This is a genomic window from Pararhizobium sp. (genome assembly GCF_035497515.1).
Classification (GTDB): domain Bacteria; phylum Pseudomonadota; class Alphaproteobacteria; order Rhizobiales; family Rhizobiaceae; genus Pararhizobium.
Genome location: NZ_DATJDJ010000172.1, coordinates 1 through 42,650, shown reverse-complemented (window position 1 = coordinate 42,650; position 42,650 = coordinate 1). Strand labels below are relative to the sequence as shown.

The 42,650-nt window shown below is 61.9% G+C and carries 32 protein-coding genes; 21 read left to right on the top strand and 11 right to left on the bottom strand.

What is annotated here, in order from left to right; all coding sequences use genetic code 11:
- The 12 genes from VL202_RS18025 to phnN all read left to right on the top strand — a co-directional run.
- Positions 1-263 (top strand): carbon-phosphorus lyase complex subunit PhnI (locus VL202_RS18025; RefSeq protein WP_325465468.1); only part of this gene is annotated, 263 nt, incomplete at its 5' end.
- A complete protein-coding gene (locus VL202_RS18020) occupies positions 260-1,138 on the top strand; it encodes an alpha-D-ribose 1-methylphosphonate 5-phosphate C-P-lyase PhnJ (protein ID WP_325465467.1) in 879 nt (292 codons plus the stop codon). The genes VL202_RS18025 and VL202_RS18020, both read left to right, overlap by 4 nt.
- Positions 1,139-1,394: 256 nt before the next feature.
- Positions 1,395-2,171: a phosphonate C-P lyase system protein PhnK gene (gene phnK / locus VL202_RS18015; protein WP_325465466.1), complete on the top strand. Its 777-nt coding sequence runs from the start codon at positions 1,395-1,397 to the stop codon at positions 2,169-2,171.
- 30 nt (positions 2,172-2,201) lie between these two features.
- Entirely contained in the window at positions 2,202-2,909 is a 708-nt protein-coding gene (gene phnL / locus VL202_RS18010; RefSeq protein ID WP_325465465.1) for a phosphonate C-P lyase system protein PhnL, read from the top strand.
- Entirely contained in the window at positions 2,906-3,523 is a 618-nt protein-coding gene (locus VL202_RS18005) for a DapH/DapD/GlmU-related protein (RefSeq protein ID WP_325465464.1), read from the top strand. Before phnL ends, VL202_RS18005 begins: the two co-directional genes overlap by 4 nt.
- Positions 3,524-3,665: 142 nt before the next feature.
- A complete protein-coding gene (gene phnC, locus VL202_RS18000; protein WP_325465463.1) occupies positions 3,666-4,502 on the top strand; it encodes a phosphonate ABC transporter ATP-binding protein in 837 nt (278 codons plus the stop codon).
- Positions 4,503-4,589: 87 nt separating this feature from the next.
- A complete protein-coding gene (gene phnD, locus VL202_RS17995) occupies positions 4,590-5,495 on the top strand; it encodes a phosphonate ABC transporter substrate-binding protein (protein WP_325465462.1) in 906 nt (301 codons plus the stop codon).
- A 108-nt stretch (positions 5,496-5,603) separates the two neighbouring features.
- Positions 5,604-6,566, top strand: a complete 963-nt coding sequence (phnE, locus tag VL202_RS17990) for a phosphonate ABC transporter, permease protein PhnE (protein ID WP_325465461.1) — start codon at positions 5,604-5,606, stop codon at positions 6,564-6,566.
- Between the two features lie 10 nt (positions 6,567-6,576).
- Complete coding sequence (gene phnE / locus VL202_RS17985) at positions 6,577-8,091, top strand: phosphonate ABC transporter, permease protein PhnE (protein ID WP_325465460.1); 1,515 nt, start codon at positions 6,577-6,579, stop codon at positions 8,089-8,091.
- Positions 8,092-8,208: 117 nt separating this feature from the next.
- Positions 8,209-8,928, top strand: coding sequence for a DUF1045 domain-containing protein (locus tag VL202_RS17980; protein WP_325465459.1), 720 nt, complete (start codon positions 8,209-8,211; stop codon positions 8,926-8,928).
- Entirely contained in the window at positions 8,918-10,057 is a 1,140-nt protein-coding gene (locus tag VL202_RS17975) for an alpha-D-ribose 1-methylphosphonate 5-triphosphate diphosphatase (protein WP_325465458.1), read from the top strand. Before VL202_RS17980 ends, VL202_RS17975 begins: the two co-directional genes overlap by 11 nt.
- On the top strand, positions 10,057-10,653 hold the full coding sequence (gene phnN / locus VL202_RS17970; protein ID WP_325465457.1) for a phosphonate metabolism protein/1,5-bisphosphokinase (PRPP-forming) PhnN: 597 nt from the start codon (positions 10,057-10,059) through the stop codon (positions 10,651-10,653). Before VL202_RS17975 ends, phnN begins: the two co-directional genes overlap by 1 nt.
- A 13-nt stretch (positions 10,654-10,666) precedes the next feature.
- Here the strand turns inward: phnN and VL202_RS17965 are convergent, their stop codons facing one another.
- The 6 genes from VL202_RS17965 to hglS form a co-directional block, all read right to left on the bottom strand.
- A complete protein-coding gene (locus tag VL202_RS17965) occupies positions 10,667-11,656 on the bottom strand; it encodes a lipid A biosynthesis lauroyl acyltransferase (RefSeq protein WP_325465456.1) in 990 nt (329 codons plus the stop codon).
- A gap of 4 nt (positions 11,657-11,660) precedes the next feature.
- Positions 11,661-13,076, bottom strand: a complete 1,416-nt coding sequence (locus tag VL202_RS17960) for a cytochrome P450 (protein ID WP_325465455.1) — start codon at positions 13,074-13,076, stop codon at positions 11,661-11,663.
- 179 nt (positions 13,077-13,255) lie between these two features.
- Positions 13,256-14,488: a pyridoxal phosphate-dependent aminotransferase gene (locus tag VL202_RS17955; RefSeq protein WP_325465454.1), complete on the bottom strand. Its 1,233-nt coding sequence runs from the start codon at positions 14,486-14,488 to the stop codon at positions 13,256-13,258.
- An 80-nt stretch (positions 14,489-14,568) separates the two neighbouring features.
- Positions 14,569-16,101, bottom strand: a complete 1,533-nt coding sequence (locus VL202_RS17950; RefSeq protein ID WP_325465453.1) for an aldehyde dehydrogenase family protein — start codon at positions 16,099-16,101, stop codon at positions 14,569-14,571.
- A 32-nt stretch (positions 16,102-16,133) separates the two neighbouring features.
- Positions 16,134-17,555 carry an FAD-binding oxidoreductase gene (locus VL202_RS17945; protein WP_325465452.1) on the bottom strand — a complete coding sequence of 474 codons (1,422 nt, stop codon included), beginning with the start codon at positions 17,553-17,555 and terminating at the stop codon, positions 16,134-16,136.
- Positions 17,556-17,564: 9 nt separating this feature from the next.
- Positions 17,565-18,965 carry a 2-oxoadipate dioxygenase/decarboxylase HglS gene (hglS, locus tag VL202_RS17940; RefSeq protein WP_325465451.1) on the bottom strand — a complete coding sequence of 467 codons (1,401 nt, stop codon included), beginning with the start codon at positions 18,963-18,965 and terminating at the stop codon, positions 17,565-17,567.
- Positions 18,966-19,079: 114 nt separating this feature from the next.
- On the opposite strand from hglS, the gene VL202_RS17935 reads away from it, so the two are divergent.
- The 3 genes from VL202_RS17935 to VL202_RS17925 all read left to right on the top strand — a co-directional run bounded on the left by VL202_RS17935 (position 19,080) and on the right by VL202_RS17925 (position 30,236).
- Complete coding sequence (locus VL202_RS17935) at positions 19,080-19,973, top strand: LysR family transcriptional regulator (protein ID WP_325465450.1); 894 nt, start codon at positions 19,080-19,082, stop codon at positions 19,971-19,973.
- Between the two features lie 468 nt (positions 19,974-20,441).
- Entirely contained in the window at positions 20,442-28,943 is an 8,502-nt protein-coding gene (locus VL202_RS17930) for a GH36-type glycosyl hydrolase domain-containing protein (protein ID WP_414692889.1), read from the top strand.
- A gap of 129 nt (positions 28,944-29,072) precedes the next feature.
- Positions 29,073-30,236, top strand: coding sequence for an OpgC family protein (locus VL202_RS17925; RefSeq protein ID WP_325465448.1), 1,164 nt, complete (start codon positions 29,073-29,075; stop codon positions 30,234-30,236).
- Positions 30,237-30,257: 21 nt separating this feature from the next.
- Here VL202_RS17925 and VL202_RS17920 read toward each other — a convergent pair whose 3' ends face one another.
- Positions 30,258-31,370: a heparin lyase I family protein gene (locus VL202_RS17920; protein ID WP_325465447.1), complete on the bottom strand. Its 1,113-nt coding sequence runs from the start codon at positions 31,368-31,370 to the stop codon at positions 30,258-30,260.
- A gap of 170 nt (positions 31,371-31,540) precedes the next feature.
- Positions 31,541-33,298 carry a glucan ABC transporter ATP-binding protein/ permease gene (locus tag VL202_RS17915; protein ID WP_325465446.1) on the bottom strand — a complete coding sequence of 586 codons (1,758 nt, stop codon included), beginning with the start codon at positions 33,296-33,298 and terminating at the stop codon, positions 31,541-31,543.
- 449 nt (positions 33,299-33,747) lie between these two features.
- Here VL202_RS17915 and VL202_RS17910 point away from each other — a divergent pair, with 449 nt between their 5' ends.
- Positions 33,748-34,488, top strand: a complete 741-nt coding sequence (locus tag VL202_RS17910) for a LuxR family transcriptional regulator (protein WP_325465445.1) — start codon at positions 33,748-33,750, stop codon at positions 34,486-34,488.
- A gap of 112 nt (positions 34,489-34,600) precedes the next feature.
- Entirely contained in the window at positions 34,601-38,059 is a 3,459-nt protein-coding gene (pyc, locus tag VL202_RS17905) for a pyruvate carboxylase (RefSeq protein ID WP_325465444.1), read from the top strand.
- Between the two features lie 52 nt (positions 38,060-38,111).
- Here pyc and VL202_RS17900 read toward each other — a convergent pair whose 3' ends face one another.
- The 3 genes from VL202_RS17900 to VL202_RS17890 all read right to left on the bottom strand — a co-directional run bounded on the left by VL202_RS17900 (position 38,112) and on the right by VL202_RS17890 (position 40,492).
- The gene (locus tag VL202_RS17900) at positions 38,112-38,873 is read right to left on the bottom strand and encodes an amino acid ABC transporter ATP-binding protein (RefSeq protein ID WP_325465443.1); all 762 of its coding nucleotides are present in this window, start codon (positions 38,871-38,873) and stop codon (positions 38,112-38,114) included.
- Positions 38,870-39,550 carry an amino acid ABC transporter permease gene (locus VL202_RS17895; protein ID WP_325465442.1) on the bottom strand — a complete coding sequence of 227 codons (681 nt, stop codon included), beginning with the start codon at positions 39,548-39,550 and terminating at the stop codon, positions 38,870-38,872. Before VL202_RS17895 ends, VL202_RS17900 begins: the two co-directional genes overlap by 4 nt.
- Positions 39,551-39,715: 165 nt before the next feature.
- Complete coding sequence (locus tag VL202_RS17890) at positions 39,716-40,492, bottom strand: amino acid ABC transporter substrate-binding protein (RefSeq protein WP_325465441.1); 777 nt, start codon at positions 40,490-40,492, stop codon at positions 39,716-39,718.
- Between VL202_RS17890 and VL202_RS17885 the strand changes: the two genes are divergently transcribed.
- From VL202_RS17885 to VL202_RS17870, 4 genes are all read left to right on the top strand, one after another.
- Entirely contained in the window at positions 40,492-40,764 is a 273-nt protein-coding gene (locus tag VL202_RS17885) for a hypothetical protein (protein ID WP_325465440.1), read from the top strand. The two genes, VL202_RS17890 and VL202_RS17885, sit on opposite strands and share 1 nt — an antisense overlap.
- Positions 40,765-40,772: 8 nt before the next feature.
- A complete protein-coding gene (locus VL202_RS17880) occupies positions 40,773-41,552 on the top strand; it encodes a DeoR/GlpR family DNA-binding transcription regulator (RefSeq protein ID WP_325465439.1) in 780 nt (259 codons plus the stop codon).
- Positions 41,549-41,935 (top strand): VOC family protein, encoded by a 387-nt coding sequence (locus tag VL202_RS17875; RefSeq protein WP_325465438.1) that lies wholly within the window; start codon positions 41,549-41,551, stop codon positions 41,933-41,935. The genes VL202_RS17880 and VL202_RS17875 overlap by 4 nt, the downstream gene beginning before the upstream one ends.
- Positions 41,936-41,964: 29 nt before the next feature.
- Positions 41,965-42,650, top strand: a 686-nt coding sequence (locus VL202_RS17870; RefSeq protein ID WP_325465437.1) for an MFS transporter, incomplete at its 3' end; no start/stop codon positions are given.

The window sequence follows — 42,650 nt, the reverse complement described above, 5'->3', positions numbered from 1 at the left end:
GCAAGGCGATGGCCATGTCGCTCGTCGATCGGGCCTTGAGGCCGGAAGAATTCGGCGAGGATATCGTCGCGCCGGCGCAGGACGAGGAATTCGTCATCTCGCATTCCGACAATGTCCAGGCGACCGGTTTCGTCGAACACCTGAAGCTGCCGCATTATGTCGATTTCCAGGCCGAACTCGATCTCGTCCGCCGCATGCGCGCCGAATACGAGGCAAGCCAGGCCGGTACCATTTCCACCGATCTGCCGGAGGCCGCACAATGAGCGCCGCGCTTGCCGCCTATAATTTCGCCTATCTCGACGAACAGACCAAGCGGATGATCCGCCGGGCGATCCTGAAGGCGATCGCCATCCCCGGCTACCAGGTTCCCTTCGCATCTCGCGAAATGCCGATGCCCTACGGCTGGGGCACCGGCGGCGTGCAGGTGACGGCGGCGATCCTCGGGCCGGACGACGTCCTGAAGGTCATCGATCAGGGTGCCGACGACACAACCAACGCCGTGTCGATCCGGGCCTTCTTCCAGAAGGTCGCCAATGTCGCGGTGACGACGAAGACGCGCGAGGCGACGATCATCCAGACGCGCCACCGCATCCCGGAGGAGGCGCTTTCCGCCGGCCAGACGCTGGTCTACCAGGTGCCGATCCCCGAACCCCTGCGCTTCCTCGAACCGCGCGAGACCGAGACCCGCAAGATGCATGCGCTGGAGGAATACGGCCTCATGCATGTGAAACTCTACGAGGACATCGCCCGCAACGGCCATATCGCCACCACCTATGCCTATCCGGTCAAGGTCGAGGGACGCTATGTGATGGACCCCTCGCCGACGCCCAAGTTCGACAATCCGAAAATGCACCGCTCGGAAGCGCTGCAATTGTTCGGCGCCGGCCGTGAGAAGCGCATCTATGCGGTGCCGCCCTATACCGATGTCGTCAGCCTCGATTTCGAGGATCATCCGTTCGAGATCCAGCATTTCGACAAGCCCTGCGCGCTCTGCGGCGCCGAGCATGTCTATCTCGATGAGGTCGTTCTCGATGACAAGGGCGGGCGCATGTTCGTCTGCTCGGATACCGACCATTGCGAGGATCGCCGGGAGCATGGCCACGAGGGCGAGATGCTGGGGCGGGAGGCGGCTGAGTAATGGATCAGTTTCATCGTTTCCCTGTGAGCTCGCCGCAGGACTACCCCCCTCTGTCACTTCGTGACATCTCCCCCACAAGGGGGGAGATCAATCCGCGACCTTATCGCCTGCTTTCTTCCGCTCTTCATTTTCGGCTGAGTGAGACTTTCGGTCTGCGCGGCGCTAACGCCCAGCCGATCTCCCCCCTTGAGGGAGAGATGTCCGACAGGACAGAGGGGGGTGAAGCCGCCGAATGCGAAACTTTCGAGGTGCACTCATGACCCAGACCCCCCTTCTCAAAGTCAACGACGTCTCGAAATTCTATGGCACGCGTGTCGGCTGCCGGAACGTCTCCTTCGAGCTCTGGCCCGGTGAAGTCCTGGCGATCGTCGGTGAATCCGGGTCGGGCAAGACGACGCTGCTCTCCTGCCTCTCCACCCGGCTGATGCCCAGTTCCGGCGTCGTCGAATATCACATGCGCGACGGCCGGTACCGCGATCTTGCCCGCATGGGCGAGGCCGAGCGCCGCTTCCTGATGCGCACCGACTGGGGCTTCGTCCACCAGAATCCGGCCGACGGCCTGCGCATGACGGTGTCTGCCGGGGCCAATGTCGGGGAGCGGCTGATGGCCGTCGGCGACCGCCACTATGGCAATATCCGGGCGACCGCTGCCGACTGGCTGGCCCGCGTCGAGATCGAGGAGGACCGGATCGACGACCAGCCGCGCGCCTTCTCCGGCGGCATGCGCCAGCGCCTGCAGATTGCCCGCAACCTCGTGACCTCCCCCCGCCTCGTCTTCATGGACGAACCGACCGGCGGTCTCGATGTTTCGGTGCAGGCAAGGCTGCTCGATCTGGTGCGCGGCCTTGTCCACGATCTCGGCCTGTCGGCGATCATCGTCACCCATGACCTTGCCGTGGCGCGTCTCCTCTCTCACCGGATGATGGTGATGAAGGACGGTCTGGTGATCGAACAGGGCCTGACCGACCGGGTGCTCGACGATCCGCGCGAGCCCTATACCCAGCTTCTCGTGTCCTCCATTCTGCAGGTCTGAAACGACCCATGCTCCAGCAGGAGAATTGATATGCCGACGCCTCTCGTCGTTTCCGAAGTCGCCAAGAGCTTCACCATGCATCTGCGCGACGGTATCACCCTGCCGGTCGTCTCCGGCGTTTCCTTCTCGGTGAAGAAGGGTGAATGCGTCGTGCTCGGCGGCCCGTCCGGTGTCGGAAAGAGCTCGATCCTGAAGATGCTCTACGGCAATTACGCCGTTGACGGCGGCCAGATCCTGATCGAGCACCGGGGGCATCTGGTCGATCTCGCCCATGCCGCGCCCCGCGCGGTGCTGGACGTGCGGCGCGATACGCTGGGTTATGTCAGCCAGTTCCTGCGCGTCGTTCCCCGCGTCTCCGCCCTCGATGTCGTCGCCGAACCGCTTCTGGCGCGTGGCGTGGCGCAGGCCGAAGCGCGCGAAAGAGCGTCGATGCTGCTGGCCAAGCTCAACCTGCCGCGCGAACTCTGGCAACTGCCGCCCGCCACCTTCTCCGGTGGCGAGCAGCAGCGCGTCAACATCGCCCGTGGCTTCATCACCGATCACGCCATCCTCCTGCTCGACGAGCCGACCGCTTCGCTCGACGCCGTGAACCGCCGCGTCGTGGTGAGCATGATCGCCGCCAAGAAGGCCGAGGGCGTTGCACTGCTCGGCATCTTCCACGACGAGGAGGTGCGTGACGCCGTGGCTGACCGCATTCTCGACGTCTCCGCGTTTTCGCCGCGAAAGGCCGCCGCATGAGCCAGAAACTGACGGAAGAACCGACGATCCACCCGACCGCCGCCGTCAGCGAATCGACGCTTGGCCGCTACACGGAGATCGGCGAGCGCTGCCGCATCGACGAGGTCGAGTTCGGCGATTATTCCTATATCGAGCGCGACGGTTCCATCTGGTGCGAGACGGTCGGCAAGTTCGCCAATCTCGCCGCCTCCGTGCGCATCAACGCCACCAATCATCCGACATGGCGCGCGACGCTGCATCATTTCACTTACCGCGCTTCCAACTACTGGCCGGATGCGGACATGGAGCAGGATTTCTTTGCCTGGCGTCGTCAAAATCGTGTCTTCATCGGCCATGATGTCTGGATCGGCCATGGCGCGACGGTCCTGCCCGGCGTCACGGTCGGCAATGGCGCGGTCATCGGCGCCGGCGCGGTCGTCTCGAAGGATGTCGCACCCTACACGATCGTCGGCGGCGTTCCCGCCAGGCTGATCCGCGAGCGCTTCGGCGCCGATATCGTCGCGCGCTTCGAAAAGCTCGCCTGGTGGGATTGGGATCACATCAAGCTGCGCGATGCGCTCGACGACTTCCGGATGCTTGATGCGGATGCCTTCCTCGCGCGTCACAATGCCTGATTTAAGGCGCTGCAATCCCTGCGTCAGCAGGGATTGTGGAGTGTAACAAAACCGACACCAATCTGACATTCCCCCTTCATCAAGCCGCTTTAAGGCATGTCTCGTACCGATGACCGGTGCGGCTGCCAAAGGACGACTGCCCATGTTTCAGCTGAAGAATGTAACGCGTCGGTTCGGCAAGAAGATTGCCGTTGATTCCGTTGCCTTCGACATACCGCAGGGCCAGATGGTCGGTATTATCGGCCGCTCCGGCGCCGGCAAATCGACGCTTCTGCGGATGATCAACCGGCTGAACGACGTCTCGTCGGGCTCCATTCATTTCGGCGATCTCGAAGTGTCGGCGCTGCGGGGTGCTGCCCTGCGCAACTGGCAGCGCGATTGTGCCATGATCTTCCAGCAGTTCAACCTGGTGCCGCGCCTCGACGTTCTGACCAATGTCCTGCTTGGCCGGCTCAATCATCGCTCCACCGTTCTCAGCATCCTCAACATGTTCACGCGCGAGGAGAGGATCATGGCGATTGGCGCGCTGGAACGGCTTGGCATCGAGCAGACGGCGCTGCAGCCCGCCGGCACGCTTTCGGGCGGCCAACAACAGCGCGTCGCCATCGCCCGCGCCCTCATGCAGCAGCCGAAGATGCTGCTTGCCGACGAGCCGATCGCCTCGCTCGATCCGCTAAACGCCAAGATCGTCATGGATGCGCTGCGCGATATCAACGAGCGCGACGGCATCACCGTCGTCACCAACCTGCACACGCTGGATACGGCGCGCAATTACTGCGAGCGCATCATCGGCATGGCGCATGGTCGCGTCGTTTTCGACGGCCAACCGCAGGATCTGACAGCATCGGCCGTCGCCGAAATCTACGGATCGGGCGCCGATCTCGACGAATCGATGACGTCGACCAGCATCAATATTCCTGCAGCGCAGGACAATACGAAATCCGCCGGCCTCAGGCCGCTGGCACTGGCCGGCCTTTAAAAGGCGTCCGGGATCGAGAGCCCGCGTCAAGGGCAGATGTTTTAACCGAATGTGAGCCGGCTAAATCCGGATAACAGGAGAAGACCCATGTTGAAGACAGCACTCTTGAGCGCCGTTGCGCTTATCGGCCTGATGGGCCAGGTTCAGGCGGAAGACCTCAAGGAATTCCGCGTCGGCATTATCGGCGGCGAGAACGAAGCCGACCGCCTGCGCAACTTTGAGTGCCTCGGCGATCATCTGAAGACCGCGCTCAACGTCGAGAAGGTTTCGTTCTTCCCGGCTGCCGACTATGACGGCGTCATCCAGGGCCTGCTCGGTGGCACGCTCGATTTCGCCGAACTCGGCGCTTCCGGTTATGCCAAGATCTACCTCGCCAAGGCTGACGCCGTCGAGCCGATCCTGACGACCGAGCAGACCGACGGGTCGACCGGCTATTACTCGATCATGGTTGCCCGCAAGGACAAGGGCTTCACCAAGATCGAAGACCTCAAGGGCAAGAAGCTCGGCTTCGCCGATCCGGACTCCACCTCCGGCTACCTGATCCCGAGCGTGACCCTGCCGGAAACGATCGGCATGCCGGTCAAGGAATATTTCGCTGAAACCGGTTTCGGCGGCGGCCATGAAAACCTCGTTCTCGAAGTGCTGAAGGGCACGTTCGACGCCGGCACGACATTCGGTTCGGGCATTGGCGAGTTCAAGGAAGGCTACACGTCCGGCAACCTGCGCAAGATGGTCGACAAGGGCATTCTCGACATGAACGATCTGGTCGAGCTGTGGCGCTCGCCGCTGATCCCGAACGGCCCGACCGTCGTTCGCACCTCGCTCAGCGCCGACGTGAAGGCCAAGTTCAAGCAGTTCATGCTTGACCTGCCGAAGACCGATGCAGCCTGCTTCGCAGCTGTCGAAGGCGGCGACTACAAGGGCTTCGTCGAAGTCAACGCCGACTTCTACAAGCCGATCATCGATGCCCGCAAAGCAACGATCGGCGGCTGATATCGCCTGGATAAAAACGCTGGCCGGTCATCCCGGCCAGCGTTTTCTCGTCTGAAAGGGTCTCGGGACAGAATGTCCGCCGAGGCTGAGTATCGTGCCGGAGACTTCATGGCCATGTCAGTGCTTTCCCCGATCCTGAGCGACAATGGCGCCGTGGTCGAACGCCACTGGCAGGAGCTCAATCTCCGCCGCCGCGCCTATACATTTCTTGGCCTTGCGCTTCTTGCCGTGGCGCTGTCCGGTTCGCTCTGGTTCGCCAACGAAACGAATGCCGGCAAGTTCTTCGATCGGCTGCCCCATTTCTTCGATTTTGTCGGCGATCTCGTGCCTCGCGACGGAGCAGAGATCGGTCGCGCACTGTTCGATCTTCCCTCGCCCTACGACGATGGCAGCCTGAAATATGATTATCCCGAAGGCCGCCTCTACCTGACGGATACGATCTACGTGCCAGAATATGTCTACAAGATGCTGGAAACGCTGAATATCGCGATCTTTTCCACCATCTTCGGCATGTTCTTCGGCTTTATCCTCTGCTTCCTTGCCGCGCGAAACCTGATGCCCAATCCATGGGTGCGCGGCCCTGTTCGACGTCTTATGGAATTGCTCCGCGCGTTCCCCGAAGTGGTGATCGCCGGGTTCTTTCTCGCCATCCTGTCGCTCGGCCCGATCCCGGCGATCATCGCCGTATCGGTGCATACGGTCGGCGCGCTTGGAAAGCTGTTCTTCGAGGTCGTCGAGAATGCCGACATGCGGCCGGACGAGGGCCTGAAGGCCGCAGGCGGCAATTGGTTCGAGCGGGTCTGGTTCGGCATCGTGCCGCAGGTCATGCCGAATTTCATGAGCTACTTCCTGTTGCGTCTCGAAATCAACGTGCGCGCATCGACGATCATCGGCGCCGTCGGGGGCGGCGGTATCGGCGAACCCTTGCGTCTGTCGATCAGCCAAGGGCACGAGGCCAAGACGCTCGCTATCATTCTCCTGCTGTTCATGACGATCATTGCCGTCGATCAGTTTTCCGCATGGCTGCGCCGTCGCCTCGTCGGCGACCAGGCCTTCCAGCTCGCGCAATAAGGGCCCGATCATGACCACGAGCACCCTGATGAGCGCCGCCGAGATGGACGCAGTCGCCGCCCGCCATCCGCACCTCCTGACCGGCTCGAGAGCTAAGCGCATCCGCTCCCTGCTGATCTTCGCCGGTATCGTCCTCTACATGATCTACAGCTGGTGGTTCTTCGCGATCGGCCAGGTCCTTACCAATGCCAACTGGGGCATTGCGGGCACCTATCTCGCCGACTGGGTCTCCTACGAAGTGCGGCCAGACATCAAGATCGCGGCTGACGGTACGATGCAGGTGGTCTATCCGCGTTCTTCGCCGCTTGGCCCCGATGCCAAGCCGGAATGGGTGACGATCGAGACGAAGATGGTCGATCGGATCGTCGATGCGCCGGCTGCCGTGCAGCAGCAACAACCACAGGAAAGGAAATCGGCTTTCAGCTTCATGGCGCCGAATGCCGCAGTTGCAGGTTCTGGTGCTGCGGCGGCAATCGCGCCCGTGACGCGAACCGAAAAGGTTGTCAGCCGCGCCACCGTCCGCTTTGGCACGACCGCCAGCATCGATGTTGTCGATGGCAAGGTGACCGCCGCCTATGGCGGGCAAACCTTCCTGATGCGGCTCGATCCGGCCAAGGGTGTGGAACCTGAAGGTGCGCTACCGTCCTGGGCGACGCAGAAGCGGCCCGGCGAGAAAATCCAGCTTGCTTTCGGCATGACCGGCTGGGCCGATGTCGATGCCGAAAAGATCAGTATTCACAACCGCTTTCCGGGCTGGGCCAATTTCATCTTCGATACCAATTCACCCTTCTTCGACAAGTCTTTCGGCGAGGTCATGGGCCTGATCATAAGCGGCGACCGCATCGATCCGGCCCGGTCCAACCTGGCGCTGGCCTGGGATAACATCCTCTACAACTCCGAATGGCAGCATCTGGATGTCTGGACCAAACTGCTCCAGACCATCGTCATGGCGTTCGTCGGTACGCTGTTTGCCTCGATCATCGCCTTTCCGCTCTGCTTCCTCGCGGCCCGCAACATTACCCGCAACCGCGTGCTCAACCAGGTGACGAAGCGGCTGTTCGACTTCCTGCGCTCCGTCGACATGCTGATCTGGGCCCTGTTCTTCACCCGCGCCTTCGGCCCGGGACCGCTCGCCGGCATGTCGGCGATCTTCTTCACCGATACCGGCACGCTTGGAAAACTCTATTCCGAGGCCTTGGAAAACATTGATGACAAACAGCGCGAAGGCGTGAAATCCGTCGGCGCAGCGCCGCTTGCCGTGCAGCGTTTCGGCGTGCTGCCGCAGGTTCTGCCGGTCTTTGCCAGCCAGGCGCTGTATTTCTGGGAATCCAATACCCGTTCGGCCACCATCATCGGCGCGGTCGGTGCCGGCGGCATCGGATTGAAATTGTGGGAGGCGATGCGGACGAATTCCGACTGGGAAAACGTCGCCTACATGGTTATCCTGATTCTCATCGTCGTCTTCGTCTTCGACAATGTCTCCAATGTTCTGCGCTCGCGTCTCATGGGCCAGAAACTTCATTGAAAATGATGCCGGATCAGCTCCGGACATCACGATAATGTCATGAAATGAGGTTAGCGACGGCGTCACATCGGCACCGTCCGATCACCGTTTCCGTGACATCTCTGCAGGGAATGACCAGTGCGCTATGCATTCTATATTTCGCCCGATCGAGACGCTCCGCTGACCGTTGCGGCAGAGCGCTGGTTGGGCGCAAACCCATTCACGGGTGAAACCCACGCCCTTGAACCAAAGGGAGATTTCAGCGCCGCGGAACTGACGGCGCTGACCGCCGATCCACGCCGCTACGGTTTTCACGGAACGCTGAAGGCACCGTTTGAGCTTGCTCCGGGTATCAGCGAACCGGAATTGCTCGACGCGTTCGAAGCCTTTGCCGAGACCTGTGTTCCCTTCCGTATTCCGGAGATGGTGCTAGGCCAGCTCGGACCGTTCTTCGCGCTGGTACCGGCGACGCATTGTCCGGACCTGCAAGAGTTTGCCGATGCCACGGTGCGGCAATTCTCGCGCTTTCGGGCGCCGCTCTCCGATGCCGATATCGTCCGCCGCAGGCCGGAAACGCTGAGCACGCAGATGCGCAGCAACCTGTTCGACTGGGGTTACCCTTACGTTTTCGAGAGCTTCCGCTTCCACATGACGCTGACGGGCCAGGTTCCCGCAGAGCGGCAGTCCGCGATGCAGGCCTTGCTCATGCAGGAATTCGCGCCGTTCATCGGCCAGCCGATGGAGGTGACCTCGCTCGCCTTGTTCGTCGAGCCCACGCGTGGTGCTCCCTTCACCATTCACTCGCTTTTGCCGCTCGGCAGCACGTCCAAACGAAAGATGGCCCGACATGACCGCTGAAACCGTTCTTTCCAATGCCCGCATCGTGCTCGAGGACCGGATCCTCCATGGTTCGGTGCAGATCCGCGACGGCAAGATTGCCGACATTTCGGAAGGCGCCGGCGTCGTCGGCGAGGATTTCGAAGGCGATTTCCTGATTCCCGGCCTGGTCGAACTGCACACCGACCATCTCGAAGCGCATTACTCGCCGCGTCCCGGCGTGCGCTGGCTGAAGATGGCGGCGATCCAGGCGCATGACGCGCAGGTCGTCACCTCCGGCATCACCACGGTCTTCGACTGCCTGCGCATGGGCTCGGACGAGGACGGCGGCTTCGAGCAGGGCGAGATGCGCGACATGGCGGATACGCTGGCCTTGGCTTCGAAGGAAAACCGCCTGCGGGCAGATCACCGCATTCACCTGCGCTGCGAGGTCTCGACCGACAACGTTCTCGCCCATTTCGTCGAATTCGAGGACGATCCGCTGGTCGGTCTGGTCTCGCTGATGGACCATGCGCCGGGCCAGCGCCAGTTCCAGACGATGGAGCAGTACACGCTCTACTACAAGACCAAACGCGGGCTCTCCGACGAGGCCTTTGCGGCATTCTGCGAACGCCAGCAGGCACTGTCGGCCAAATATGCCGGGCCGCACCGCACCGAAATCGCCAGGGCCTGCGCCGAGCGGGGCATCACCGTTGCCAGCCATGACGATGCGACGATCGCCCATGTCGAGGAATCCGTCGGCTTCGGCATCCGCCTTGCGGAATTTCCGACCAGCTTCGAGGCGGCCGAAGCCTCGCATGCGGCCGGCCTCAGCGTTCTCATGGGCGCGCCGAACATCGTGCGCGGAAAGTCGCATTCCGGCAATATCGCCGCGCGCGATCTCGCCAGGCGCGGCGTGCTCGACGTTCTCTCCTCCGATTACGTGCCGTTCAGCCTGATCCACGCGCCGTTCCTGCTGGCCGACGAGGTTGAGAGCATCAGCCTGCCGCAGGCGCTGGCCATGGTCACGACGACGCCGGCCCGCACCGTTGGCCTCGATGATCGCGGCCGGATCGCCGTCGGCCTGCGCGCCGATCTCGTCCGCGTCCAGCGCGAGGAAGGCATCCCCGTCGTTCGCTCCGTCTGGCGCGAAGGCCGTCGGGTCGCCTGATGCACAGGCCCACACAGAACCGGCAGGGCGCGATCGTCGTCGTCGTCGGCCCGAGCGGCGCCGGCAAGGACAGCGTCATCGGCTTCGTCGCGCGGCATTTCGAAGGGAGCGGCGACATCGATTTCGTTCGCCGGGTCATAACCCGTCCTTCGGATGCGGGCGGCGAGGATCACGAGAGCGTTTCAGGTGAGGATTTCGACACGCGTCTTGCCGCTGAAGATTTCGCCGTCGCCTGGCAGGCGCATGGATTGAAATATGGCATTCCCCGCCAAGCGCTGGATCGGGCCCGCGCCGGGCGCATCCTGATTGCCAATGGCAGCCGCGCGGCGCTCGGCCAGTTCCGGCAGGTCTTTCCGCGCGTCGCGGTCGTCAATATCACCGCCTCACCGCAAGTGCTGGCGAGCCGCCTCGTCGCGCGCGGCCGCGAAAGCGAGCAGGATATCCTCAACCGCCTGCAGCGGCAGGTGCCTGATATTTTCGAGGAGCCGGATGTGACCACGATCGACAATAGCGGACCGCTCGATGTCGCCGGCCTGCGGTTCGCCGCGTTGGTCGCCGGATTGCAGGGCATTTCGCCGGAAGCTGTTCAGGGCTGAAGGAAGCCGCGCTTCAGAGCGCGTTGTCGAGAAAATACCATTGGTCGAGATTGGCGCGGACAATGGGCTCGATGATGGAATTGAGAAGGCCGACATCATCGATGATGCTGGCCGAGGTGTCTTTCGGCGGCAGTGTCAGTGGCGTGAGCGCAAAGGCCTCGAACCGTGCACCTTCGTTGCGCAGGACATAACAGGGGCAGATGGTGGCGCCGGTCAGGCGCGCCAGCCGCACCACGACGGCGAGGTTGCCTTCGAGATGCGGCTTGCGTCCAAAAAAAGGGCCGCGAATTTTGCCGGCGAATCCTTCGTCGCAGAACACCGAAATGACGCCGCCATCCTTCAGGATGTTGATGGCCGGGCGAATCCCGTCCTTGCCGGGCGGCAACAGGCCATAGCCGACCTTCAGTCGCGCCCGGCGTGCAATCCAGGCCTGCGCGCGGCCGGCGGGTGGCGTATAGTTGGCTGAAGGGGCGAGGCCAAGCGATACGAGCTTGGGCGCCAGCAGTTCCCAGTTGCCGAGATGCAGGCAGGCGACGATGACCGGGCCGCGCTTGTGTGCCTCGACGAAATTGTCCATGCCGTGCCAGACGACCCGGCCGGGCGTTTCGGCCAGCCGCCGGACGATGGAGAACTCCGTCATCATCCGGCCCTGATTCTGCCAACTGCGCCTCAGGATCGCCGCGCGTTCGGCCTCCGAAGCGTTCGGCAGGAGACGCTTGAGATTGTTGCGTGCCTTCTTGACGCCCTTGGCGTACCAGCGCGGAATGGCGAAGGTGCCGAGCCAGGCACCGGCGGCCGAGCACCAGTCTGACGGCATGGCCTTCAGGCCGAAATGTACCGCGAGATCGAACAGGTTCTTGAAATTGCCGCTGACATGATAGCGGAGCGCCTTTTGCCGCCGGTCGCCGCCGGCAAACAGATCCGCGAGCGGCGGCGCGGATGGAGCGGTGTAGACCCAGGCCTGCCGCTTGGTCGCTGCCGTGTGCCTCTCGCGTTCCTTCACCGGCTCATCCCCTGTCGCGGCGATGCAGCGTCACCGGCAGTCCGCCACGCGGGCGCAACGTCAGCCGGCATTGCGGCTCGACCTTGGCGCCTTCCGCCACGCGGACGCGAAAACGCTGGGCCAGAATGGCAAGGCAAAGGATCGCCTCGTTCATGCCGAACTGCAGGCCGGGGCAGACGCGGGGACCGCTCGCAAACGGAATGTAGCTATAGGGGATCGCCTTGCCGCCCTTCATGAAGCGCTCCGGGTTGAACAGATGCGGATTCTTGAAGAAGGCTTCCGTCCGGTGCAGCAGCCAGGGCACGATCAGGATCAGCGAGGCGGGCTTGACGTCGATATCGCCGATCCGGTCGGCTTCTTTCGTCTGGCGCGCCAGGATGGGAACCGGCGGGTAGAGCCGAAGCGTCTCCTCGATCACGGCGCGGCACCATTCGAGCTTCGGGATATCGTCGAGCGTCGGCACGCGCTTGCCGCAAACGCGGTCGATCTCCTTGTGGATCGCCTGTTCCACCCATTGTGCCTTTGACAGCAGATACCAGGCCCAGGTCAGGGTTGCCGCCGTCGTCTCGTGGCCGGCCATGAAGATGGTCGCTGCCTCGTTGCGCAGCGCCACGACATCGAGTTTCAGTTCCGGATTGCGCTGCTGCCGGCGAACCAGCAGTTCGACCATCGAATTGTCATCACCGCGTCCAGCCAGATGATCCTCGACCACTTTGTCGATGATGCCGTGAATGCGCGACACCGAGCGGCGCAGTTTGGGCGTGCGCAGCACCGGCAGGCCCTCGTCGAAGCCGAGGAAATAGCCGATATTGATCGAATCGATCAGCGATTGATAGCTTTCGAAACCTTCCGTCACCGCATGTGCGCCGTCTTCGCCGATGTCGTTGCCGAAAACGCTGCGGGCAATGATCTCCGCCGTCAGCCCCGCCATTTCGTAGAGTGCGTTGACCGTGGTGCCTTCCGGCATGGCGCTCCAGCGCTCAGCCAGTTCCGTCGCGGTGTTCTCCATGATCTTGCCGAACATCGGCAGGCGGTTCTTGTGAACGATGTCGTTGACCAGCGGGCGGCGTTGCTTCCAGGTCTCGCCATCGGAGATGAAGAGACCGTCGCCGAGCAGGAACTCCAGCGCGCGCCGCATTTGCGGCGTCTTGCGCTCGAAATTCTCGTGGCGCTTGGCAACCACGTAGCGGATCGCATCCGGCGAATTGACGATGACGATCTGCCGGCCGAGCACCTTCGTGGAGGTGACGCGGTCGGTATAGTCGTTCCTGCGCCAGACGGAAAGGAAGTCGTGCCGTGCCTGCAGCATCAACCGCAGGGTGCCGGGTTTCCCCTTGTAATAGGCGGCATGCGCCGGTTCGAAAGATTTCGTCCTGAGCTTCTCAACGATCCGAGTGGATTGTCGCAGACTGAAAAACATGCCCGGCTGCCTTCGTTCATATCCAGGCGAGGCGCGGTGCGCTGCAGGCCGTTTGTCGGGCTATCGGATAGCAGTAAAATCGCGTGGTGCAAAACGCTTTCGACAAGAAAAGCCCCGCCGTCGAAACGGCAGGGTTGTGGAAAATTGACGGTTCTGGACGATGTGTCGAGGGCGTCCGGTCAGCGCAGATCCGCGCAGGCCCTGGTGATCCGCTCCAGCGCTTCGCGCAGTTCGGTCTCCGAGGTGGCATAGGAAATCCGGAAGAACGGCGACAGGCCGAAAGCGGAACCCGGTACGACAGCGACATGGGCGTCGTCGAGCAGATAGGCGCAGAAGTCGCTGTCCGTCTCGATGCGCTTGCCGCCGGGTGTCGTCTTGCCGAGGACGCCGGCGCAGCCGGAGAAGGTGTAGAAGGCGCCTTCCGGAACGCGGCAATCCAGACCCTCGATGGCGTTGAGGGCTGCTACCACCAGGTCACGGCGGCGCTGGAAGCTGGCCGTGCGTTCCTTCAGGAAATCCTGCGGCCCGTTGAGGGCGGCAACCGAGGCCGCCTGGCTGATCGAAGACGGGCAGGAGGTCGCCTGGCTCTGCACCACCGCCATGGCCTTGATCAGGTCGCGCGGGCCGCCGGCATAACCGATGCGCCAGCCGGTCATGGCATAGGCCTTCGACACGCCGTTGACGGTCAGCGTCCGGTTCTTCAGCGCCGGTTTCAGTGCCGCCGGGGTGACGAACCTGAAATCGTCATAGACGATATGCTCGTACATGTCGTCGACCAGCAGCCAGACATGCGGATGTTTCAGGAGAACATCGAGCAGCGGGCGATAATGGGCTTCGCTGTAAGCGGCACCCGAGGGGTTGGACGGCGAGTTCAGCATGACCCAGCGGGTCCTCGGCGTGATCGCCGCTTCCAGCTGTTCGGCCTTCAGCCGGAAGCCGGCATCCGCGTCGCAGGCGATGAGAACCGGCTTGCCTTCGGCGATCTCGACGATGTCCGAATAGGATGTCCAGTAGGGCGTCGGGATGATCACCTCGTCGCCGCGGTTGAGCGTCGCCATCATCGCATTGAAGAGGATCTGCTTGGCGCCGGTCGCGACGGTGATCTCGTCGAGTTCGTAGGAAACGCCATTTTCACGGGCGAACTTGCTCTGGATTGCCTTCTTCAGTTCCGGCGTGCCGTCGAGCGCGGTATATTTGGTCTGGCCCTGCTGCAAGGCCTCCCAAGCTGCCTGCTTGACATGGTCAGGCGTGTCGAAGTCCGGCTCGCCGGCGCCGAGGATGATCACCGGCTTGCCGTCGCGCTTCATGGCTTGCGCCCGGGCGCCGATTTTGAGGATCTGCGAAACGCCGATCGTGGAAATCCGCGAGGCGGGCGCGAAGCCCGCCTCCTCGACCTTGGTGTTGATGGTCATGACCGATCCCTTTCGATGCAGACTTATTCGATATCGCCAAACTTATTCGATATCGCCAAACTTATTCGATGTCGCCAAACTTATTCGATGTCGAAAGACACGCCCTGTGCCAGCGGCAGGGCCTTCGAATAGTTGATCGTGTTGGTGGCGCGGCGCATGTAGGCCTTCCAGGCATCCGAGCCGGATTCGCGGCCGCCGCCGGTTTCCTTTTCGCCACCGAAGGCGCCGCCGATTTCAGCACCGGACGTGCCGATATTGACGTTGGCGATCCCGCAATCCGAACCATCGGGCGACAGGAAGCGCTCGGCTTCCTGCAGGTCGAGCGTGAAGATCGACGAGGACAAGCCGGCACCAACCGCATTGTGGTCGGCAACGGCGGCGTCGAAGTCGTTATACTTCATGACGTAGAGGATCGGCGCGAAGGTTTCCTCGGTGACAGGACCATCCTGCTTGGGCATTTCGACGAGGGCGGGCTTCACATAGTAGCTGTTGGCGTGGCCGAGATCGACGCGCTCGCCGCCGGTGATCGTGCCGCCATGGGCCTTGGCTTCGGCGAGTGCCTTCTGCATGCCGTCGAAAGCCGGCTTGTCGACAAGCGGGCCGACCAGCGCGGTCGATTCCAGCGGGTTGCCGACGGAAACGCTCTGGTAGGCCTTCTTCAGGCGCGGAACCAGCTGGTCGTAGACGCTGTCATGGACGAACAGGCGGCGCAGCGTCGTGCAACGCTGGCCGGCAGTGCCCATGGCACCGAAGGCAATCGCGCGCAGCGCCATGTCGAGATCGGCGGACGGGCAGACGATGCCGCCATTGTTGCCGCCGAGTTCCAAAATGGCGCGGGCAAAACGCTTGGCAAGACGCGGACCGACGTCACGGCCCATGCGGGTGGAGCCGGTGGCCGAAACCAGCGGCACCTTCGGATGATCGACGAGAACTTCACCGATGGCGCGGTCGCCGATCAAGACTGCGGTCAGGCCTTCCGGCGCATCGCCGAAGCGGGCCAGTGCTTTTTCAAGGATCGCCTGCGATGCAAGGGCGGTGAGCGGGGTCTTTTCCGACGGCTTCCAGACGACGGCATTGCCACAGACGAGCGCCAGCGCCGTATTCCACGACCAGACAGCAACGGGGAAGTTGAAGGCGGAGATGACGCCGATGACGCCGAGCGGATGCCAGGTTTCCATCATGCGGTGGCCGGGGCGCTCGGTGGCGATGGTCAGGCCGTAAAGCTGGCGGGAAAGACCGACGGCGAAATCGCAGATGTCGATCATTTCCTGGACTTCGCCAAGACCTTCAGATGTGATCTTGCCGGCTTCGATCGAGACAAGGCGGCCGAGATCGGCCTTGTGGGCGCGCAGTTCCTCGCCGAGCAGGCGAACCAGTTCGCCGCGCTTGGGCGCCGGAACCAGACGCCAGGCGCGAAACGCCGCGTCGGCCTTTTCGATCTTGGCTGCCGCTTCTGCCGCCGTTACCGTCTTCAGGCTGGCGATCTGTTCGCCGGTAACCGGCGAGAAGGAGGCCATGTCGCCGCCGGTATAGAGGCTTTTGGAGACGCCGAGCTTCTCCAGAAGGGCTGCGGTTTCCTGAACGACATTCACCGTCTTCGTTGCAATGTTCATGTGAGCAAACTCCCGTTTTCTTGGTCGAGGGACTATCCGAAGCACACCGTGCCGAGAGCTCCCGGCGAGGTGATGGCCTTGAGGCCCTGGGCCATGTCCTTGATCTTCTGTTGCGTATAGAGGTCGTAATAGGCCTGGTTCTTGCGGCCGATGGCATGTTCGGCACTGAAGCTGCCGTTGAAATCCCTGACCGCGATGGCAAACATCCAGTCGCGCAGGCGCTGTTCGAAAGTCTTGTCCGATGCCGAGGCGCTGTCCTTCGGCACCACCAGATTGAAATGCACGCCGCCGTCGCCGATATGGCCGAAATCGCAGATGGTCACGTCCGGAAAGGCCTCGGGCATCTCCGCCTTCATCCGGTCGCAGAAGGCCATGATATCACCTCTGCGGAAGGAAAGATCAAACGCGATCAGTTTTCCGGAATGCTTGACGCCCTCCGACAGGGCATGCCGCAAGGCCCACATTTCGTGGGCCGGACCGACGAAGGCGTCGGCAAGCGGCGCATCCTCGGTTTCCCATATTTCGGCGAGCACGGTTTCCAGCACGGCATCCAGCGACTGTTCGCCCTCGCGCGGCGTCCAGGTGCGTGAGATTTCGGCGAGGATCACGTAGTCAGGCACATTGCCACCCTGGAAGGGGTTCTTCAGCGACGGAACATGATCGAGCGCGGCCACGATCGAGTTGCGCGAAATGCCCTCGAATGCGGAGAGATAAGCGCCGAGCCGCTCTTCCATGGCCCGCAGCAGAGGCATGACATGGGCGCTGCTCGAAGGCACCAGATAGGCGGTCGCTGTCTGTTTCGGAAGGGCTTCGAGGTTCAAGACACATTCGGTGATGATGCCGAAGGCGCCCGACGTGCCGATGAAGGCATGCTTCCAGTCGATGCCGGTATTGTTCTTGCGCAGGTCCGAGGTCAGGTCGAGGATCGTGCCCTCGTCGTCGGCCAGGACCACCTCGATGCCCAGCGTGTTGCGCCGAACGTCGCCATATTTCAGGAAGCGCGAGCCGCCGGTATTGGTGGCCAGCATGCCGCCAAGACGCGGATCGGCACCGAGATCGATCGGGAAGAACAGGCCGTGCTTTTCGAGCTTCCGGTTGACGTCCGACAGCCGGAACCCCGCATCGACCCGCAGCGACCGGTTGTCGAGATCGAGTTCGAAGCGCTGCGTCATGCGGTCGAGGCTGAGAACGGCCTGCGCACCGGTCGCATCAGGGGTCGATCCGGAAACGAGGCCGGTATTGCCCGACTGCGGCACGAGGGCGATTCCGTTCTTCACGCAATAGGCAACGGCGGCGGAGACCTCCTGCGTCGTCTGCGGCCGCAGGATGATCGCGGCGCGGCCTTCGTCATAGCGCGCGCCGGTCTGGTAGGCGGCCATGTCCGGGCCTTCGGCGACAAGACCCTTGTCCCCGAGAATAGTCCTCAGCGCTGCGATATGCCCTTGGTCGATCATCGCCCAGCTTTACTCCGCCGCTTGCGCGGATGAAAGCATCTGCCTGACATCGGCGATCGACGCCTGTTCGATCCCGGCATAGTGATCGAATTCGTTCAGCACCCTGGCGCCGAGGTCGAGTTCGAAGCGCTGCTGGTTGGGGCTCGCCACGAAGTCCTGGGCGGCATCGTCGCCGAGATTGGACTGGAAAATGCCGGCGGCGCTGACGGGCAGGAAATCCTCGTAGATGATCGGATCGAACTGCACGAGACCGGCGGCGATCAGGCTGTCGAGGCTCGCCGATGCAGCCGCCCTGGCCTTGCGGCCCTTGACCGTCAGCGAATAGGTGAAATAGCCGAGGCCTTCCGCGCGGATGCCGGCCCAGCTGTCGGGGAAGGGCGCGAAGGCGCCGGACAGCGCCTGTTCGTATTCGGCCGCATTCGAACCGTCGGCCGCAGGGCGAACGATCTTGCGGGATGCGTTCAACAGGTCGTCGTAGAGCGCGCGGCCCTTCGGGGTTAGCGCAATGCCGCGCTGCTCGATCTCGCCGAAGCGGGCGGTGTGCGAGCCTGCCTGCCAGCTACCATCCTCGGTCTGGAAGGAGACCGGCTCATCCAGCGCCTTGAACGACGTCTGGCGCAGGAGGATGGGGCATTTGCGGGTCGGCGGACCCTCGATCGTCGCCTTCGGAGCGATGGCGTAATCCGGCATCCGTGCCTGCACAGCATCGATATCGAGTGTGCGCGGCGTCAGATGATTGATGTGCGGACCCTTGAACGAGACGACGTCGGCGATCAGCCGATGCGCGTCATGCAGGCGGTGATACATGTCCGGGCTGACATTGGCCCTGTCGTGCCAGCGGAAGGTTTCCAGCGCCTCGGCGACGAACCGCTCGGCATCGGCCTTGTCGAGGCCGCCCTGCTTTTCGGCCTTTTCCGTCAGCGCGATGGCGCCATCGGTGAAGATTTGGCGCTTCGACAGGATGTCTTCGGCCTCTGCGCGCAAGGTCTCGTCAGCGATCAGGTCGAGCCGCAACAGCGAGGTGAAGACGCGGAAAGGGTTCTTCTTCAGGGCCGCGTCGCCGACTGGACGAAAGGCTGTCGAGTGAACCGGGACGCCTGCGGTCGAAAGGTCGTAATAGCCGACTGGCAGCATGCCCATGACGGCGAAGACGCGGCGCATCATCGACAGTTCGGCAGGCGTGCCGAGCCGGATGGCGCCGTGTCGCTCTTCGCAGATGCGTTCCAGCGTATCGGTGTCTTCCAGGCGGGCCTGAAGCTCGGGGTTTGCGGCCAGCGTTTCGGCGTTCACCTTGCCGACCAACTCCATCAGCGTGCCGTAGGCCGGCACTTCGGTTCGGTACATGGCCGACATCGCCCCGGAAAAGGCAATCCGGATATCATCGGTGGATACGAAACTATTCTCTTTCACGACGGCACGCCTCGCAGTATGGAATGGATAGGTCGATCATTCTCATTTCGTATCATATAGGGAGCGAATGGGGATTGATTGCGACTGTTGTGACTATGATCATGCGAGGCCGGAATGAAGTTGAGCAGAAGACTGATCCCGGACGTCACCACGCTGCAGGCGTTCGAATGTGCTGCGCGCCATGGCAGCTTTACGCAGGCCGCCGCCGAGCTGAATCTGACCCAGAGCGCGGTGTCCCGGCAGATCAAGGATCTCGAAGGCCAGATCGGCGTTCTCCTGTTCGAGCGCGTCCGCCAGCGGGTCATTCTCTCCGATGCGGGGCAGAAATTCCTGCCGGAGGTGCGCCGGTTGCTCGCCCAGTCGGAGGAACTGATGGTGCGGGCCATGGCCTCTGCACGATCCGAATCAACGCTGTCGATCGCCTCGCTGCCGACCTTCGGCAGCCGCTGGCTGACGCCTCGCCTGCCGGATTTCCTGAAACAACATCCCGGCACCGTCATCAATATCGCCTCGCGCTCGCGGCCGTTCGATTTCGAGGAGCAAAATTTCGATCTCGCAATCCATTACGGCCAGCCGGTCTGGGCACATGCGACCTGCAGCTATCTCTGCAGCGAGATCATCGTGCCGGTGGCGAGCCCGGAGTTTCTGGCCCTCAACCCGATGACCGAGCCGGGCGAACTCGAACACAAGCCGCTCCTGCATCTCGCCACCCGTCCGAAAATGTGGGCGCAATGGTTCGAGAGCAATGGTGGCGAGATGAAGTCGGCCTATCGCGGCAACCGCTTCGACCAGTTTTCCATGGTCATCGAGGCGGCGGTCGCGGGCCTCGGGTTCGCGCTGGTGCCGCGTTACCTGATCGAACAGGAACTGTCGAGCGATCGGCTGCGCGTCGTCTTCGACCGGCCGATGCAGACGGAAAACAGCTATTATCTGGTCGTGCCGGAGGGCAAGCTGGAAAACCCCGTCAGCCAGGCGTTCCAGGCCTGGATCGTCAAACAGGTCGGCTGAGCGGTTCGCCGAAAAATCGGCCACCATCTGGAGTGGAACCTTTCACTGTTCCGCGCGTTCTGGTCTGGATGACCAGCCTTAAAGAAGCAGTTTTGCACATTCTCCCGCCGCCGGCCGTGGAGAGATTGGTTCAACCCGGTGTTTCTTTCGCGCAGCACGCGCGAATTCGCCCACAGAACAGGCCCCGCTTCTTGCAACATGTTGGCTCTACGGCTAAAAAATGCCTATTTCCTGCATCACGCAGCCCTGACGCCGAAGCGACTGCCGCCTTCCTTCTCTCCACCGCCCGTTCGGGCAATGCCGACACCGATGGTTTCCCGCCCGCGCGAAGCCCGATGGTTTTCGGCAAAACAATGACGGGGCTTTAGGACTATGGTGGCGCAGAGCCAGAAATCAGGGCAGCAGCCCATCCGGCCAGATGACGACGGCCGGATCCCTCAACACCGCTTGGATTCAGAACCCGTACCCATGCCTCTTCACAACACGCCGACCACGCCCGCGCGCGAAGCCGAAACCAAGTCGATCGATTCCAACGATTCGATTCGTTCGACCTATTTCACCATCGACGAGCTTCGAGAATGCGGTGCTGCTCTCGCCCGTGATGGTATGTCCAGTCTGCCGGGTTTCTTCCCCTTCGAATTCCGTCCGCGGCATCGTGAAAACGAAAACGAGATTTTTCGCGTCTACAAGGTGACGGCGACCGATGTCGAGGCCGGTGCCTCGATCACGCCCGCCGCCGAATGGCTGCTCGACAACCATTATCTCGTCGAGGAATCGATCCAGGAAGTGCGGCGTGATTTTCCGCGCAAGTTCTATCGCCAACTGCCGACGCTTTCGGTCCAGGGCGCCACGATCCCGACAACCATGGCGCTTGCCTGGCTCTATGTCGCCCATACCCACAGCACGGTTTCGCGCGAAAGCCTGACCGCGATGGTCGAGGGTTTCCAGCGACACGAGACCTTCAAGATCGGCGAACTCTGGGCGCTGCCTTCCATCCTTCGTTTTGTCCTGATCGAAAACCTGCGCCGCATCGCCATCCGCGTCGATGGCTCGCGCAGCATGCGCAACAAGGCCAATGACGTGGCGGACCAGATCGTCCGCCTGGGGGATCCGGAAAAATTCAAGTCGGTGCTCGCCGAGGCCCAGCCACTCTGTGCCGACAACACCTTCGTCGCCCAGCTTCTCTATCGCCTGCGTGACGGCTCGCAGACGTCCGGCTTCGTCATCACCTGGCTGGAAGAGCAGCTGGAGAAGCGTGGCAGCGATGTCGAAGAGGCGCTGGTCGCCGAGCAGAACCGCCTGTCCTCCGGCAATGCGACGATGAGCAATATCATCCGCAGCTTGCGCGAAATCGATGACAATGACTGGGCCGTCTGGTTCGAAAGCGTCAGCAAACTCGACGATGCACTCCGCGAAGGCTCGGATTATTCCGCCCTCGATTTCGGTTCGCGCAACAAGTACCGCAACACGATCGAGCGGCTGGCCCGGCGCTCCGGCTATACGGAACTCGAAGTCACGCATATCGCCCTCGACATGGTCAAGGAGCAGGCAAGCGTCGATGCGGTCGGAAATGCCGTGCCGCACGAGCCGAATGTCGGCAGTTTCCTTGTCGGCAAGCAGCGCCGCCTGCTGGAAGCCAAGATCGACTACCGTCCTTCGCTGCTGCAGAACATCATCCGTATGGGGCGCAAGCTCGACTGGCTGGCCATTGCCGGGCCGAACATCGTGCTGACCATCCTGGCGATGATCGCAGTCTATATCTTCGTCAGCCCGATGGAAATTCCGACGGGCGCCAAGCTGATCATGCTGCTGCTCTTCGCGCTGCCGGCCTCGGAAGGGGCGGCCGGGTTCTTCAACACGCTGGTGACGCTGTTCGTCACGCCGACGCGTCTCGTGGGCTACGAATTCCTCCAAGGCATTCCGAAGGATGCGCGCACGCTCGTCGTCGTGCCCTGTCTGATCTCCAAGCGCGATCATGTCGATGAACTCGTACGCAATCTCGAGGTCCACTATCTCGCCAATCCGAAGGGCGAGATCTATTTTGCACTCTTAAGCGACTGGACGGATTCGAAGGAAGAGGAAACCGCTGCCGATCTCGACGTGCTCGACTATGCCAAGCACGAGATCGAAACGCTGAGCGCGCGCTATGCGCATGACGACCGTACGCGCTTCTATCTCCTGCATCGCCGCCGCCTCTACAACGAGGCAGAAGGCGCCTGGATGGGCTGGGAGCGCAAGCGCGGCAAGCTGCACGAGCTGAACCTGCTCCTGCGCGGCGACAGCGATACAAGCTTCCTCGCCGGCGCCAACACCGTGCCGGAGAACGTCCAGTATGTCATGACGCTGGATTCCGACACGCGCCTGATGCGCGATGCCGTGACCAAGCTGGTCGGCAAGCTCTATCACCCGATCAACCGCCCCGTCGTCGATCCGGTCTCCCAGAAGGTCACCGCCGGCTACGGCATCCTGCAGCCGCGCGTCACGCCGTCGCTGACGACCGGCAGCGATGCCTCGATGTTCCAGCGCATCTTCTCGGTCAATCGCGGTATCGACCCCTATGTCTTCACCGTCTCCGACGTCTATCAGGATATTGCCGGCGAGGGCACGTTCACCGGCAAGGGCCTCTATCACGTCGACGCCTTCGAGGCGGCCCTGAAGGGCAAGATCGAGGAAAATGCCGTCCTCAGCCATGACCTTCTGGAAGGCTCGCTGGCGCATTGCGCACTTGTCAGCGATGTCGAGCTGGTCGAGGATTTTCCGATCCGCTACGAGGTCGAGATGTCGCGCCAGCATCGCTGGGCCCGCGGCGACTGGCAGTTGCTGCCTTACCTGTTCAATCTCTCCAATGGCGTCAGCATGCTTGGCCGCTGGAAGATGTACGACAACCTGCGCCGTTCGCTGATCCCGGTCGCATGGCTGATCGCCTCTGTGATGGGCTGGTACTACATGGAGCCGACCCAGGCGCTGATCTGGCAGTTCGTGCTGATCTTCAGTCTGTTCGTCGCGCCGACCATGTCACTGGTCTCGGGTATCATGCCGCGCCGCAACGATATCGTCGCCCGCGCCCATCTTCATGCCGTGATCTCGGAAATCCAGTCCGCGAACGCGCAGGTGGTGCTTCGCATCGTCTTCATCGCCCATTCCGCCGCCATGATGGCGGATGCCATCTGCCGTTCCATCTACCGGACCTTCGTCTCCGGAAAGCTGATGCTGGAATGGCGCACGGCAGCGCAGGTCCAGAGTTCGGCCGGCGGTACCGTCTGGGATTATTACCGCTCGATGTGGATGGTACCGGTCCTGTCGGCCCTTTCGCTGGCGCTTGCCGCGATCTCGGACACTGGTCTTCCCTTCATCGGCATTCCCTTCGCGCTGCTCTGGGCTCTGTCTCCTGCCATCGCCTGGTTCGTCAGCCAGTCGGCGGAGACCGAGGACCAACTGGTCGTGCCGGACAATGTCGTCGAGGAACTGCGCAAGATCGCGCGCCGGACATGGCTCTATTTCGAGGAATTCGTCACCGCCAAGCAGCACTTCCTGCCGCCGGACAATTTCCAGGAAATCCCGCATCCGATCCTGGCTGAACGCACGTCGCCGACCAATATCGGCGTTTATCTCCTGTCGGTCATGTCGGCGCGTGATTTCGGCTGGATCGGTTTCGAGGAGACGGTTCGCCGTCTCGAGCAAACGATCTCGACGCTCGACCATATGCCGAAATTCCGCGGTCACCTGTTCAACTGGTACAAGACCGACACGCTGGAAACGATGGAGCCTAAATATGTCTCCGCCGTCGACAGCGGCAATCTTGCCGGGCATCTGATCGCCGTCTCGTCCATGTGCCGCGAATGGGCGGAAGCGCCCTCGGCGCATGTTCAGGGCAATCTGGACGGCATTGGCGACGTCGCTTCCATCCTGTCGGAAGTGCTGGGCGACCTGCCGGATGACCGCAAGACCGTTCGGCCGCTGCGCCGCCTGATGGAAGAGCGGATCGTCGGCTTCCAGAATGCGCTTGCCGCCGTCAAGCGCGAGCACGAATTCGCTTCCATCCGGGTGATCAACCTCGCGGTCCTGGCGCGCGACATCCAGAAGCTGACGCTCAATCTCGACCATGAGGTCAAGAGCGCCCAGAGCAGCGAAGTGACGAAATGGGCAACCATGCTCGTCAATACCTGCGAATCCCATATTGCCGACGGCGTCTTCGACCTCGGCGCCATCGAGACGCTGCGCCAGCGCCTGATCGTGTTGCGCGACCGTTCCCGCGATATCGCGTTTTCAATGGACTTCAGCTTCCTCTTCCGTCCCGAGCGCCGTCTGCTGTCGATCGGCTACAGGGTCAATACCAACGAGCTGGACGAGGCCTGTTACGACCTTCTGGCGTCGGAAGCCCGCCTCACCAGCCTGTTCGCCATCGCCAAGGGCGATCTGCCGACCGAGCACTGGTACAAACTCGGCCGTCCGATCGTGCCGATCGGTGCGCGTGGTGCGCTGATCTCCTGGTCCGGCTCGATGTTCGAATATCTGATGCCGCCGCTGGTCATGCAGGAGCGTCAGGGCGGTATTCTCAACCAGACCAACAACCTGATCGTCCAGGAGCAGATGAACCATGGCCGCCGTCTCGGGACGCCGTGGGGTATTTCGGAAGCGGCCTTCAATGCCCGCGACCATGAACTGACCTATCAATACACCAATTTCGGTGTTCCGACGCTGGGTCTCAAGCGTGGCCTCGGCCAGAACGCGGTCATCGCGCCCTATGCCTCGATCCTCGCCTCGATGTACGATCCGAAGGCGGCGATCGCCAACCTGGAGCGCCTGCGGGCGCTGGGTGCGCTCGGTGTCTACGGTTTCCACGATGCCGTCGATTTTACCCCGACCCGCGTGCCGGAAGGCAAGACCTGCGCTGTCGTGCGCAACTATTATGCCCACCATCACGGCATGTCGATCGCGGCCGTCGCCAACGTCGTCTTCAATGGACGCCTGCGCGAGTGGTTCCATGCCGATCCCGTCATCGAGGCGGCCGAACTGCTTTTGCAGGAAAAGGCACCGCGCGACATCCCGATCATCAACACCAAGAAGGAGCCGGAATCGCTCGGCAAGGGCCAGGAAGACCTGCTGCGCCCCGAAGTCCGCGTGTTGACCAATCCGCTCGCCAAAGATCGCGAGACGGTCTTCCTGTCGAACGGCCATTACTCGATCATGCTGACGGCAACCGGTTCCGGCTATTCGCGCTGGAATGGACAGACCGTTGCCCGCTGGAAAGCCGATCCGACCGAGGACCGTTCGGGCACCTTCATCTTCCTGCGCGACACGACGAGCGGCGACTGGTGGTCGGCGACGGCCGAGCCGCGCCGTGCCGCCGGCGAAAAGACCATGACGCGCTTCGGCGACGACAAGGCCGAATTCATCAAGACCGTCGGCGATCTCACCAGCGAAGTGGAATGCATCGTCGCCACCGAGCACGATGCCGAAGGCCGCCGGGTGATCCTGCTCAACACGGGGACCGAGGATCGCTTCATCGAGGTCACGTCCTATGCCGAGCCCGTGCTGACGACGGATGACACCGACACCGCCCATCCGATGTTCGCCAAGATGTTCCTGCGCACCGAAGTCGACCCGAAGGGCGACGTCATTCGCGTCACGCGCAACAAGCGCAGCCCGAGCGAACCCGACATGCAGGTCGCGCACCTCATTGTCGACAATGCCGCCAGCACCCGGCACACCGAGGCAGAGACCGACCGCCGCCGCTTCATCGGTACTGGCCGCACGCTCTCGGAAGCGCAGGCATTCGACAGCGATGCCAAGCTTTCGGGCTCCGACGGCTATACGCTCGACCCGATCGTCTCGCTCCGCCGCGTCGTTCGCGTCCCGGCCGGCAAGAAGGTCAGCGTGATCTTCTGGACCATCGCCGCACCCGACCGCGACGCCATCGACCGGGCAATCGACCGCTACCGTCATCCGGACAGCTTCAACCACGAGATGATCCACGCCTGGACGCGTTCCCAGGTGCAGATGCGCCATGTCGGCGTCACCTCGCAGGAAGCGGCGAACTTCCAGATGCTCGGCCGCTATCTCGTTTATCCCGACATGCAATTGCGCGCCGACACATCAACGGTGCAGGCCGGTCTAGCGCCACAATCGGCGCTCTGGCCGCTGGCGATTTCGGGCGACTTCCCGATATTTACCGTCCGCATCAACGATGACATCGACCTCGGCATCGCGCGCGAGGCTCTGAAGGCGCAGGAATATCTGCGTTCGCGCGGCGTCACGGCCGATCTGGTCATCGTCAACGAACGCGCCGCATCCTACGCACAGGACATGCAGCACACGCTGGATGCCATGGCGGAAAACCTGCGCTTGCGTGGCCAGTCCGATGGTCCGCGCCAGCATATCTTCGCGGTTCGCCGCGATATCATGGAACCGCAGACCTGGACGGCGCTGCTATCGGCCTCGCGCGCGGTCTTCCATGCCCGCAATGGCAAGATCTCCGACCAGATCGCTCGCGCCGAAAATCTGCTGACCAAGCCGGCGAAGGAAGATGATACGCAGGTTGTGCCGCTGCTGGCCGTGATCGGCGACGATGGCGCTGCCGCTGTCGCCGATATTGCCGGCGACGGGCTGGAGTTCTGGAACGGCTATGGCGGTTTCTCGCCGGATGGCCGCGAATATGTGACGCGTCTGCGCGGCGGCGAAGCGACGCCGCAGCCATGGATCAACGTCATTTCCAACGAGACCTTCGGCTTCCACGTGGCGGCGGAAGGCGCGGCCTTCACCTGGGGCAAGAACTCGCGCGACTATCAGCTGACCTCCTGGACCAACGATCCGGTCATCAACCGTCCAGGCGAGGCGATCTTCATTCGCGACACGGACAGCGGAGCGGTGCTGACGCCCTATGCCGCCCTGTCGCGCCGCAAGTCCGTCCTCTTCGAAACCCGCCACGGGCTCGGCTATTCCGTCTTCCACAGCGTGCAGGACAGGATCGAGATCGAGGTCAGCCAGACGGTCCACCGCCAGGCCCCGGTCAAATATCTGCAGCTACGGCTGAAGAATACGTCCGGCGAGGCGCGCAGCCTCAAGGTCTATGGCTATGCGGAATGGCTGCTCGGCAACAACCGGGCGAAGACGGCACCGTTCATCCTCTCCCATCATGACGAGGCGAGCGGTGCCGTGCTGGCAACCAATCCTTACAGCGTCGATTATTCCGGCCGGACCGCTTTCCTGGCGGCGAGCGAAAAGCCTGTTGGTTTCACCACCAGTCGTCGCGAGTTTCTGGGCAAGACCGGCAGCATCTATGCGCCGCAGGCCGTGATCGACGGCGGCGCCCTGTCGGGCTCGGTCGATGCCGATGGTGATCCTTGCGGTGCCATCATGTTCGATGTGAAGCTCAAGGCCGGCGAGAGCCGCGACCTGACCTTCTATATCGGCGATTCCGACAATGCCGCCCAGGCGCTGGAGCATCTGGAAACCGCGCGGCAGACGACGTTCGATGCGGCTCTGGAAGCGTCGCGCAGCTATTGGCAGGACTTCACCGGCATTCTCCAGATCGATACGCCCGACAAGGCGTTCAACAACATGGTCAATGCCTGGCTGCCCTACCAGAGCCTCGGTTGCCGCATCCTGGCGCGTTCGGCCTTCTATCAGGCGAGTGGCGCCTTCGGCTTCCGCGATCAGTTGCAGGACACGCTGGCCTTCATCGTCCACCGTCCGGAACTTGCCAAGGCGCAGATTCTCAACGCTGCGTCGCGTCAGTTCCCCGAAGGCGATGTTCTGCATTGGTGGCTGCCGGGCACCGGCGCCGGGGTCCGTACGCTGATCTCCGACGACGTTGTCTGGCTTGGCCATGCCGTGCAGCATTATTGCTCGGTCACCGGCAGGAAGGACATTCTCGACGAACAGATCGCCTTCATCGAGGGTGCTGCGCTCGAGCCCGGCCAGCATGACAGCTTCTTCCAGCCCACCGTGTCCGAGCGGCGCGTCAGCCTCTATGAGCATTGCGCGATCGCGCTTGATCTTGCCATTGCCCGCAAGGGTGATAACGGCCTGCCGCTGATCCTCGGCGGTGACTGGAACGACGGCATGAACCGCGTCGGCATCGAAGGCCACGGCACGAGCGTCTGGCTCGGCTGGTTCCTTGCCACCACGCTGCGTTCGTTCCTCGCCATTGCGCGCGAACGGGGCGATATGAAGCGGGTCGAGGCATGGGAAGCGCATCTTCCCATCCTCAAGCAGGCGCTTGAAACCGCCGGCTGGGACGGCAGCTATTACCGTCGCGGCTACTATGACAATGGCACGCCGCTCGGCACCACTGAGGCCAACGAGTGCAGGATCGATTCGATCGCCCAGTCGTGGAGTGTCCTGTCCGGCGAGGGTGACCCCGCCCGCTCGATGCAGGCCATGGACGCGGTGCTCTCCGAACTTGCCGACAACGATCACCAGATCATCCGGCTGTTCACGCCGCCCCTGTCGGGCACGGCGCAGGACCCGGGCTATATCAAGGGTTATCCGCCCGGCGTCCGCGAAAATGGCGGGCAATATACCCATGCGGCGACCTGGGTGGTGCTGGCGCTTGCCGCCCAGAACCGCACCGAGGACGCCTGGCGCGCCTTCCAGATGCTCAACCCGGTCAACCATTCGACCGACCGCGACAGCGCCGACCATTACCGGGTCGAGCCCTATGTCGTGGCGGCCGACGTCTATGGCCATGGCGAGCTGACGGGACGTGGCGGCTGGACCTGGTATACGGGCTCCGCCGCATGGCTCTATCGCGCCGCGGTGGAAGGCATTCTCGGCATCCGCAGGCAGGGCGACAAGCTGATCATCCGGCCCGTCCTGCCGAAGAGCTGGAACGGATTTTCGGCGACGCTCACCATCGACGGCAAGGCCTATGCGATTTCCGTGACGAAACACGGGGAAAGCGAGGAGCCGGTGGTGAGCGTCAATAATACTGTCACAAAAAACGCGCATGAAGGCGTTTTGTTGTAGCTGCCGGTGCGTCATGACCATAAAGACCGGCTTTGCTCCAGAAGGCGCAAGGCCGGTTTTGTTTTGACCGCAGGCGGATACATCGCGTCGATGGGGCAGGGGCACTGAACCCGGACGAGACAAGACTGCATGCTGCAACAACTGGACTTTCCCGCATCCGTCTCTGATGGACGCGCGGTCGCCGATTCAACCGTACCACCTCTTCGCGACACACGGCTCGACGTGTGCCGCGCACTTTGCCTCATCACGATCTTCATCAATCATGTACCGGGGCAATATCTCGAATTCCTGACGACGAAGAATTTCGGTTTCTCCGATTCCGCCGAAGCTTTCGTGCTGATCTCCGGGCTCTCGGCCGGAATTGCCTATGGGCGGAAATTCGTCGTGGGGCGCCGCCTGGCCGTCAGCCTCAAAATCTGGCGGCGGGCGTTTACACTCTATGTCGCGCATATCATGACCAGTATCATCACGCTGGCGATCTTTGCCGGCGGCGCGCTCTATTTCGGGCGGCAGGATCTGGTCGGCGAAATCAACATCCGGCCACTGGTCGAGCATACGGAACAGGGCATCGTCGCCATGGTCCTGCTGGGCCACCAACTCGGCTACAACAACATCCTGTCCATGTACGCCGTGGTCTTATTGATCCTTCCAGCCATGCTCTGGCTTTATGGGCGCAGCCCGTTTCTTCTGTTCATGGCGTCCGCGACGCTATGGCTTGCCGCCGGCATTTTCATGATCGTGCCGCTCAATTTCCTCGACGAGGGCTACTGGTTCCTCAATCCCTGGTCCTGGCAATTCCTCTTCGTCATCGGCATGATCTGCATGATGCGCGCCCGTGCCGGCCATTCCCTGCCGCGCCATCCCGCCCTCGTTCTCTTGGCCGCCAGCTATGTGGCGCTGTCGTTCTTCTGGGTCGTGTTGTCCTGGTGGGACATGGATTTTTCCTATGGGCTTCCGGCGGTTCTTACCGGTTTCGACAAGACCTTCCTGTCTTTGACACGGCTGCTGCATGTGCTGGCGCTTGCCTATCTCCTTGCCGTGTTCCCCATCTTTAATCGGCTGACGCGGCTGAAGGTGGATCATCCGCTGGTCATGATCGGACGCCATTCCCTGCCTGTCTTCATCTTCGGAACGATCCTCGCCATGGTCGGCCAGGTGCTGCTGTTCGTCACGGGTCGCGATCCCATCTGGGGATCGCTGTTTGTCGGGCTCGGCATCGCGTTGCATTTCGCCTATGCCCGCTATCTCGACTGGATCGTCGGCCTCGCCCGCCCGGACGTCGCCCGGGCTTGATGAGTGCCGGCGCCCTGTCCTTCACTGCGGATCGCAGGCCACCACGAGCTCGTCCCGTGTCGGCGCCTGCGAAAATTCGTCGAACTTGAAATCGAAGGTACCGGGAATTCGCAGGCGATAGGTTCCGAACTTGAAATATGGGCCGCGCAACTCCAGCGGCAGGTCCGCCCTCAGCTTCGCGCCGATATTGCCACGGACGGAAACGATCTTGTCGCCGTTGGCCCAGATATCGATCTCACCCTTCTGCCGGGGGCCATATTCGTTGTCGAGCCGCCCGGGCTTGATGCGATAAACCATGTCCACCCAGCCTTTACGCGGATCGGGCAGCTTCCGGTTTCCTTCGGGAATGATGTCGATCTCTGCCTCGCCGAGATATTTTTCCGGGTTTGCCACGAAAGAGAAGGCGCTGAACTGCGAAACAAGCTCGCTGTTCTTCAGCCCGAGTGCCTTGGATATTTCCTTCGTGTCCGAAGTCGGCTTTTCCGCTTCCAACCCCTTTAACAGGGTTTGGTCAAAGAGTTCTTTTGATAGCTCCGGCTGGGATTTGATCAGCTGATCAATCGACTGCAACGCCTTGACGGCATCGACCGTCTCTCCGTCATTGGGATCCAATTTACCGAGCAGGTTTTGCGCTGACAGCACTGCCTCGTAATCGCCCTCGGCCTGGGCCACGACGCGGCGTGTTTCGTTATCTTGAACGGTGATGTGAAATACCCCGTTGTCGAAACGCTGTGCCAGCATCGGACTGCTGTCGCCCGGACCCTTCCACTGGCTGATAACGAAGCGTGTGCTGCCGATCGGGGGCACATTCCCTTCCACCCGGAAGCTGAAGGCATACCAGACCTCGTCGCCGAAGATGGGCCATGACGATTTGATCGTACGCAATTCCGCGCGCTGACAATCGTCGTCGCATTCGATGCCGCCATCTTCCTCAGTCGTTCGAATGACCATGGCCGTTGCTTCGCAACGCCCCGCCTTTTCAAACGTCATTTGCCGCGAAAGAATCTGTTGCGTGCTCCATTTGCCGGAACCGAGGCTGCCAGCGTCGAAATCGTCCGAGAGTGTTTGCGCCGCCAATGGAGTGGCCGCAAGTGATAACATGAGGGCACATGAGTGTATTTGCCTGATCGACATGATTCCTCCAACTTCTATCCCCGCGGTCATGCTAGCAATGTCGCGGTAAAGTTGAAACAGGAATCTCTACATCGCCTTCTGCGGATGGATTGCGGCACCCTTTCCCCAATAAAAAAATCCCCGCAGCGCCGCTGCGGGGATTGGAAGGTCTGGGTCGATGCGGTCGCCGGTCAGGCGGCGGCGTGGCTCTTGCGGACATCGTCGTCCGTCAGGATGCCGCTGGCGCGGAGCAGGGCGGCGAAGCGGCCGTTGCTGTGGCTCAGTTCACTGAAGCCGCCCATCTCGACGATCCGGCCCTGATCCATGAAGATTACCAGATCAGCCTCGCGCACCGTCGACAGGCGGTGGGCGATGATGAAGGTCGTGCGATCCTTGCGCAGGTTGTCGATCGCGACCTTCACCCGGTTTTCGGTCTCGACGTCGAGCGCGCTGGTCGCCTCGTCGAGAACAAGAATCGGCGCGTTTTTCAGGATGGCACGGGCAATCGCGATACGCTGGCGTTCGCCGCCGGACAGGCGGTTGCCCCTTTCACCGACGCGGGTGTCGTAGCCGCTCTGGCGACCTTCGATGAAGTCGGCGGCAGCAGCAGCTTCGGCGGCGGCCATGACTTCGCCGAGCGAGGCATCCTCGCGACCGAGGCGAATGTTGTCGCAGATCGAACGGTTGAGCAGGCCCGCATCCTGGAACACGGTGGCGATCGAGCGGCGCAGCGACTTGCGGGTCACGGTCGAGATATCGACGCCATCAACCAGGATCTTGCCGCCGGCCGGTTCATGGACGCGCTGCAGGAGGTTGACCAGCGTCGTCTTGCCAGCGCCGGTCGGCCCGACGATGGCAATCGTCTGGCCCGCTTTGGCGGTGAAGGATACGTCGCGAAGACCCTCGCTGGAATTGGCGAAGTTGAAGGAGACGTCGCGGAATTCGACCTCGCCGCGCACCTGATCGAGTTCGCCGGCATCTGCAGGCTCCTCACGTTCACGCACCGAATCTTCCAGCACGAAGAAGTCTTCCAGCTTGGCGCGGGCTTCGAAGATCTGCGTGGCAAAGGCCTTCATCTGGTCGAGGCGGCCGATCAAAAGGTTGGCAAAGCCGATGAAGGCAATGACGTCGCCGACGCCCAGTTCGCCCTTCTGCACCAGGAAGGTGCCGATGACGAGGATGGCCATCATCGAGATCGTCGATGCCATGCGGTTCAGCGCGCTGGCCAGCGCCCACCAGTCGAGGACCGGCAACTGTGCCGAGATCAGCTTCTGGGTGAAGTTCTTCAGTTCGCGGGTTTCGGCCTCGATGCGGTTGTAGCTATGCACGACCGAAACGTTGCTGATCGAGTCCGACACGTGGGAAAAGACCGTGTGGTAGTGATCCTCGACAGAAGCCTGACCTTCCTTGGTGCGTGTCATGACGAACTTGCCGACGATGACATAGAGCACGCCGAGAACCACGAGGACCAGCGACAGGCGCACGTCCATGGCAAAGGCGGTCGGAATGAGCAGCGTCAGCGCAACGGCCGTGGCCAGATGCTGACGCATGAATTCGAGCCAGAGGCCGAACAGCGTCTCGCAGGCGCGCAGCAGCGTATGAAGCGCGTTCGAGGTGCCGCGCTGGGTATGCCAGGAAAGCGGCATGGAAATGATGCGGCCGAAAGCTTCGGTGATCAGGGTCGAGCGGCGGGTATGCGCCAGCCTGTCAGCCTCGCGGGCGACAAGCACGAAGGCAACGGTATTGAACACGCCAAGGCCTGCCCACATCAGAAGCATCGGCGTGACGCCCTGCTTGGAAGAGATCGCGTCGATGATGCGGCCGAACAGGATTGGCTCGGCAATCGTGATCACAGCCAAAACGACATTGGCGATGACGATCGCGGAGACGCGAAGCTTGTGAACGGCAAGATACTGAAGCGCTCTTGCATAGATCTGGAACAATGACACTGTCTTATCCCTCTTGGGCAGCTGGTTTGCGGTGCAATGAAAAGCAACAGGAATTCGCATCGCGCTATAAGTTCAGAAAGGAAAAGGAGGGGCGGCTGGCTTGTCTTTACGGGCTGATCTGGATTGACCCAGAAAAAACCCTTGCCGTTTCCTGTTCTTCTCTCGTCTTCATGATCCACGCCCGCACGATCTCGAATAAACTTTGAGGTCGAGCGTGCAAGCCAGTCTGTGATACGTTGCCCGGCGCAGCGAAATGCCGCTCCGGCAAATATCCATAGTCTGCTATTTTTTACATCTTGCGGTTCAGTGCCGATGCAGTGATAGGTAGTCTCATGATTGACGATGGGATTATCGCGGCCGCAACATGAATGGGCGCTGAACAAGCCATTCATGTTGCGCCGCAGCGTGTTTATTTGAGCGTCGGACATTGATTTTTCAGAGGGGATTTTATGAACATCACGCTGCTGGTGCAGTTTCTGGCGCTGATCGACGAGATGAGAAGCAGGGACGAGATCGTTCAGGAGTTCGAGCGGCTATTGGATCGCTACGGCTTCGACTTTTACGGCATCGTTCGCCAACCCAAGCCGGATGAAAATCCGCTGAGTCTGCTGCTTGCCGGCCGCTGGCCCGATGGCTGGCCGCAAATCTACATTCGCAAGAAATACGTCATCATCGACCCGACGATCCGTTTCCTCGGCCACGCGCAGCGCGGTTTCCGCTGGCGCGATACGGCGGTTGCCTTCCGCTCCGATCCGCACCGCAAGCGCATGGAACGCATGATGGTGGAGGCCCGCAATCACGGTCTTCATGACGGCTACATCTTCCCGGTTCACGGGCGTCGCGGCCTGCTCGGCAACATGACCTTGGGCGGTCGGGTGGTCGATCTCTCGCCGGTCGAGATGAGCCTGTTCGACGGCGTCGCCAAGAAGCTGTTCTGGCGTCTGCTCGAACTGACCGACCCTGCTGTTCTCGCCGAAATGGTATCGACCGTCGACGTGCAGATGACGCGGCGTGAAATGGAGGCGCTCAACTATCTCGCCGATGGCATGACCTCGAACGAGATCAGCAAGGTCCTTGATATTTCCAATCACACGGTCGATTGGTACATGAACGGCATCCAGGAAAAATTGAAAGCCAAGAACCGGCATCACGCGGTTGCTCTGTCGTTCCGGCTGGGCCTGATCAACTGACGCAACAAGGTCGCGTTATGACTTAAACTGAAATTGAACTTCTTGTGACGACGCGCTAATAGTGCTTTTCGCGGTGCAGCATTTCCGCGTTTCAAGTCATGAGGAGTTCGACTTGCCCATTTCCAAAATCCTTGTCGCCAACCGTTCAGAGATTGCCATTCGCGTGTTTCGCGCGGCCAATGAACTGGGAATAAAAACGGTTGCGATCTGGGCGGAGGAGGACAAACTCGCGCTGCATCGGTTCAAGGCGGACGAGAGCTACCAGATCGGCCGCGGCCCGCATCTGGACCGTGATCTCGGCCCGATCGAAAGCTACCTGTCGATCGAGGAAATCATCCGTGTCGCCAGACTTTCCGGAGCGGATGCGATCCATCCCGGTTACGGCTTGCTGTCGGAAAGCCCGGAATTCGTCGATGCCTGTCACGCTGCCGGCATCATTTTCATCGGTCCGACCGGCGACACGATGCGCCGTCTCGGCAACAAGGTAGCCGCCCGCAATCTGGCGATCGAGATCGGCGTCCCGGTTGTACCGGCAACCGAACCATTGCCCGACGACATGTCGGTCGTGGCAAGGATGGCCGAGGAGATTGGCTACCCCGTCATGCTGAAGGCATCCTGGGGCGGCGGTGGGCGCGGCATGCGCGCCATTCGTGACCCGAAGGACCTGTCGCGCGAAGTGACGGAAGCCAAGCGCGAGGCGATGGCCGCCTTCGGCAAGGATGAAGTCTACCTTGAAAAGCTGGTCGAGCGCGCCCGCCATGTCGAAAGCCAGGTTCTCGGCGATACGCATGGCAATGTCGTGCATCTGTTCGAGCGCGATTGCTCGGTGCAGCGCCGCAACCAGAAGGTCGTCGAGCGCGCGCCGGCGCCTTACCTGACGCAAGAACAGCGCGAGGAACTGGCCAACTATTCCACGCGCATCGCCAAGGCGACCAACTACATTGGCGCGGGCACGGTCGAATATCTGATGGATATGGACTCGGGCAAGTTCTACTTCATTGAAGTCAACCCGCGTATCCAGGTCGAGCATACGGTCACCGAAGTCGTCACCGGCATCGATATCGTCAAGGCGCAGATTCACATCCTCGAGGGCTTTGCCATCGGCACGCCGGAATCCGGTGTGCCGAAACAGGAAGATATCCGTCTCAACGGCCACGCCCTGCAGTGCCGCATCACCACGGAAGATCCGGAACAGAACTTCATTCCCGACTATGGCCGTATCACCGGCTATCGTTCGGCCTCGGGCTTCGGCATCCGTCTCGACGGCGGCACGGCCTATCCGGGCGCGGTCATCACCCGCTACTACGATCCACTGCTGGTCAAGGTCACGGCCTGGTCGCCAAACCCGCAGGAAACGATCGCCCGCATGGACCGCGCGCTGCGCGAGTTCCGTATCCGCGGCGTCGCCACCAATCTCACCTTTCTCGAAGCGATCATCTCGCATCCGAAGTTCAAGGATAACAGCTACACGACGCGCTTCATCGACACGACGCCGGAACTGTTCCAGCAGGTCAAGCGCCAGGACCGCGCCACCAAGCTGCTGACCTATCTCGCCGATGTCACCGTCAACGGCCACCCGGAAGCCAAGGGCCGTCCGAAGCCGAATGCCGATGCGGCAAAGCCGGTCGTTCCCCATATCGACGCACCGATCAAGCCGGGCACCAAGCAGAAGCTCGACGAACTCGGCCCGAAGAAGTTCGCCGAATGGGTGCGCGCCCAAAGCCAGGTGCTGATGACGGACACGACCATGCGCGATGGTCACCAGTCGCTTCTGGCAACGCGCGTGCGCACTTATGACATCGCTCGCATCGCTTCCACCTATGCCAAGGCGCTGCCGAACCTCTTTTCGCTCGAATGCTGGGGTGGCGCGACTTTCGACGTCTCCATGCGCTTCCTGACGGAGGATCCGTGGGAGCGTCTCGCCAAGGTCCGCGAGGATGCGCCGAACCTGCTCCTGCAGATGCTGCTGCGTGGCGCAAACGGTGTCGGCTACAAGAACTATCCCGATAATGTCGTGAAGTATTTCGTGCGTCAGGCAGCGAAAGGCGGCATCGACGTCTTCCGCGTGTTCGACTGCCTGAACTGGGTCGACAACATGCGCGTGTCGATGGATGCGGTCGCCGAAGAGAACAAGATCTGCGAAGCGGCGATCTGCTACACCGGCGACATCCTCAATTCCGCCCGTCCGAAATACGACCTGAAATACTATACGGCGCTTGCCGCCGAGCTAGAAAAAGCCGGCGCGCACATGATCGCGGTCAAGGATATGGCGGGCCTGTTGAAGCCTGCTGCCGCCAAGGTGCTGTTCAAGGCGCTGCGCGAGGCGACCGACCTGCCGATCCACTTCCACACGCACGACACGTCGGGCATTGCGGCGGCGACCGTGCTGGCGGCCGTCGATGCCGGCGTCGACGTGGTCGATGCGGCCATGGATGCCTTTTCTGGCAACACGTCGCAGCCGTGCCTGGGCTCGATCGTCGAGGCGCTGAAGGGTTCCGAGCGGGATCCGGGCCTCGATCCCGAATGGATCCGCCGCATCTCCTTCTATTGGGAAGCGGTGCGCAACCAGTATGCCGCCTTCGAAAGCGATCTCAAGGGACCGGCATCCGAAGTCTACCTGCACGAAATGCCGGGCGGCCAGTTCACCAACCTCAAGGAACAGGCCCGTTCGCTGGGTCTCGAGACCCGCTGGCACCAGGTGGCGCAGGCCTATGCCGATGCCAACCAGATGTTCGGCGATATCGTCAAGGTGACGCCGTCCTCCAAGGTCGTCGGCGACATGGCGCTGATGATGGTCTCCCAGGATCTGACGGTGGCGGATGTCGAAAATCCGGCCAAGGATGTTTCCTTCCCGGAATCGGTCGTGTCGATGCTGAAGGGCGATCTCGGCCAGCCTCCGGGTGGATGGCCGAAGGCGCTGCAGGACAAGGCGCTGAAGGGCGAGAAGGCCTACACCGCCGTTCCCGGCTCGCTTTTGCCGCCGGCCGATCTCGGTGCAGAGCGTAAAGCGATCGAGACCAAGCTGGAGCGCGAGGTCTCCGACTTCGAATTCGCCTCCTACCTGATGTATCCGAAGGTCTTCACGGATTACGCGCTGGCGGCGGACACCTATGGTCCGGTCTCCGTCCTGCCGACTCCCGCCTATTTCTACGGTCTTTCGGCTGGTGAAGAGCTGTCGCCGGCGCTCGAAAAGGGCGTCTCTCTGGTCATCCTGCACCAGGCGGCGAGCGAGCCGGACGAGCAGGCCATGGTCAAGGTGTTCTTCGAGCTCAACGGCCAGCCACGCCTGATCAAGGTTCCGGATCGCAACCGGGCCGCCTCCAGCGCCGCGCGCAGCAAGGCCGACCTCGCCAACGCCGCTCATCTCGGCGCGCCGATGCCGGGCGTCATCTCCACGGTCTCCGTGACCGCCGGACAGACGGTCAAGTCGGGCGATGTTTTGCTCTCCATCGAAGCGATGAAGATGGAAACGGCGCTGCATGCGGAAAAGGACGGCACGATCGCCGAAGTCCTCGTACGTACCGGCGACCAGATCGACACCAAGGATCTGCTCATCGTCTACGGAGCTTGAGGCTTCCTCTCCAAAAGAAAATGGCTGGCGTAGAACCCGGCCATTTCTATTTTCAGATATCGTAGTTGTTGCCCGCGCTCAGCGACGAGATGAATTTCTTCGTGCGCTCCCGCTCCGGCGTCTGGAAGATCGACCTCGGCGCGCCGCTCTCGACGATCAGGCCGCCATCGAGGAACAGGACCTGGTCGGCGACCTTTGACGCCAGCCGCAGGTCGTGCGTCGCCATGATCATCGTCGTGCCTTCGCGCGCCAGTCGGCTCAGGACCTCCACGACCTCTTCCGAGAGTTCCGGATCGAGCGCCGAGGTGGGCTCGTCGCAGAGAAGCACCCGCGGCGACGGCGCAAGCGCCCGGGCAATCGCGACGCGCTGCTGCTGGCCGCCGGACAGGGTGGCGGGCCAAGCATCGGCCTTATGCGCCATGCCGACCTTTTCCAGCAGTTCGAGCGCGCGGGCCCTTGCCTTGTCCTTTTGCCATTTCAGAACCGTGATCAGTCCTTCCATGACGTTTTCAATTGCCGTCTGGTGCGGGAAGAGTTGAAAATTCTGGAAGACCATGCCGGTCTGGCGGCGCAGGCGCTGGATGGCATCCCAACCCGTTTTCTTGCCGGAAGAAAAGACGATCTGTTCGTCGCCGAGCTTGATCGTGCCGGATGTCGGCGTTTCCAAGAGGTTGACGCAGCGCAGCAGCGTGCTCTTGCCGCCGCCGGAAGGGCCGACCAGCGCCGTCACGGTGCCTTCGGCGATCGTGACGCTGATATCCTTCAGGACGACATTGTCGCCGAACTGCTTGACGATATGGGTAAGCTCGATCATGTGCGCGCCTCCAGGAAGCCGCCATAGCGGGCGAAACGTTTTTCCAGCCGCACCTGAAGCGAGGAGAGCACCGAACTCAGCGCGAGATAGAGAAGCGCTGCCTCGATATAGAGGATCAGCGGCTCATAGGTGGTGGCGACGATGCGCTGCGCCGTCTGGAACAGTTCCGGCACGGTGATGGCGGCGGCAAGCGATGTATCCTTCACCAGCGAAATAAAGGTGTTGGACAGGGGTGGCACGGCCACGCGCGCCGCCTGCGGCAGGATGGTGCGACGCATCGCCTGGCTCCAGCTCATGCCGATCGAATAGGCCGCCTCCCACTGGCCGCGCGGCACCGAGGAGATGACGGCGCGGATGATTTCGGACGTATAGGCGCCGATATTCAGCGTGAAGCCGATGAGAGCGGCGGGGAAAGCATCGAGCAGGATGCCGACCGCCGGCAGGCCGTAGAAGATGACGAACAACTGCACGAGCAGCGGCGTGCCGCGAATGACCCAGACATAGAACCGCGCCACCGCCACCAGCGGTCTCGGCCCGAACAATCGGGTGACGGCGGTCAGGAGCCCGAGCATCAGTCCCAGCGTGAACGAGAGCAGCGTCAGCGGGATGGTGAAGATCAGCCCGGCCCAAAGAAGTGGCTGGAGCGAATCGAGCATGAGTTGAAGCCAGGGAGGCACGGGCTTTCTTTCTTTTGGGGTAGGATCGGTCTCTCCATAGGAGATACCCCTCCCCAGCCCCTCCCCACAAGGGGGAGGGGTCGATTCGCGGCGGCCTTGCGCATATTATGCGGGTCTGCGGACGCGGCGCCGTTTCATGGCTTCGAATGGAGAGGAGAGTCGTTCTTACTTCGAAACGTCTGCGCCAAAATACTTCTGCGAGATCTTGTCGTAGGTGCCGTCGGCCTTGATGTCCGCCAGCGCCTTGTTGACGGCTTCCAGCAGCTCCGGCTCGCCCTTGCGGATGATGATGCCGGAATAGTCGGCATTGGCCTGTTCTGCGGCGATCTTCACCGGAGCGTCGGCCTTCTTCTTCTTGAAGTCGAGGAAGGACAGGCTGTCATTGATCGTCGCGTCGGCGCGGCCGGTCAGCACGAGCTGGATCGACTGGTCGAAGCCGTCGGTGCCGACAAGCTCGGCGCCGGAGGCTTCCGCCAGCTTGCCGAAATTACTCGTCAGCGACTGGGCGGCCTTCTTGCCCTTAAGGTCAGGAAAATCCTTGATATCGGTATTGTCGGTCTTGACGATCAGGACGGCCTTCGAGGCGATATAGGGGTCCGAGAAATCGTACTTCTGCTTGCGCGCGTCGGTAATGCCGACCTGGTTGATCACCGTGTCGTAGCGGTTGGCGTCGAGGCCGGCGATCAGGCCGTCCCACTTTCCTTCGAGGAACTCGGCCTTGACGCCCAGCTTGTTGGCCACGGCTTCGCCGATTTCGACGTCGAAACCGACGAGCTTGCCGCTTTCGTCATGATAGGTGAACGGGGCATAGGTGCCTTCCGTGCCGATCTTCAGCGCACCGGCGGCCTTGATGGCTTCGAGGTTTTCACCCGCGAAGGCCGGACCGAACGTGAGCAACTGGGCAAGGGCGGCAGCGGCGAGGAGTGTGGGAACCAATTTCATTGTCTTTTTCCATTCTTCTTTTCATCCGGCCCGTCTGCCGGGGATGGCTGGACCATCGCATGCCATCGCGGTCCATGGGAGCGCAAAAAACTTCAAATGTGGCGCGAAACGGCGAAGGTTTTGTCAAATTTCGTCACATCGAACGGAATTTCGACCCGCTGATCAAAAAATCAAGCATTGCGCAGGCGAAATCCGGAAGGATAGCGCTTGAAGTCGCCAGAAATGCTGGTATGCGTTATTTTGCACTTTTATGCCGATTCATGCACGATTGAGCGATGCCATGCAAAACGACCTGCTTCTTCGCCAGCGCCAGACGCTGATCAAGGATCGCCTCGATGCGTCAGGCCGCGTGCTGGCCGTCGATCTTGCACGCGAATTCGGTGTTTCGGAGGACACGATCCGCCGGGACCTGCGCGAAATGGCCGGGGCCGGACTCTGCGAGCGGGTCTATGGCGGGGCACTGCCGCTGGCGCCAGGCGGCGCGTCCCTGATCCGGCGGGTTGGCGAATCGTCGGACCGCAAGCGGGCTCTGGCCTTGGCAGCGGCTTCCTTCGTCCGAAATGGGATGACCGTCTTTTTTGATGCCAGCTCCACCAACCTGGCGATCGCCAAGGCTATTCCAGCCGGGATGCGCCTGACGGCGGTCACCAATACGCCTCTGATCGCCGCCGCCCTGATGGACAATCCGGAGATCGGGATCATCCTGATCGGCGGGCGGATCGACCGGCAGGTGGGCGGCTCCGTGGGCTCCGGCGCCCAGCGGGAGATGGCGGCGTTGCGGCCGGACCTGTGCATTCTCGGCGCCTGCGGCATCGATGCCGACGCAGGTATTACCGCCTTCGATTATGAGGATGCGGCCTTCAAGCGCCTCGCCGTGCAGCAGAGCGCTGCCGTCCTGGTCGCGGCCACGGCCGACAAGATCGGGACATCGGCGCCACACGCCGTCGTTCCGGCCAAGGCCTGCACAACCTTGGTCGTTGAAGACGAAATCTCCGCCATCGCCCTGTCCGTCTTCCGCGAAATGGGGATTGATGTCGTAACTGCCAAGGAAAAGACATGACGCGCATCGGGCATGTGGCACTCTGGACGACCGATATCGATCGTCTTTCCGCCTTCTGGGCCGAAACGTTCGGCGCCGAGATCGGCGAACGCTATGACAGTGCCCGGCGTCCGGGCTTTGCCTCGCGGTTCCTGTCGCTTGCCGACGGACCGACCATCGAGATCATGCAGGGCCCCTGGATCGGCGCGCCGGAAGGCATGGAGGAGCGTGCGGGTTACGCCCATCTGGCACTGTCGCTCGGTAGCCGCGAGGCGGTGGACGCCATGGCTGACAATGCCGCGCGCTGCGGCATTCTGGTTTCGCCGCCGCGCATGACCGGCGACGGCTTTTACGAGGCGGTCCTCAGGGACCCCGACGGCAACATTATCGAAATCATGATCTGAACCCGGTTTCCCACCGGGAGGAGAAAACTATGGATCAACTCACGTCACCGGCACTCCGATCGGGTTACATGCCAAGAACCCGCCTGGCGGTTTCCCTCATGTTCCTGATGAACGGCTTCGTCACCGGAAGCTGGGCGCCCAAGATTCCCGAATTCAAGGAAAAGCTCGGGATCGGCGAAAGCGTGCTCGGCCTGCTGATCCTGTGCTTCGGCATCGGCTCGCTGGTGCTGATGCCGATTGCCGGCGGCTTTATCGCGAAGCTCGGATCGCAGAAGGTCGTCAAGGTCACGGCCGTCGCCCTGTCGCCACTGTTGCTGCTTCTGACGCTGGTGCCCAATGTCTGGGTGGCTACCGTCGCCATGTTTATTCTCGGCGGCTTCGTCGGGGCGATGGACGTGGCGATGAATGCCAACGCCGTCGAGGTCGAAAAATCCATGCGGCGGGCGATCATGTCCTCCTGTCATGCCTATTGGAGCCTGGGTGGACTGCTCGGCTCGGCGGCGGGCGGCCTGCTCATGGCGAATTTCGGCGTATTGCCGCATGCGATCTTCGCCACCATCGTCTGCTTCTCGCTGGTTGCCATCGCCTGGCCGATGATGCTGCACGATCAGCCACACCCAGATACGGCAAAGCAGAAGCTGCGCCTGCCGCTGACGCCGCTGCCGTGGCTGATCGGTCTCGTCGCCCTGTTCTCGATGGTGCCGGAAGGCTCAGT

Bases quoted from the DNA above. Each gene is read 5' to 3' on its own strand.
- VL202_RS17930 (WP_414692889.1), top strand. From the start codon at position 20,442: ATGCCTCTTCACAACACGCCGACCACGCCCGCGCGCGAAGCCGAAACC.
- phnE (WP_325465461.1), top strand. From the start codon at position 5,604: ATGGCCATGTCAGTGCTTTCCCCGATCCTGAGCGACAATGGCGCCGTG.
- VL202_RS17875 (WP_325465438.1), top strand. From the start codon at position 41,549: ATGACGCGCATCGGGCATGTGGCACTCTGGACGACCGATATCGATCGT.
- VL202_RS17900 (WP_325465443.1), bottom strand. From the start codon at position 38,873: ATGATCGAGCTTACCCATATCGTCAAGCAGTTCGGCGACAATGTCGTC.
- VL202_RS17955 (WP_325465454.1), bottom strand. From the start codon at position 14,488: ATGACCATCAACACCAAGGTCGAGGAGGCGGGCTTCGCGCCCGCCTCG.
- phnE (WP_325465460.1), top strand. From the start codon at position 6,577: ATGACCACGAGCACCCTGATGAGCGCCGCCGAGATGGACGCAGTCGCC.
- VL202_RS17910 (WP_325465445.1), top strand. From the start codon at position 33,748: ATGAACATCACGCTGCTGGTGCAGTTTCTGGCGCTGATCGACGAGATG.
- VL202_RS17975 (WP_325465458.1), top strand. From the start codon at position 8,918: ATGACCGCTGAAACCGTTCTTTCCAATGCCCGCATCGTGCTCGAGGAC.
- VL202_RS17925 (WP_325465448.1), top strand. From the start codon at position 29,073: ATGCTGCAACAACTGGACTTTCCCGCATCCGTCTCTGATGGACGCGCG.
- VL202_RS18020 (WP_325465467.1), top strand. From the start codon at position 260: ATGAGCGCCGCGCTTGCCGCCTATAATTTCGCCTATCTCGACGAACAG.
- VL202_RS17935 (WP_325465450.1), top strand. From the start codon at position 19,080: ATGAAGTTGAGCAGAAGACTGATCCCGGACGTCACCACGCTGCAGGCG.
- VL202_RS17950 (WP_325465453.1), bottom strand. From the start codon at position 16,101: ATGAACATTGCAACGAAGACGGTGAATGTCGTTCAGGAAACCGCAGCC.
- phnN (WP_325465457.1), top strand. From the start codon at position 10,057: ATGCACAGGCCCACACAGAACCGGCAGGGCGCGATCGTCGTCGTCGTC.
- VL202_RS17945 (WP_325465452.1), bottom strand. From the start codon at position 17,555: ATGATCGACCAAGGGCATATCGCAGCGCTGAGGACTATTCTCGGGGAC.
- phnK (WP_325465466.1), top strand. From the start codon at position 1,395: ATGACCCAGACCCCCCTTCTCAAAGTCAACGACGTCTCGAAATTCTAT.
- phnL (WP_325465465.1), top strand. From the start codon at position 2,202: ATGCCGACGCCTCTCGTCGTTTCCGAAGTCGCCAAGAGCTTCACCATG.
- VL202_RS18005 (WP_325465464.1), top strand. From the start codon at position 2,906: ATGAGCCAGAAACTGACGGAAGAACCGACGATCCACCCGACCGCCGCC.
- VL202_RS17960 (WP_325465455.1), bottom strand. From the start codon at position 13,076: ATGTTTTTCAGTCTGCGACAATCCACTCGGATCGTTGAGAAGCTCAGG.
- VL202_RS17920 (WP_325465447.1), bottom strand. From the start codon at position 31,370: ATGTCGATCAGGCAAATACACTCATGTGCCCTCATGTTATCACTTGCG.
- VL202_RS17890 (WP_325465441.1), bottom strand. From the start codon at position 40,492: ATGAAATTGGTTCCCACACTCCTCGCCGCTGCCGCCCTTGCCCAGTTG.
- VL202_RS17880 (WP_325465439.1), top strand. From the start codon at position 40,773: ATGCAAAACGACCTGCTTCTTCGCCAGCGCCAGACGCTGATCAAGGAT.
- phnD (WP_325465462.1), top strand. From the start codon at position 4,590: ATGTTGAAGACAGCACTCTTGAGCGCCGTTGCGCTTATCGGCCTGATG.
- phnC (WP_325465463.1), top strand. From the start codon at position 3,666: ATGTTTCAGCTGAAGAATGTAACGCGTCGGTTCGGCAAGAAGATTGCC.